At 61.5% G+C, this 56,154-nt stretch carries 51 protein-coding genes, 4 pseudogenes and 1 riboswitch (2 of these 56 only partly in view); of the genes and pseudogenes, 30 read left to right on the top strand and 25 right to left on the bottom strand.

The features are described from left to right. On the bottom strand, positions 1-197 hold the 5' portion of the coding sequence (locus tag DYZ14_RS12995; RefSeq protein ID WP_269749451.1) for an RrF2 family transcriptional regulator. It extends 268 nt beyond the left edge of the window; 197 of the gene's 465 nt are visible here — the first part of the coding sequence; the start codon lies at positions 195-197; its stop codon lies beyond the left edge, outside the window. Between the two features lie 416 nt (positions 198-613). Here DYZ14_RS12995 and DYZ14_RS24665 point away from each other — a divergent pair. Beyond that, positions 614-796, top strand: a pseudogene (locus tag DYZ14_RS24665) (carbonic anhydrase); the annotation flags it as partial. Between the two features lie 156 nt (positions 797-952). Here DYZ14_RS24665 and DYZ14_RS12985 read toward each other — a convergent pair. Beyond that, positions 953-2,899 (bottom strand): methyl-accepting chemotaxis protein, encoded by a 1,947-nt coding sequence (locus DYZ14_RS12985; RefSeq protein ID WP_154721060.1) that lies wholly within the window; start codon positions 2,897-2,899, stop codon positions 953-955. A 314-nt stretch (positions 2,900-3,213) separates the two neighbouring features. Further along, on the bottom strand, positions 3,214-4,056 hold the full coding sequence (locus DYZ14_RS12980) for a LysR family transcriptional regulator (RefSeq protein WP_154721059.1): 843 nt from the start codon (positions 4,054-4,056) through the stop codon (positions 3,214-3,216). A gap of 118 nt (positions 4,057-4,174) precedes the next feature. Between DYZ14_RS12980 and metB the strand changes: the two genes are divergently transcribed. From metB to DYZ14_RS12960, 4 genes are all read left to right on the top strand, one after another. Then, positions 4,175-5,362: a cystathionine gamma-synthase gene (metB, locus tag DYZ14_RS12975; RefSeq protein WP_154721058.1), complete on the top strand. Its 1,188-nt coding sequence runs from the start codon at positions 4,175-4,177 to the stop codon at positions 5,360-5,362. Next, positions 5,362-6,033, top strand: a complete 672-nt coding sequence (locus tag DYZ14_RS12970) for a 5-formyltetrahydrofolate cyclo-ligase (RefSeq protein WP_154721057.1) — start codon at positions 5,362-5,364, stop codon at positions 6,031-6,033. The genes metB and DYZ14_RS12970 overlap by 1 nt, the downstream gene beginning before the upstream one ends. Positions 6,034-6,266: 233 nt before the next feature. Beyond that, positions 6,267-6,557, top strand: coding sequence for a hypothetical protein (locus tag DYZ14_RS12965; protein WP_154721056.1), 291 nt, complete (start codon positions 6,267-6,269; stop codon positions 6,555-6,557). Between the two features lie 69 nt (positions 6,558-6,626). Continuing rightward, positions 6,627-7,070 (top strand): CBS domain-containing protein, encoded by a 444-nt coding sequence (locus DYZ14_RS12960; protein WP_232365534.1) that lies wholly within the window; start codon positions 6,627-6,629, stop codon positions 7,068-7,070. Positions 7,071-7,204: 134 nt separating this feature from the next. On the opposite strand, the gene DYZ14_RS12955 is transcribed toward DYZ14_RS12960, so the two are convergent. Then, the gene (locus DYZ14_RS12955) at positions 7,205-7,918 is read right to left on the bottom strand and encodes an MOSC domain-containing protein (RefSeq protein ID WP_445292446.1); all 714 of its coding nucleotides are present in this window, start codon (positions 7,916-7,918) and stop codon (positions 7,205-7,207) included. 161 nt (positions 7,919-8,079) lie between these two features. Here DYZ14_RS12955 and DYZ14_RS12950 point away from each other — a divergent pair, with 161 nt between their 5' ends. After that, on the top strand, positions 8,080-9,246 hold the full coding sequence (locus tag DYZ14_RS12950; RefSeq protein ID WP_232365533.1) for a cytochrome P450: 1,167 nt from the start codon (positions 8,080-8,082) through the stop codon (positions 9,244-9,246). A gap of 161 nt (positions 9,247-9,407) precedes the next feature. On the opposite strand, the gene cobT is transcribed toward DYZ14_RS12950, so the two are convergent. Beyond that, the gene (gene cobT, locus DYZ14_RS12945; protein WP_154721053.1) at positions 9,408-10,469 is read right to left on the bottom strand and encodes a nicotinate-nucleotide--dimethylbenzimidazole phosphoribosyltransferase; all 1,062 of its coding nucleotides are present in this window, start codon (positions 10,467-10,469) and stop codon (positions 9,408-9,410) included. An 83-nt stretch (positions 10,470-10,552) separates the two neighbouring features. Further along, positions 10,553-10,682: riboswitch (cobalamin riboswitch) on the bottom strand. A gap of 259 nt (positions 10,683-10,941) precedes the next feature. Between cobT and DYZ14_RS12940 the strand changes: the two genes are divergently transcribed. Next, positions 10,942-11,163 (top strand): hypothetical protein, encoded by a 222-nt coding sequence (locus tag DYZ14_RS12940; RefSeq protein WP_232365532.1) that lies wholly within the window; start codon positions 10,942-10,944, stop codon positions 11,161-11,163. On the opposite strand, the pseudogene DYZ14_RS12935 reads toward DYZ14_RS12940, so the two are convergent. The 6 genes and pseudogenes from DYZ14_RS12935 to DYZ14_RS12910 all read right to left on the bottom strand — a co-directional run. Continuing rightward, positions 11,077-11,400: pseudogene (locus tag DYZ14_RS12935) on the bottom strand (IS630 family transposase); the annotation flags it as partial. The gene DYZ14_RS12940 and the pseudogene DYZ14_RS12935 sit on opposite strands and share 87 nt — an antisense overlap. Before the next feature lie 132 nt (positions 11,401-11,532). Further along, positions 11,533-12,558, bottom strand: a complete 1,026-nt coding sequence (gene dmpG / locus DYZ14_RS12930) for a 4-hydroxy-2-oxovalerate aldolase (protein ID WP_154721052.1) — start codon at positions 12,556-12,558, stop codon at positions 11,533-11,535. An 11-nt stretch (positions 12,559-12,569) separates the two neighbouring features. After that, positions 12,570-13,481, bottom strand: coding sequence for an acetaldehyde dehydrogenase (acetylating) (locus DYZ14_RS12925; RefSeq protein WP_154721051.1), 912 nt, complete (start codon positions 13,479-13,481; stop codon positions 12,570-12,572). Between the two features lie 17 nt (positions 13,482-13,498). Next, positions 13,499-14,782 carry a TRAP transporter large permease gene (locus DYZ14_RS12920; RefSeq protein WP_154721050.1) on the bottom strand — a complete coding sequence of 428 codons (1,284 nt, stop codon included), beginning with the start codon at positions 14,780-14,782 and terminating at the stop codon, positions 13,499-13,501. Then, the gene (locus tag DYZ14_RS12915; RefSeq protein WP_154721049.1) at positions 14,779-15,261 is read right to left on the bottom strand and encodes a TRAP transporter small permease; all 483 of its coding nucleotides are present in this window, start codon (positions 15,259-15,261) and stop codon (positions 14,779-14,781) included. Before DYZ14_RS12915 ends, DYZ14_RS12920 begins: the two co-directional genes overlap by 4 nt. Positions 15,262-15,363: 102 nt before the next feature. Continuing rightward, on the bottom strand, positions 15,364-16,368 hold the full coding sequence (locus DYZ14_RS12910) for a TRAP transporter substrate-binding protein (protein WP_154721048.1): 1,005 nt from the start codon (positions 16,366-16,368) through the stop codon (positions 15,364-15,366). 217 nt (positions 16,369-16,585) lie between these two features. Between DYZ14_RS12910 and DYZ14_RS12905 the strand changes: the two genes are divergently transcribed. Continuing rightward, the gene (locus DYZ14_RS12905) at positions 16,586-17,983 is read left to right on the top strand and encodes an FAD-binding oxidoreductase (RefSeq protein WP_154721047.1); all 1,398 of its coding nucleotides are present in this window, start codon (positions 16,586-16,588) and stop codon (positions 17,981-17,983) included. Positions 17,984-18,026: 43 nt separating this feature from the next. Here DYZ14_RS12905 and DYZ14_RS12900 read toward each other — a convergent pair whose 3' ends face one another. From DYZ14_RS12900 to DYZ14_RS12885, 4 genes are all read right to left on the bottom strand, one after another. Next, complete coding sequence (locus tag DYZ14_RS12900; RefSeq protein ID WP_154721046.1) at positions 18,027-18,806, bottom strand: IclR family transcriptional regulator; 780 nt, start codon at positions 18,804-18,806, stop codon at positions 18,027-18,029. Positions 18,807-19,062: 256 nt separating this feature from the next. Then, positions 19,063-19,269: a hypothetical protein gene (locus DYZ14_RS12895; RefSeq protein ID WP_232365531.1), complete on the bottom strand. Its 207-nt coding sequence runs from the start codon at positions 19,267-19,269 to the stop codon at positions 19,063-19,065. A 125-nt stretch (positions 19,270-19,394) separates the two neighbouring features. Further along, a complete protein-coding gene (locus DYZ14_RS12890; protein WP_195949945.1) occupies positions 19,395-19,634 on the bottom strand; it encodes a hypothetical protein in 240 nt (79 codons plus the stop codon). A 17-nt stretch (positions 19,635-19,651) separates the two neighbouring features. Then, entirely contained in the window at positions 19,652-19,990 is a 339-nt protein-coding gene (locus DYZ14_RS12885) for a hypothetical protein (RefSeq protein WP_154721045.1), read from the bottom strand. Positions 19,991-20,316: 326 nt separating this feature from the next. Between DYZ14_RS12885 and DYZ14_RS24395 the strand changes: the two are divergent. The 11 genes and pseudogenes from DYZ14_RS24395 to DYZ14_RS12830 all read left to right on the top strand — a co-directional run. Next, positions 20,317-20,523: pseudogene (locus tag DYZ14_RS24395) on the top strand (cysteine hydrolase); the annotation flags it as partial. 173 nt (positions 20,524-20,696) lie between these two features. Further along, a complete protein-coding gene (gene tnpB / locus DYZ14_RS24660; RefSeq protein ID WP_080600525.1) occupies positions 20,697-20,990 on the top strand; it encodes an IS66 family insertion sequence element accessory protein TnpB in 294 nt (97 codons plus the stop codon). Between the two features lie 208 nt (positions 20,991-21,198). After that, complete coding sequence (gene phnC / locus DYZ14_RS12870) at positions 21,199-22,008, top strand: phosphonate ABC transporter ATP-binding protein (protein ID WP_006473175.1); 810 nt, start codon at positions 21,199-21,201, stop codon at positions 22,006-22,008. Further along, a complete protein-coding gene (gene phnD, locus DYZ14_RS12865; RefSeq protein ID WP_003501103.1) occupies positions 22,005-22,853 on the top strand; it encodes a phosphate/phosphite/phosphonate ABC transporter substrate-binding protein in 849 nt (282 codons plus the stop codon). The genes phnC and phnD overlap by 4 nt, the downstream gene beginning before the upstream one ends. 70 nt (positions 22,854-22,923) lie before the next feature. After that, on the top strand, positions 22,924-23,730 hold the full coding sequence (phnE, locus tag DYZ14_RS12860; RefSeq protein ID WP_006473411.1) for a phosphonate ABC transporter, permease protein PhnE: 807 nt from the start codon (positions 22,924-22,926) through the stop codon (positions 23,728-23,730). A 13-nt stretch (positions 23,731-23,743) separates the two neighbouring features. Further along, entirely contained in the window at positions 23,744-24,742 is a 999-nt protein-coding gene (locus DYZ14_RS12855) for a phosphonate dehydrogenase (protein WP_003501101.1), read from the top strand. Positions 24,743-24,754: 12 nt separating this feature from the next. After that, positions 24,755-25,675, top strand: a complete 921-nt coding sequence (locus DYZ14_RS12850) for a LysR family transcriptional regulator (RefSeq protein WP_154721043.1) — start codon at positions 24,755-24,757, stop codon at positions 25,673-25,675. A gap of 340 nt (positions 25,676-26,015) precedes the next feature. Further along, the gene (locus DYZ14_RS12845) at positions 26,016-26,618 is read left to right on the top strand and encodes a recombinase family protein (protein WP_003501098.1); all 603 of its coding nucleotides are present in this window, start codon (positions 26,016-26,018) and stop codon (positions 26,616-26,618) included. Next, positions 26,611-28,263, top strand: coding sequence for an IS481 family transposase (locus DYZ14_RS12840; protein WP_003501095.1), 1,653 nt, complete (start codon positions 26,611-26,613; stop codon positions 28,261-28,263). The genes DYZ14_RS12845 and DYZ14_RS12840 overlap by 8 nt, the downstream gene beginning before the upstream one ends. After that, on the top strand, positions 28,260-29,240 hold the full coding sequence (locus tag DYZ14_RS12835) for an ExeA family protein (protein ID WP_003501092.1): 981 nt from the start codon (positions 28,260-28,262) through the stop codon (positions 29,238-29,240). Before DYZ14_RS12840 ends, DYZ14_RS12835 begins: the two co-directional genes overlap by 4 nt. Positions 29,241-29,415: 175 nt before the next feature. Continuing rightward, positions 29,416-29,811 (top strand): annotated as a pseudogene (locus DYZ14_RS12830) (cysteine hydrolase family protein); the annotation flags it as partial. Positions 29,812-30,098: 287 nt separating this feature from the next. Here the strand turns inward: DYZ14_RS12830 and rhaI are convergent. Then, entirely contained in the window at positions 30,099-31,391 is a 1,293-nt protein-coding gene (rhaI, locus tag DYZ14_RS12825; protein WP_154721041.1) for an L-rhamnose catabolism isomerase, read from the bottom strand. Between the two features lie 77 nt (positions 31,392-31,468). Here rhaI and DYZ14_RS12820 point away from each other — a divergent pair, with 77 nt between their 5' ends. Further along, a complete protein-coding gene (locus DYZ14_RS12820; RefSeq protein ID WP_154721040.1) occupies positions 31,469-31,627 on the top strand; it encodes a YqaE/Pmp3 family membrane protein in 159 nt (52 codons plus the stop codon). Positions 31,628-31,674: 47 nt separating this feature from the next. On the opposite strand, the gene DYZ14_RS12815 is transcribed toward DYZ14_RS12820, so the two are convergent. Further along, positions 31,675-33,771 (bottom strand): bifunctional rhamnulose-1-phosphate aldolase/short-chain dehydrogenase, encoded by a 2,097-nt coding sequence (locus tag DYZ14_RS12815; RefSeq protein WP_154721039.1) that lies wholly within the window; start codon positions 33,769-33,771, stop codon positions 31,675-31,677. A gap of 205 nt (positions 33,772-33,976) precedes the next feature. On the opposite strand from DYZ14_RS12815, the gene DYZ14_RS12810 reads away from it, so the two are divergent. The 8 genes from DYZ14_RS12810 (at position 33,977) to DYZ14_RS24125 (ending at position 41,975) form a co-directional block, all read left to right on the top strand. Next, positions 33,977-34,789, top strand: a complete 813-nt coding sequence (locus DYZ14_RS12810) for a DeoR/GlpR family DNA-binding transcription regulator (RefSeq protein ID WP_154721038.1) — start codon at positions 33,977-33,979, stop codon at positions 34,787-34,789. Positions 34,790-34,847: 58 nt separating this feature from the next. After that, positions 34,848-35,843: a rhamnose ABC transporter substrate-binding protein gene (rhaS, locus tag DYZ14_RS12805; RefSeq protein ID WP_154721037.1), complete on the top strand. Its 996-nt coding sequence runs from the start codon at positions 34,848-34,850 to the stop codon at positions 35,841-35,843. Between the two features lie 175 nt (positions 35,844-36,018). Then, entirely contained in the window at positions 36,019-37,551 is a 1,533-nt protein-coding gene (locus DYZ14_RS12800; RefSeq protein WP_154721036.1) for a sugar ABC transporter ATP-binding protein, read from the top strand. An 11-nt stretch (positions 37,552-37,562) separates the two neighbouring features. Then, positions 37,563-38,561: an ABC transporter permease gene (locus DYZ14_RS12795; RefSeq protein WP_154721035.1), complete on the top strand. Its 999-nt coding sequence runs from the start codon at positions 37,563-37,565 to the stop codon at positions 38,559-38,561. After that, positions 38,558-39,571, top strand: coding sequence for an ABC transporter permease (locus DYZ14_RS12790; RefSeq protein WP_154721034.1), 1,014 nt, complete (start codon positions 38,558-38,560; stop codon positions 39,569-39,571). Before DYZ14_RS12795 ends, DYZ14_RS12790 begins: the two co-directional genes overlap by 4 nt. 1 nt (position 39,572) lies before the next feature. Then, entirely contained in the window at positions 39,573-39,896 is a 324-nt protein-coding gene (gene rhaM, locus DYZ14_RS12785) for an L-rhamnose mutarotase (protein ID WP_154721033.1), read from the top strand. Next, positions 39,893-41,266: an FGGY-family carbohydrate kinase gene (locus DYZ14_RS12780; RefSeq protein WP_154721032.1), complete on the top strand. Its 1,374-nt coding sequence runs from the start codon at positions 39,893-39,895 to the stop codon at positions 41,264-41,266. Before rhaM ends, DYZ14_RS12780 begins: the two co-directional genes overlap by 4 nt. A gap of 325 nt (positions 41,267-41,591) precedes the next feature. Beyond that, positions 41,592-41,975: a hypothetical protein gene (locus DYZ14_RS24125; RefSeq protein ID WP_195949943.1), complete on the top strand. Its 384-nt coding sequence runs from the start codon at positions 41,592-41,594 to the stop codon at positions 41,973-41,975. 84 nt (positions 41,976-42,059) lie between these two features. Here DYZ14_RS24125 and DYZ14_RS12770 read toward each other — a convergent pair whose 3' ends face one another. Together DYZ14_RS12770 and DYZ14_RS12765 are read right to left on the bottom strand one after the other, a co-directional pair. Further along, the gene (locus tag DYZ14_RS12770; protein ID WP_154721031.1) at positions 42,060-42,866 is read right to left on the bottom strand and encodes a PfkB family carbohydrate kinase; all 807 of its coding nucleotides are present in this window, start codon (positions 42,864-42,866) and stop codon (positions 42,060-42,062) included. Between the two features lie 67 nt (positions 42,867-42,933). Beyond that, on the bottom strand, positions 42,934-43,947 hold the full coding sequence (locus tag DYZ14_RS12765; protein ID WP_154721030.1) for an SIS domain-containing protein: 1,014 nt from the start codon (positions 43,945-43,947) through the stop codon (positions 42,934-42,936). A gap of 215 nt (positions 43,948-44,162) precedes the next feature. Between DYZ14_RS12765 and DYZ14_RS12760 the strand changes: the two genes are divergently transcribed. Then, positions 44,163-44,894, top strand: coding sequence for a GntR family transcriptional regulator (locus DYZ14_RS12760; protein ID WP_154721029.1), 732 nt, complete (start codon positions 44,163-44,165; stop codon positions 44,892-44,894). Between the two features lie 4 nt (positions 44,895-44,898). Here the strand turns inward: DYZ14_RS12760 and DYZ14_RS12755 are convergent, their stop codons facing one another. The 6 genes from DYZ14_RS12755 to DYZ14_RS12730 all read right to left on the bottom strand — a co-directional run bounded on the left by DYZ14_RS12755 (position 44,899) and on the right by DYZ14_RS12730 (position 55,631). Then, positions 44,899-45,651 carry an amino acid ABC transporter ATP-binding protein gene (locus tag DYZ14_RS12755; protein ID WP_154721028.1) on the bottom strand — a complete coding sequence of 251 codons (753 nt, stop codon included), beginning with the start codon at positions 45,649-45,651 and terminating at the stop codon, positions 44,899-44,901. Between the two features lie 16 nt (positions 45,652-45,667). Continuing rightward, positions 45,668-46,549 (bottom strand): DMT family transporter, encoded by an 882-nt coding sequence (locus DYZ14_RS12750; RefSeq protein ID WP_154721027.1) that lies wholly within the window; start codon positions 46,547-46,549, stop codon positions 45,668-45,670. Next, on the bottom strand, positions 46,539-47,510 hold the full coding sequence (locus tag DYZ14_RS12745; protein ID WP_154721026.1) for an amino acid ABC transporter permease: 972 nt from the start codon (positions 47,508-47,510) through the stop codon (positions 46,539-46,541). Before DYZ14_RS12745 ends, DYZ14_RS12750 begins: the two co-directional genes overlap by 11 nt. 14 nt (positions 47,511-47,524) lie before the next feature. Further along, positions 47,525-48,805: an NAD(P)/FAD-dependent oxidoreductase gene (locus DYZ14_RS12740; protein ID WP_154721025.1), complete on the bottom strand. Its 1,281-nt coding sequence runs from the start codon at positions 48,803-48,805 to the stop codon at positions 47,525-47,527. A 50-nt stretch (positions 48,806-48,855) separates the two neighbouring features. Beyond that, positions 48,856-49,683, bottom strand: coding sequence for a transporter substrate-binding domain-containing protein (locus DYZ14_RS12735; protein ID WP_154721024.1), 828 nt, complete (start codon positions 49,681-49,683; stop codon positions 48,856-48,858). A 407-nt stretch (positions 49,684-50,090) separates the two neighbouring features. Then, positions 50,091-55,631: a putative Ig domain-containing protein gene (locus tag DYZ14_RS12730; RefSeq protein WP_195949940.1), complete on the bottom strand. Its 5,541-nt coding sequence runs from the start codon at positions 55,629-55,631 to the stop codon at positions 50,091-50,093. 406 nt (positions 55,632-56,037) lie between these two features. Here DYZ14_RS12730 and DYZ14_RS12725 point away from each other — a divergent pair, with 406 nt between their 5' ends. Next, a protein-coding gene (locus DYZ14_RS12725) for a WGR domain-containing protein (RefSeq protein WP_232365530.1) crosses the window boundary here: on the top strand, positions 56,038-56,154 show its 5' portion. 201 nt of this gene lie beyond the right edge of the window; only the first 117 of its 318 coding nucleotides appear in the window; its start codon is at positions 56,038-56,040; the stop codon falls past the right edge of the window.

Raw genomic sequence — 56,154 nt, 5'->3', positions numbered from 1 at the left:
TTCGCCAATCGGATACCGCCCGCCCGGCCGCGGGTCGTTTCGACGAAGCCGAGGTCGCGTAAGGTCTGGGCCACCTTGAGAAGGTGATTGCGAGGCAAATGATAAGCCTCAGCGACGTCGTTGACCGTGCAAGCAGCGTCTGGCCGCGTTGCCAGGTAGATCAGCATTCGCAACGCATAGTCGGTGTGAAGCGTCATTCGCATGCGGAATCCTTGCAGATGGGACTGGCCTCTATCAAAGAGGTATTTGAAATACCACTTTGCGCCAACGATTGCAGTGCGTGAAGATGCAAAAATGTCGCAGGCCTCACCGAGGACCAAATTGCCGGGAGGAGGCGTCCGGGGAGGGCTCATTGCCGGTGCTGTGACAGACCGTTGAGTTGACTATAGCCAACTATTGATCGAGAGGCCTGCAGACCCCAGGAAGCGGAGACAGCCATGATCGAATGGCTTCACCCGGAACAAGGCCTGGTCCAACGATCGCAAGACCGAAAAAGCAGACTATTTTGAGCGCCAGGCAACCTTGCAGGGGCTGGAATATCGTTGGATAGGCTGTTCCAACAGCCGCGCGCAGTCAGTTTAACTGCCGCGAATGCTGGAGCGAACCGGAACTCGATCGTCTTTGCGAGGCTTCGGTTGCGGCCCAGGTCGAGCGCCTCGCCCGTGCTTCGACCCTGCAGGCGGCCTGGGGCTCGGGCAAGGAGGTGTCTCTTCACGGTTGGATCTACGGCCTGCAGGACGCGTTGCTATCCAATCTCAGTTGCACGGTGAGCGGTCGACGCCAGGGCGTGTCCTAACCTTATGGCTCGGCAAGTGTTGTCGCACGCAGGACAGACAGACGCCTTTTCGCACCTGTCTGCGCGAAACAGCAAAGGCAGCACGATGCGCTCCACGGGGAACCGCCCTTTTGACGTCGGCGGGAACCCGATGAGTTCCTGCCTCCCATCACAGTATCAGAACTCTTCCCAGCTCTCGTTGCTGACAGCAACTGCCGCAGAGCCCTTGCTTGAGAAAGCACTGGCGATCTTGCCGAGCATGTTGCGCGCGGGCGAAGCGACTGGAGCCGTCTCGGCACCTGCCTTCGAGATGACCCCGGCGGGGCGCCGCTGCATGGCCGGCTGATAGGCCGCCGGGCTGCCCAGCTGGAACTGGCCGATCAAGCCGCGCAGGCGGCTTGCCTCATTGGCCAGGGTGGCGCCAGCGGCACTGGCTTCTTCCACCATTGCAGCGTTCTGCTGGGTCACCTGATCCATCTGGTTGACGGCCCTATTGACTTCCGAGAGGCCGACGGACTGTTCACGAGCCGAAGTGGCAATGGCGTCCATGTGCTGGTTGATCGTAATGATGAAGGACTCGATGGTCTTCAGCGCCACGCCGGTATCGCTGACGAGTTTGACGCCGTTGCCGACTTCCACGGAGGAGTTGCGGATCAGTTCCTTGATCTCCTTGGCAGCAGTGGCGGACCGCTGCGCCAACTCGCGGACTTCCTGGGCAACGACCGCAAAGCCCTTGCCGGCGTCTCCAGCCCGTGCTGCTTCCACGCCTGCGTTGAGCGCCAGCAGATTGGTCTGGAAGGCAATGTCGTCAATAACGCCGATGATGTTTGAGATCTGGTTCGACGACTGCTCGATCTTGCCCATCGCATTGACAGCATTGGCAACGACCGCACCGGAGTGGCTGGCGCTGTCGTTCGCCTGGATGGCGACGGTTCGAGCTTCTTCGGCGCGCTTGGAAGAGTTCGCGACATTGGTGGTGATCTCGTCGAGCGCCGCGGCCGTTTCCTCCAGTGAAGCAGCCTGCTGCTCGGTGCGCTTGGATAGATCCTCGGCGCTCTGACTAATTTCGCGCGAACCCGAGTCGATGGAGCCGGTGGCTTCCGAAACGGACGCCATTGTATCCTTGAGCTGGGCCACCGCCGTGTTGAAATCGGTGCGCAGGCTCTCGAACTCGGCGGCGAACGTCTGCGTAAGCTGGACAGCGAGATTGCCGGCGGCGAGCTGCTTCAGGCCATCGGCAAGGCCACTGGTCGCCTGAGCCATGGCCTCGGCACGGATGCGCTCCTGTTCGTCCGTGCGGCGGCGTTGTTCCTCGGACTGTAGCCGGTGAGCGTTGGTTTCCTGTTCGAGGCGGCGGTTCTCGACGGCGTTCTGACGAAAAACTTCGACGGCATCGGCCATCTTGCCGATCTCGTCGGTCCGACGGGTGGCGGGGATTTCGACATCGGTATCCCCAGCGGCAAGTTTGGCCATCGCTGCTGTCATTGCGATTACAGGGTTGGCAACCGACCGTGCCAATGCCATCCCGAGCGCAATGGCAATGATGGCCGTCATCGCACCGCCTACGAGAAGCGTTGTCGTCCCGGTACTGAAAGCTGCCTCGGCAAGCGCCGCCCGTTCAGCCGCAATCTTGTTCCCATCTTCAATGAACTTGGTGAGTTCATTTCGGATCTGTGTCAATCGGGCTGCTTTTGCGACATCTGCTCTTGCAGCCTCGAGCCGAGTGGGGTCCGCGACAGCCGAGATCGTATTGGAGAGCTCTTGATTGAAGTTATCAATGGCTTTGCGCAGGGGCGGGAGGACGTTGTTGGCGACAACGGGAGGAAGAGCACTTTCGAGTTCCGCCAGCATGGGCGGAATAGCGCTCTGGTACTTTTCAATGCGCCCGACGAAGTCCTGGTCCACGCTTGCCACGTAACCCCGCATGGCGTTCTGCGTTTCCACCAGGGTCGACAGGATGGTGTTCGCGATCCCTATCGTCCTCTGGGTCTTTTCGTTTTCGGTCGTTGCTTCTCGAATATTGGTCAACGAGATAAGGACAACGGCTGAGAACAGCAGCACCACCGACGTGATGGCGGAAAACGCGATCAGAAGCTTGCGCGATATGCGCAGGTTCGCAAACATATGAAAACTCCGGGAGGGTTTACTCAAGGGAGGTCTAATTTAATGGGCAATCCTTAAAGCTACGTCACCGCTGCTGTTTGAAACGTGGGAAAATGCGCTTTTCGGTAGTCCGTTCCACGCCGTTTGCGTGACCGGACGGGGTCAGTCGCTACACTGACTCTGCCTAGCGCCCTGGGTGACCCAGTATGGTCCGTCAATACCGTAATAAGGCTTCGCGAAAGCTCCGTCGGCGGTCGCGCCTTTACCTCCGGCCAAGACAGGTTGGAAAGCGACACTCCTTTGGCCCGCGGTCCGGCCATCTCTACTGAGAACGGCTACGCTTGCGCTCCTGACGAAGCAGCGCGCAAGCCCTCACGCAGTCGCCGCAGAAGGGACGGATCTGCCTTCTCGGACGACACAAGATAGGCTGGATAGGCAAAAGCAGGACTGTTGGGCACGATCTGCAAGCGGCCATCCTCCAGGTAGGGACGTATGAATCCCTCGCGAAAATAGCCGGCGCCGCCGACTGCAAGGACGTAGTCGAGGGCGAGGGGGCCATAGCCGATCGAGACCGCCGGACTTGCGCTTTCAGGATAGGCAGTGCGTAGGCTCGCGGCGAAATCGGCGCCCCAGTCAATCCCGATGATTTCATTGGCGCCCGTTTGCCCCGGCGTTCGGGCGAGCACCAGGCGCTCTTCGAACAGAAGTTCGGCGACCAGTCCAGGCCGTCGCTGGGCGCGGTAGATGACGGCAGCATCGAGCGCGCCTTCCTGCATCAGCGCCAACAAGTGCTCGCCGGTGTCGATCGTGGTGCGCACCGCAATCTCCGGGCATTCGCGGTGCATCCACAGCAGCCACCGGGAGAGCAGCGGGCTCCACAGGCTAAGTTCTGCGCCCAGGCTCACCAACACGGATCGGCCGGGCGGAAGCGCCACGACGTTGCGAGCCGTTTCCCAGACTCGAACCAAGCTTGAGGCGAAGGGAAGGAATTTTTCGCCGGCCGGGGTTAACCTGGCACCGGCCTTGTTGCGCACGAAGACGGGACGCTCCAGTTGTTCCTCCAGGACGCGGATGCGCGCACTCACCGCCGTCTGCGAAATGTTGAGTGCCTCCGCGGCGCCGACGAAGCTGCCGGCTTTCACCACTTCCAGGAATGTTCGAGCGATCGCGTGGTCCATGCTTTTCCGTCCAGCGAAAATAACCGCAATAAAATTGCGCATAAACAGCAATAGAATTCATTTGTCACGGGTAATCAATCCGGCCATTTTTGCGACTGCAACATGAGGAGAGCCAAGAATGTCCGAGCGCACGCCGGCTGAGTTCCATCCGGAAACCGTCGCTGCGGCATATGGCGTTGCCAGCGATACCGCCTTTGGCGCGGTCGCGCCGCCCCTCTACCTTTCCAGCACCTACGAGTTTGCCGGTTTCGATGCGCCCCGCGCTTACGATTATGGCCGGGTCGGCAATCCCACCCGGGATCTCACGGCCGAGGCGATCGCCAGACTGGAAGGTGGCGCGGGTGCAGTGATGACACCGAGCGGCATGGCCGCGCTCGATCTACTGATCGGACGCCTCCCGGTCGGCAGCCTGGTCCTCGCGCCGCACGATTGCTATGGCGGTACGATGCGGCTCCTCAAGGCTCGGGCCGAGCTAGATCAGATCGGGCTCGCGCTGGTCAACCAGTCTGACATGGCGAGCTTTGAGATGCAGCTCCGGGACCACCCGGCACTGGTGCTGATCGAGACACCCAGCAACCCTCTTTTGCGGGTGGTTGATATCGCAGCGCTTTCAGCGCTCGCGAGAAATGCAGGCGCCCGGGTGGCTGTCGACAACACCTTCCTGTCTCCCGCCTTGCAGCAAGCCTTGTCACTCGGCGCCGATTACGTGCTGCATTCGACGACGAAATTCCTCAACGGCCATTCCGACGTGATCGCTGGTGCCGTCATCGCCGCCGACCCGGAGGAGGCGAGGAAGCTCAAGCATTGGGCCAATGTCACTGGTGCGATCGCATCACCGTTTGATTCCTGGTTGACGCTGAGGGGCCTTCGAACCCTCTTTGCGCGAATGGCGGGTCAGGAACGCAACGCCATCGCGGTCGCAGAACGGCTGCGAGGCAATCGCGCGGTTGCCCGAGTGCACTATCCGGGTCTTGCCGATCACCCGGATCATGCGCTCGCCAGCCGTCAGCAGACGGGTTTCGGCGCGATGATGAGCTTCGAGCTTGTCGGCGGGATCCCCGCTGTGCAGCGCTTCGTAGGCGCGGTGCGCGGTTTTACGCTGGCCGAATCCTTGGGCGGCGTCGAGAGCTTGGTCGCCCATCCGGCGACCATGACCCATGCCGACATGGGGCCGGAGGCGCGGGCAAACGCCGGCATCAGCGACGGGCTCCTGCGGCTCTCGGTCGGCCTGGAACACATCGATGACCTTCTGGCGGGCCTCGAGGCTGGCCTGCAGGCGGCTGAGAGCCTGTCGGAGGCCGCATAATGATCGACGACGACGAACCACGCTCCTTCGCCTCACCGGCCTGCTTTCTGCACGAGATCGACCCCGTTTACGCAGGCTTGGCCGATCCACCGGACATGGCGGCCTGGGCGGATATCAAGCGCTGGCGCACGAGCGAGCGTCAGCGCTTGATTGCGGGGCGTCTTGCAATTCCCGTCGAGGTTCGCACTGCGGCCGGAGAAGCGATCGCCGCCCGTGTCCTCGCCGAGATCGGAGATGTCGAGGGTCGTGTCGTCAGCGCCTATTGGCCCTTTCGAGGAGAGCCGGACCTTCGTCCGCTGATGGAGGAGATAGTTCGGTTGGGCGGCCGTACCGCTTTACCCGTCGTGCTGGACAAGGGACTGCCTCTGGAGTTCCACTCGTGGCAGGCCGGGCAGCCACTGACGCGAGGGGTCTGGGGGATACCCGTTCCGGCTGAAAAGCGATCCTGCATTCCGGATGTGGTGATCGCGCCGGTCGTTGGCTTCGATCATGGATGTTACAGGCTTGGCTATGGCGGCGGCTTCTTCGACAGGACGCTTGCTGCCATGCAGGCCAGGCCCAAGGTCATCGGCGTCAGCTATGGTGCGGCGAAGCTTTCGACAATTCACCCGCAAAAGCATGACATCCCGATGGATCTGGTCGTGACAGAGGCCGGAACTGCGCGCCGCTAACGGTCGTTACTGATCGGGCCATGCCAGCCGGGCGCGTGACAGGAAAGACGCCTGATGGGGCGGATCGCCGGTCCGGTCGATGGTCATCAAGTCGCCCGGGCCAGACAACAACATCCGAACCATTGGTTCGGCGAGATAAGTTTTGAGCAAGAGAGATGCCGAGATTGTGGCCCGCCAGCGAACTCTTCATTGAACGCCATCTCGTTCCCGAGCTTAGAGCCTGGCGGGGAGAGATGTCCCTGGCTGCCGTCTTCTGGATCTATGGTGTTTTCGTCAGCGCCGAACTCGCGATGCTGCATGTGATTGCCCTGTACCTGGACCAAATCTGGGTTCAGCAAGCCGTTATCCTTGCCTTTGCGCTCTATACGCCGGGGATTCTCGTCGCCATCTGGCGCTGCGCGGACAACGCGTCTCCCTTCTGGGCCACCATGGTCAGGTGGCTCACCGTGGCCTGGAGCCTGAACACCGCATTCATCCTTCTTTTCCTCCAGGTCGATCTGCTGATGCGCTTCGCCCGGGGATAGGGAAGGATAAACCGGCCATATCGTGAGCTTCCTGAGGGAGGAGCGGAAGCTATCGGAAAGGAGAGTGTCTTGAGAGTAGAGGACATACTTGGAGTGGCGCGGGAACGGCTCGCCACCGTGGCCGAAGACGCATTGCTGATCGACGCGGCAAAATTGCTGAGCAATCCTGGCTGCAATCTGGTTGTCGTCTGCGATGACGGCGGAAAGGCGATCGGCGTCATTACAAAGACAGACATTGTCAACCGCATCAGCCAATGCACGGGATGCAGTTGCTCGATGCCGGCCTCAAGGGTGATGTCGACGGAGATCGTGTCTTGCCGATCGAACGACGTTCTGAGTGATGTATGGTTTGCGATCAGGAAGCGTGGTCTGAAGAACGTCCCGATCGTGGATGACCGCTTGGCGCCGATAGGCGTGGCCAATGCGCGAGACGTGCTTCAGTCTCTCCTTGATGACGTTGAACATGAGGAGAAATTGCTTCAGGACTACGTAATGGGTGTTGGTTACCAATAGGGCCAGTTCCGCGGAAACGGTGGTCCCGCACGTCACCCGCTTCATCGACGGTACTCGCGCCACCTGCGCTGTAAGCTTCCTTCGCCCGTGACCGCTAGACCGATGCGCCTCTCGGCGGAACATGTCTCTCGAGTTCAGGAGATCGCTTCCTTCGGCCCATTCAGGCGGGAACCCCAGTCTTCCACCTCACCGTTTTGCAGACGGCGCTCTGCCAGATTGCGCCAGCCATCCGGGAGGCCGGACAGGGCCGCGAAAGCGGCCAGGGCCGGGCGATTGAGCTTGTCCTTGTAGAATAAATCGTTGACCCGCGTCAGGGGCCAGTCCGGCGCGGGACGTTCCTCAAGTGAAGCATGGTCGTGCGCTTTGATCTGGCCCGGTTCTATCACGCGGAAATACCAACCGGAGCGGCCGGTTGCCTGCACCCGACGCGCCATGTCGGGCACCGCAAAGCGGATATTCAGCTTCCAGCAGGGCTGCCTGCCTTGGGAGACTTCCAGCAGTGCTTGTCCAACTCGCCACCGATCTCCCAGACATAGGTCGGCCTCGGTCGCGCCGTCGACCACCAGGTTTTCTCCGAAGCCGCCGGTTCGGAATTGATCCGCGGCATCCGGAAGGTCCCGCACCCATTGGGGATAGTGCGCCGCGCTATAGGCATGGATTGCCTTGTCGGCGCCGCCGTGGTGGCGAAGATCCGCCTGTTCGTCACCCACCAGACCCAGTGCGGTTGCCAGAAGCGGAACCGTGACCGGGTGTTTGTCAATCGCCGACCGTGCTGTTCCCGGTCCAAAGGGCTTCGCTCGACCTATTCTGACTTCAGCGATCGCAAACTGTCTTATCTGACTGGGCAATTCCGTCTCTCCGGTCAATCTGACAGTCGGTTTTGCAGAAACGGGGATTTGAGTTCTTTGCGTGGAGACAAAGACCCCGCTCTCAACTGCCGCATTGTAGCTGCTGATCCGTGGAAGGGAAACCAAAGCATATGATATCGGCAAATGGAAAGAAATCGGTCGTGGACGCATCTTCGGGCGAGCGCTGCCCTGACTGGGATCCCCGCAGCGCTGAGGTCCAGATCGACCAGATCCGTGCGTATGATCACATGCGCGAAACCTGTCCGGTCGCCTACAGCGACTATCTTGGTTGGTCCCTTTTCCGCCATGCCGATATTCTGCAGGTGCTCACCGATCACGAAACGTTCAGCAATGTCGTTTCACGGCACCCATCGGTGCCCAACGGCATGGATCCTCCGCAACATACATTCTACCGACGGATGATCGATCCCTATTTCACCCGGGAACGGGTCGAAACCTTCGAGCCCGAATGTCGACGGGTCGCCGGCGATCTTCTCGAGGCGCTCGGGACTGCCCCCTCCTTCGAAGCGATGACCTGTCTCGCCGAGCCGTATGCCGTCGGAATCCAGTGCGGTTTTCTCGGCTGGCCCGCGTCGCTGCATGAGCCATTGCTTCAATGGGTGCGCCAGAATCGCCAAGCCACGCTTGCGCGCGATACCGATGCCATGGCAGCCATCGCCCTCGAATTCGACGGGCATATCCGCTCCCAGCTCAAATGGCGAGAAGAGGCCGGCGACGCCGCGCCGGACGACATCACCACCAGCCTCGTCCGCCAGACGGTAGACGGCAAGCGGCTCGATCACGGCGAAATCGTCAGCATCCTGCGCAACTGGACGGTGGGGGAACTGGGTACGATTGCGGCCTGCGTCGGCATCATCGTGCATTTTCTTGCCGAAAACCCCGAGATCCAGACCGGGCTGCGCCTCGACCGATCGGGCCTTTCACCGGCAATCGAGGAAATCCTGCGCCTGCACGGGCCGTTGGTTTCGAATCGGCGAACGGCACTGCGGCCCGTGATGATCGGTGGGCGTCGGATCGAAGCCGGGGAACGGATAACGGTGATCTGGACTTCGGCCAATCGCGACGCCCGGGCCTTCGAGGCTGCTGACCGGTATTGCCCCATGCGCGACCAGGGGCCAAACCTGCTTTACGGCGCGGGCATCCACATTTGTCCGGGTGCTGCCCTGGCGAGAATGCAGTTGAGAGTGATGATCGATGAACTGCTGAGCGCGATTAGGCCGTTTTCGCTCCTGACGGGCACGGAGCCATTGCGTGCGGTCTATCCCGCAAGCGGCTTCGCCTCGGTCTCCCTGCAGATCGACCGATAAGGGTATGTGGGGAAGGGCAGATTGGAATCGTCGGAGGGGGAGCCATGACGCCGAGCGCACGTCGGGTTCTCGGAAGTGCTGGCCCCGAACCTCGGCACCGCTGATCCGAAACGGGGACGCGAGACGGCAACCCGATTGCTCTCGCGTCCCGCAGGGTTCTGTTACCGCTCGATGCCGTTATGCACGCCGGCTTCGGTGAATGTTGCCATGCCGAGGTGGCATCTCAGCGCCGCTCTTGCCAAGAGAGTGGCCAAGACTGCCCCGGTTCCTTCGCCCAATCGCAAATCAAGATCGAGAAGCGGCCGAAATCCGAGATGGGCGAGAAGCCGCCGATGCCCGGGCTCCATCGAACTGTGACCGACCATGCAGTGCGCCAGGCTTCCTGGTCCGCTGCAGTGAAGCGCGAGGGCGGCTGCCGAGCAGATGAAACCATCGAGCATGACGGGTATGGCAAGCAGGCGCGCCGCGACAATCGATCCGGCCATCGCGGCGATTTCGCGTCCGCCCAGGATGCGCAAGGCGTCCAGCCCGTCGCTTATGGCGTTTCCATGCAGTCTAACGGCCTTAGAGACGACTTCGACCTTGCGCTCTACAGTTCCGATCGAGATCCCGGATCCTCGTCCGCACCAGTTCGCCGGGTCGCCGCCCAGAAGGGCGAAGCATATGGCCGAGGCAGCAGTCGTGTTGCCGATGCCCATCTCGCCGGGGCAAAGCACGCTGGCGCCCGGTCGAACCGCATGCATCCCGGACTGGAATGCATCGAGGAACTCGCCCTCGGTCATGGCAGGGGCATTTAGGAAGTTGTTGACGGGGCGAGCCAGATCGAGCGGCACGACGGTCACCTTGGCGCCCAGCTCGGAACTCAACTGGTTGATAGCCGCTCCGCCGCGCTCGAAGTTCTGGACCATCTGCTCGGTGACTATCGCAGGATAGGCCGACACACCGGTTTCTGCCACGCCGTGATTGCCCGCGAAAACACACACTTGCGGATCATCCATGACAGGGGGGTAGCGACCCTGCCAGCAGGCCAGCCACGCGACGACCTCTTCGAGCCTGCCGAGACTTCCCGGCGGCTTGGTCAATATCTCCTCTCGCGCCGCGGCCGCGCCAGCTGCGTGTTCGTTTCCGGGCGGCAGGTCCTGCAGTATTCGGCGCAGGGCTGAGAGGTCTTTTATGGGTGCAAGAATTTGTTGCCTTGTCGAAAGGCTGCTTAGGTCAGACATACGGGTCCTCCACGTGACACCGAAGCTCGCATGAGCAATCGCCCCGCCCTTTGCCATCGGGCGGTTTCAGGATGTGGCAACGCGTCTTCTGACTTCCAGCTTGACCGGGTGCAGGCACCTTCCCATCCGGCAAGCGGACAGTGGCGGCCAATGCCTCCTGACACACGTATCTGGTTACAGCGGCGGGACCGTCCCGGAATTTCACCGGGTTCCGTTTGTTGCCTCGTGACGCTAACGGCGAGCCCGGCGTCGAGCAATGGTCCACTCGGTCTCCGCAGGCGCTCAAAGATGTCGTCAACAATTAGATTTCCATCTGCTTGCGTTTGCGCAAACAGCAAGGAGCGCCGAACAGGCGCGCAGTCGATTCAGCTCGACGGGGGGTAGCCAGAGGTAACGCAGGCGCCAGGCGTGTCTCGCTCAGCGCCAATCACGACAGGCAGCCGCCGATGTCTATGGCATCGATCCGATTCACTTGGCCGTAGTCCTGTGCCTTAACCTGACGCTCGGACTGGTAACCACGCCGGTCGGCACCGGATTGTTCACCGCCTCGCTGCTGACGGGGTTTCGTGCCGAATGCATCGCCTTCATTCTGATGCCGTTCCGGGCCAAGCTGGCCGTCAAACCAGTTCTGGCGACGCTTCAGGAGGTCGGTACGCTCCTGCTCCAGTGCATGTGCGGCTGTTTTGGATGTTGAACCGCGCTTTCGAAGCCAGACGTCGAGTGCGCTATGGCCAACGGATACCGCTCCCTTCTCGCGCAATCGCAGGATCATCTCGTTCAGCGTGATGTCCTTTGCCTCTTCATTCATGTCGATCATGAAGCTCGCATGGGCATCGAGGCGCGAGCCTCCGCGTCGCCCCTGTTTTGCGGCCGTTAGCCAACCAGCCCGTGTACTGGCAATTCAGGCGATGGCCGTTGAAATATCAAACCCAAATCAACAGTCGTCAGCAGAACGTGTCGCCAACAGCCCTCGTCAACGACTTCAATATGGAAAACCGGGCTCCGTGCCAGGTTCTCCGCATCTGATTGGACATCAGGGTGCCGTGTCGACCACGGCGACCTGTCAGGCGTTTTTCTGCCGCGACATCGTCAGTGCCAGGTCCTCGATCATGTCTTCCTGGCCACCGACCATGCCGCGACGTCCGAGTTCAAGGAGCAGATCACGGGCCGGCACGCCGTAGCGTTTCTCGGCGCGTTCGGCAAACAGCAGGAACGAGGAATAGACGCCGGCATAGCCGAGCACCAGCGATCCGCGATCGACGCGGATCGGCCGGTCCATCATCGGAACGACAAGATCCTCCGCGACGTCCATGATCTTGAACAGATCGACGCCCGTCTGAGCCCCCATGCGCTCGAACACGGCGACCAGCAGTTCGGTCGCGGCATTGCCGGCACCGGCGCCGAGTCCGGCGATCGCCCCGTCGATACGGTTTGCACCGGCGGCAACCGCGGCGACCGAATTGGCGATGCCCATGCCGAGATTGTGGTGACCGTGGAAGCCGAGCTCGGTCTCAGGCTTAAGCGCGGCGCGGATCGCGGAGATGCGGGCCGTCACGTCGTCCGGCAGCATATGCCCGGCGGAATCGGTGCAATAGACGCAGTTGGCGCCGTAGCTTTCCATCAGCAGGGCCTGCTCGACGAGTTTATCCGGGCTGGCGCGGTGCGACATCATTAGGAAGCCGACGGTGTCGAGACCGGTCTTGGCGGCATAGGTGATGTGCTGTTCGGCGCAATCGGCCTCGGTGCAGTGGGTCGCGACGCGCACGCCGGAAATGCCGCAGTCGATGGCTTCCTTCAGCATGTCCACGGTGCCGATGCCCGGCAGGAGGAGGGCGGAGACCTTCGCCTGCTTCAGGTTCGGCACGACGGCGCGCAGATAGTCTGCGTCCGTGTGAGCGGCGAAGCCATAGTTGACCGAGGCGCCGCCGAGGCCGTCGCCATGGGTGACCTCGATCCACGGCATGCCCGCCTCGTCGGCGGCAGAGGCGATCGCCACCATCTGGTCGGTCGAGATCTTGTGGCGCTTGGCGTGCATCCCGTCGCGCAGGCTCATTTCGTGAAGGGTGATCTTGCGACCTTCAATAGTCATGATTTTTCTCCTCAGCCGCGCGCCGGCAGGGTGACGACGCCATTGGCCGCCTCCTGCGCGAATAGTTCGGCGGTACGCAGCGCGGCCGCCGTCATGATGTCGAGATTGCCGGCATATTTCGGCAGGAAGTCGCCGAGGCCCTCGACCTCCAGGTAGATCGAAACGCGCTTGCCGTCGAAGACCGGGCCGTTCACCAGCTTGTAGCCGGGCACGTATTTCTGCACCTCGGCCACCATGGCCTTGACGCTTTCGGTGATCGCCGCCTGGTCCGGTTCGCCTTCGGTCAGCACATGCACCGTGTCGCGCATCAGAAGCGGAGGTTCGGCGGGATTGACGATGATGATCGCCTTGCCGCGCTTGGCACCGCCCACCTTCTCGATGGCCGAGGCGGTCGTGCGGGTGAATTCGTCGATGTTCTTGCGCGTACCTGGGCCGACCGAACGCGACGATACCGCCGCGACGATCTCGCCATATTCGACCGGTTGCACGCGCGACACTGCCGCCACCATCGGAATGGTGGCCTGGCCGCCGCAGGTGACCATGTTCACGTTCATCTCGAGTTTCTTGGCGTGATCCGCGAGATTGACCGGCGGAATGCAGAACGGACCGATGGCGGCCGGGGTGAGATCGACCATGATGACGCCGAGTTCGTTGAGCTTGCGGGAGTTTTCCGCATGCGCATAGGCCGAGGTGGCGTCGAAGGCGACGCGGATGTCATCGGCGATGATCTGATCGAGCACCCCGTCAACGCCGGTCGCACAGGTCTTGACGCCCATGTCGGCGGCGCGCTTCAGGCCCTCCGAGGTCGGATCGATGCCCACCATCCAGACCGGTTCCACCCATTCGGAACGCTTCATTTTCATCAGGAGATCGGTGCCGATATTGCCGGGCCCGATTATGACCGCCCTGAGTTTCCTGCTCATTTTGGGTATCCTTTACATTACATGCCGAAGAAGGCGGGCAGCGCCAGAGAAACCGCTGGCACATAGGTTATGACCATCAGCACGGCGATCATGACGAGCATGGGCGTGATCGCACCCTTGACGACCGTCTCCAGTGACAGGCCCGAGACGCGCGAGGCGACGAATAGGTTGACGCCGACCGGCGGGGTGATCATGCCGATGGCCAGGTTGACGATCATCACGATACCGAAGTGCTCGGCGCTGACGCCAAGCGCAGTCACCAGGGGCAGAAGGATCGGCGTCAGGATGATGATCGCCGCGATCGTTTCCATGAAGGTGCCGACGATCAAAAGGATCAGATTGATGGCGAGAAGCAGCAACCATGCCTGGTCGACGGCCGAGGTGATGAAATCGGCGAGCATGACCGGCACACCCTCGATCGCCAGCGCCCGACCGAAGATGGTCGCGGTGCCGACGATCAGCATGATGGTCGCCGAGGTGAGGGCCGAGCCGGCGAAGATCTTGCAGAGATCCTTGAGCTTCAGTTCGCGATAGACGAATGTGCCGACCAGCAGGCCGTAGATCACGCCCACGGCGGCCGCCTCGGTCGGGGTGAAGACCCCGCCATAAATGCCGCCGAGAATGATGACGGGAACCATTAGCGCCCATTTGGCCTCGTTGAGAACCGCCAGCATCTCGCGGCCCGTCGGGCGATAGTCGCCCGGCTTCTGGCCGTCCTTCCTGGACTGTAGCCAGGCATAGGCGATCAGCGCGAAACCGATCAGCAGGCCCGGTAGAACGCCGCCCATGAACATCTTTGAAACCGAGACATTCGCGGAGGTGGCATAGATGACCATCGGGATCGACGGCGGGATGATGACGCCGAGCGACCCGGAGCAAGCGACCAGGCCGGACGAGAAGCTCGGCCTGTAGCCGTCTCTGGCCATGGCCGGCAGCAGAATGGCGCCGACGGCGGCCACGGTCGCCGGTCCAGAGCCGGAGATGGCGGCGAAGAAGATGCAGGTGACGACGGCGATGATCGCCATGCCGCCGGTATAGCGACCGAAGAACATGCGGCCGACATTGATCAGGCGCTGCGACAGGCCGCCCTGGCCCATCAGGTCGCCGGCGAGAATGAAGAAGGGAACCGCCATCAGCGGGAAGCTGTCGATCGAGGTCACCAGGCCCTGCGGCACATAGGAGCCGGACACCTTGCCGGAGACGATCAGCGCAACGGTCGAGGCGATGCCGAGCGAAATCGCGATCGGGACGGAGAGCAGTAGCAGGAGGGCGAGAAGTCCGAAGAGGATCAGCGAAATCATCGGGCGGCTCCTTGCCTGCCGGCGCGCAGGTCAAGCACAACGGCCTGGATGAGACGCAGCACCACCAGCAGGAAGCCGGTGAACGGGGCGAGATAGATGATGCCCATCGGCACGCCGAGCGAGGCGGATTTCTGCCCGAAGCGGAAGGTCTTCTCGACCATGAACCAGCCCTGGTACATGACGAAGACCGCAAAGGCGCCGAAGATGACATGGGTCAGGATGCGGATATAGGTCTGGCCCCTTGCCGACAGGAGGTCCGTGCCCATGGTCACGCGGATATGCGCGTCCTTGCGCACCGCATAGGCGATGCCGACATAGGTTGCCCAGATGAAGAAATAGCGCGCCAGTTCCTCCGACCAGGACAGCGATGCCCCCATCACGTAGCGCATGAAGATCTGCACGCCGATCAGGACCGTCATCATGGCCATCAGGGCCACGACGATTGTCTCCTCGAAATGCTCATCGATAAGCTTGAGCATGAACTCCTCCCGCGCAAATCCGAGTGCACCCGCTCGCGCCAGTTCAGTGAAAGACGGCAAAAGGCCCGGCGGCGGTTGCGCCGGGCCTTAAGGACGTGATGCTTACTTGGCGGCTGCCAGCAGGCGGTCGACGAGATCGGTGCCGGCCTTCTGCTTGACCAGATCGACAATCGGAACGACCTTGTCGGAGAAGGCCTTGAGCTCTTCCGGGGTGAGCGTGGTGAAGGTCACGTCGGTCATGGCCGCTTCGGCCTTGTCGTCGGCCTCCTTGGCCAGACCGCGCTGATAGTCGGTGGCCGCCTTGACGGCTTCGTCGAAGACCGCACGGTCTTCGGCGCTCAGGCTCGCCAATTTGTCCGGATTGGCCAGCAGCGGCCAAGGCGAATAGATGTGGTTGGTCTTCGAGATGAACTTCTGCACCTCGTTGAACTTCATGTCATAGAACAGGTTGATCGGGCCTTCCTGCGCATCGAAGGTGCCTTGCTGCAGCGCGGTGAACAGCTCGTTGAAGGCGAGCGGCGCCGGGTTGGCGCCTTCGGCGCGCCAGGCCGCGATGTGCACCTCATTTTCCATGGTGCGCATCTTCAGGCCGGCGAGATCGTCCGGCGAACGGATTTCCTTCTTGTTGTTGGTCAGCTGACGGAAACCGTTTTCCCAGTAAGCCAGACCGACCATGCCCTTGTCGTTCAGCGAGGCGAGAATCTCCTTGCCGACGTCACCGTCAAGCACGGCATAGGCCTGCGGACGATCCTTGAACAGGAACGGGACGTCGAAGGCGAAGAATTGCGGCGCGAAGGATGCGACCGGGGCCGACGATACGAAGGTCAGATCGACATTGCCGAACTGGATGTTCTCGACCAGTTCGCGCTCGCCGCCAAGCTGCGAGTTCGGGAAGATCTCGAGGCCGATGCGGCCGCCGGACTTCTCGCGCAGTTCCTTGTCGAGGAATTCGAAGGCCTTGTGGCCGGTCGACGACGGCGTCGAGGAATGGGCGGCGCGGAAGGTGATTTCCGGCTCGGCCGACACCGTCGTGCTGAAGAGTGCGGCCGATGCGAATGCGGCAACGAAACCTGCGCGCAGCGTGTGCGCGGCTTTTGTAAGCGACATGTCTGTCCTCCCTGTGATGCGGAAACCGCTCCCGGTTTTCCGCTCTGGCTCTGGCCGGGCTTTGTGATGGACCCGAGCGCAAGGCGGGTGCCTCCGCTCCTCCCCCAGCGGGGCTGAAATAACCAGAGGAGCAATTCTTTGTCAAATAGTAAAATCAGTTTGCAATATGTGCAAGTTTTAGCCAGAAGCGGGACATTGGTTAGGCTGGGAGGAACCCATGACACTGGAACAATCGACGGCAGGCCTCGTCACGGCGCTGGGCCGTGCGGTGGGCGCGAACAACCTGAAGCTTGGCAAGGACATCCCGGATACGGCCCTTCGCGACTGGAGCGACGAGCGCGGCGGAACGCCGCTCGCCCTGGTGATGCCGCGTGATACCGATGCCGTGGCTGCGGTCATGCGGCTCTGCCACGACTATGACACCCCCGTCGTCCCGCAGGGCGGGCGCTCCGGCCTGGCCGGTGGCGCGGTGCCTTCGGAAGGGTCTGTGCTCTTGTCGCTTGCCGGTCTGGATCGCATAGAGGAAATCGACGCCGCATCCGGCCTGATGGTCGTCGGTGCCGGCTGCATCCTGCAGCGCATCCAGGAGGGGGCCCTAGACGCCGGTTTGTCCTTTCCGCTCGATCTCGGGGCACGCGGATCCTGCCAGATCGGCGGCAACATCGCCACCAATGCCGGGGGCAACCGGGTCATTCGCTATGGCATGACGCGCGATCTGGTGCTGGGGCTGGAGGTCGTGCTTGCCGACGGCACCATCCTGCCGATGATGAACCGCATGCCCAAGAACAATGCGGCACTCGATCTGAAGCATCTCTTCATCGGCTCGGAAGGCACGCTCGGCGTGATCACGCGCGCGGTCCTCAAGCTGCATCCGGGCGTCGGCGGCGCCAATGCCGCGCTGGTCGCGGTCTCCGGTTTCGACGCGGCGGCGGGACTGCTGCGCCACGCACAGCGCGCGCTGTCCGGCCGGGTGACCGCCTTCGAGCTGATGTGGAACGACTATTATCGCGCCGTGCTCGAAGAAACGGGACAGCGGGCGCCGGTCGCACCCGATCATCCCCTCTATGCGCTGATCGAGATGCAAGGCGCCGATGCCGATGCCGAACGACCGGGTTTCGAGGCGATGTTGGAAACGGCCTTCGAGGAGGGCCTGGTGGTCGATGCGGCGGTCGCGCAGTCGCAGCGGGAGGTCGAGGCATTCTGGTCGTTGCGCGACGGGGTGGCCGAGATCCTTTCAAGGCGGGCGCCGACGATCAATTTCGACGTCTCCGTTCCGCTCGCCCGCATCGGCGCCTGCGTCGACGAAATCCGCGCCGCCCTGGAAGCGGCCTTTCCGGCGCTGCAAGTGATCTTCTTCGGCCATGCCGGCGACAGCAATATCCATCTTGTCGCCGGGCCGATCACCGATATCGATCCGACCGGCCATGGCATCGAGAAGACGGTCTACGAGATCATCCGGGCCTATGGTGGGTCCGTCTCGGCCGAGCATGGCATCGGATTGCACAAGAAACCCTGGCTCGCCTACAGCCGCTCGGAAAGCGAATTGGCCATGCTGCGCCATTTGAAGAAGAGCCTCGACCCGAAAGGCATCCTCAACCCGGGCAAGGTTCTGTGAACTGCACCCCGGCAATCGAGAACCGGAGAAAAGGAAGCGCGGCTCAGCGCGGCCGCGCGCCGAGATCCGTGGAGATCGCCTGTGCCACGCGCTGCACTTCCGGCACCAGATCGCGCATTCTGTCCGGCGACATGTATTCGAGTGTCGAGGAGACCGAGATCGCGGCGATGATCCGCCCCGTGGCGTCACGGATCGGGGCTGCGACGCAGCGAATCGACGGCTCGTCTTCGCCCAGGTCGTAGGAATAGCCGCCGGTGCGGTATGCCTCCATCAGCTTCAGCCAGTCCGCTTCGGTCGTGCCGCCGGGCAGCAGGTGGTGGTCTCGCTGATAGAGTCGCGACAACGTCGCCTCTGTTTCGTCGAGCATCAGCGCCTTGCCCACGCCGGTGGAGACGACCGGCTTGCGTCCGCCGATCCGCGAACTGATCTCGACCGGGCGGGCGCCGCGCAACTTGTCGAGATAGGCGACCTCCCAGCCGTCGAGTTGCGCCAGATGCACCGTGTCGCGCGTCTCGCGTGACAGGTTTTCGAGCCAGGGACGTGCGACGCGCACCAGATCGGTCTGGGAATAGGCGGCAAAGCCGAGCTCGATCAGACGCGGTCCTAAGCAAAACTCGCGCGGGTTCTCGGCCTTGAGATAGCGTCGCTCCAGCAGTACCGACACGATCCGATGCACCGTGCTGTAGGTAAGCCCGGTCATGGCCGCGATCTCGGCGATGGAGCGCGCGCGATCGGCCACGGCGTCGATGATCTCGAGCCCTCGCACCAATGTCTGGCTGCGCGGTGCACGCTCTTTTTCGTCCTCGCCCGCCTCGGCAGCCATGATGACCCTCTCTGAAAATTGCGCCCCTTTCTAACCGCCTCTTGGCAGACATGAAAGAGCCGTCCATCAGGGACTTGGATGCCAGTATAGGGATGTTCCACTCCACCGCCGTGTCGGGCAACAATCTGGTGAAATCCAGTTATGCAGCTGACAGGTGCTGCTTTCGCTGTTCCTACTTCAAGGGACGTCTGGATCAAGCACTCAGCCTAGCCATTCGTTTGGGGCATATTGGGTTTGTTGCATGGCCCGTGCAGCACTAGTCCTGCCTGGAAATGAACTTGTTGAAACGGCAAGTCTTTCCGCGGATGTTTCGTCTTGTTAGAGAAAGGAGAGCTTCGATTTTTCGAAGATCGCGAAGGATTCGTCCCACCCAATCTCGCTCAAGCCTTCTTCCGGCTCGCCCGAAGTCGACGCGGAGAATCCCGTTGCCACCGCCGGCAACATCAACCTTGGCATCGCTCATTCGAATACCTCCTTGGTGATATCGTCTGTGGCTTGCCGACGGCTCAGGGGCGGACATTCGGGCTTGAGCCGGATCCGCCCCGGTGACGAAAGCGCTGCGGGAAGTCACCGCTTGCAGGCGAAGCTTTACTCCGGCGTCTTGACCGGCCGGCTTTGGCTCGTGACTGGCCGACCCCCGGTCTTGATTGCGTCTGTCAGGGTCTTTTTGCGGGGGTCCTGCAGATTCTCGCCGACTGCATCGCGGTCGATATCGGGATCATCCTTTGCCGGAAGATAACCTCGCGGCCTATTCTCCTTGGGACCTTCCCAACGCGGGGACTGGCTGGTCGTGCCAGGGATGCCGTCACGCGGTTCGTTGATGGCCATTTCACTTCTCCTTGATGTTAACGCTTCTCTTTCGCCCTGCGGGCTTCGGCCAGGGTATTGACCCTTCCGTCGATCACCCCCCGATCACAGGCCCCCGTTTGATCCGCGTCTCCTTCGAGAATGACGGTGTAGAGCTTTTCATTCAGGAAGGCGGAGCTTCGAGTGGTGGAAATCCCCTCGGCTGGCTTCGCCGCAAGATCCGGGAAATCCCCTTCCGCCTCGGCTGCCACAAGTCGGGCATCGCCGGGGGAAACGGCCCTCACGACAACCTCGCCCTGCATCAGACTGTTCTGCCAGTTCGGATCATCCCGAGGAGCACTGGGTACCAAGCGATAGATATGGAGTGCTTCTCTCATCACGTTAGCTCCTCGGTCTGTCTGATAGTTAAACCGAATGGCCAACAGCTTGTTCCGTGCCGGTGGCCAATTGCGAGGAATTGCTGACGACGTTGGATCGGGGACGATACTCAAGCTGCCTCTGCGAGAAAGGACGGATGATGTCCTCAGTCGCCGCGCGGTCCGATCGCGCAAATGCCAGGCTGGGACTCCTCGCGCATCGCGGAACAATCGGGGCTGCCGCCGGTTTTTCGGCAAGCCTTTTGAAAGCCGCTCGGCTCGGAGTTTCTCAAGCGAGGAAATGGGCCACAGGCCCACACGTCTGACGCAAAGGAGTTGGGCAGATGATGAACGGCGATACGGGAAAATGGCGGCATCTGTGCATCGACATGCAGCGCATGTTTGCCGAAGATACCCCCTGGCACGTTCCCTGGCTCGAGCCTGTATCGGCGAACATATTCGCGGCGGCCGAGCGTCTCGCCGATCACACAATATTCACGCGGTTCTTGCCACCGCGAAAGGCTGGCGACATGCCCGGTCGATGGCGAGACTACTTGTAGCGGCTTGCCAACATAAGCGCCTCTGCTCGCAAACATCGGCATTTTCTGCTCGAATTATCTGACAATGGAGCGGGCGTCGTGCTCACGCTCTTTGCCAATGTGCTCGCAAACATCCGGGTCTGCTTGCAAACATCCGCCACGTGCTCAGATTAATTGCCAGCGACGGCATGGTCAAACCGGGACGCCTGCCTGTCGTAGTTGCTCGGTCAGCTGACGGGAATATTCGGGATCAAGGGTGCCCGCCAGGAAGGCGCGGATATACGGACATGCGCTGTGGCTTTCCCTCCTTGGCGCTTCGGGTGCAGGAGGTTCTGCAGCATGATCCGTTGTCAGGGCATCTCTTCGTCTTCAGGGGCCGCAGATCGGATATTTTGAAGATCATCTGGCATGATGGTCTGGGCGCCTGCCTTTTTACCCGGCGGCTGGAGAAGGGCCGGTTTATCTGGCCGAATATGGGATAGCATCCGTCAAGGTGGTGTAGAATTGGGACCGGGCCGTCATGATCAGGCGGCTCTGGGTGAAATTTCTCCATCGCAGCTACGCGAGGAGGTAGAGCTGAGTTTAAGTGCTGTCATTGAAGTTTCACGAGCCTGATAAACGGACGTCATATGTCGCCCATAGTGATGCAAATATTCAATCGATGCACCACTAACGATCAGGATTATTGTGATGCTGGCTCTGAACGGAGTTGCCGTGACCTATGCCAACGGCACCCAAGCTTTGAAGACAACGACATTGACGTTCAACCAGGGTCAGTTCGTCGTGCTCCTCGGTAGATCCGGCGCAGGCAAATCTACCCTCATCCGGACACTCAACGGCTTGGTTGCGCCGACGTCTGGTTCGATCACTTCTAACGATATTGGTGCTCTGGATGCGGAAACTAAGCTTCGCATTCACCGAAGGCGAACTGGGATGATATTCCAGCAGCACCAACTCATAGGGCGCTTGAGCGCGCTCGACAACGTCATGACGGGCCGCCTGGGCTACCACTCTGGCTGGCGTACGTTGTTCCCTATGCCGCGTTCGGATCGAAGGCTGGGGTTGGAATGCCTTGAACGCGTAGGCCTTCTTGATAAGGCTCTCGTCAGGGCGGATCAACTATCCGGCGGTCAGCAGCAACGGGTGGGCATTGCGCGCGCGCTGGTCCAGAAGCCCCAACTGGTCCTTGCAGATGAGCCCGTTGCAAGTCTGGACCCTGAAACGGCTGTCGAGGTCCTGTCGCAGCTTCGCGAAATATGCACAGCCGACGGCATCACTGCTGTGATCAGCCTTCATCAGATCGATCTAGCTCGCCGGTTCGGCGACCGGGTCATTGCTATGCGCGACGGGGAAGTGGTTGCGGACGCCGCTGTCGACGAACTGACCGATCAAATGTGTGCGTCGATCTACCGCAGCGCCCCAAGAAATCCGACCACAACACAAGATTTGTCCAACTACGAGTATGATCAACCTTTAGCTGCCATGGAGGCCGCATTATGAAGAAGCTTCTGTCCCTCGCATTCCTCGCCGTTCTTGGCTGGAGTTCGTTGGCGCATGCTGGCTCAAATCCAGAGACATTGCGCGTCGCGTTGCTACCGGACGAGAACGCCGCCACTGTCATCAAAAACAATCGTCCTCTCGAGGAGTATCTTGAGAAGACACTCGGTCGGGAGATTGAACTGATCGTAACGACCGACTACTCGTCAATGATCGAAGCGATGCGTTTCGGCCGGCTTGAGTTGGCTTATTTCGGGCCGCTCTCTTACACGCTCGCGAAAACCAAGGCTGATATCGAGCCTTTCGCAGCACTTATGAAGGATGGCGAAACTACCTATCGCGCTGTAGTTGTCGCCAATGCAGAGGCTGGCATCGAAAGCCTTGAAGATGCAAAAGGGAAAAAGGTCGCGTTTGGGGACGTGGCTTCCACCTCAAGCCACCTTATCCCGAAATCTATGCTGCTTAAGGCCGGAGTTGAGGCTGGAAAAGACTATAGCGAGAACTTCGTAGGGTCGCATGATGCCGTGGCTATTGCAGTGCAGAATGGCAATGCTCAGATTGGCGGACTTTCGTTGCCCATCTACAATTCAATGGTCGCTCGTGGCACCATTGATCCTAAGAAAGTTATCGCCCTCGCCGAGTCCGATCCGTTCCCGCAGTACCCCTGGACCATGCGGTCGGATCTTGACACTTCGTTGAAAGAGGCGATCACCAAAGCCTTCATCGACCTTAAAGACGAAAAGGTATTGGCATCCTTCAAAGCCGATGGGTTCGCTCCGATCGATGACAAAGCCTACGACGTCGTCCGTGAGCTCGGTAAAGTGCTGAACTTGGACCTGAGTCAGTAAGGCGCGTTCGAGACAGTTTCTCACCTTTCGACGCAGGCGCTGGCCTGCGTCCTTTCTTCCAGGATATGTGATGACACAGCCGTCGGCCGACTACGACTCTATCCTTCAACATCAAAACAAAGCTTGGACCAGAGCTGGCGTGATCGCGTTGGCAATTGCGTGTGTGATCATTGTTAGCAGTTATCACTCCGGTCTTCTTGATCTGGAGCGTCTGGGATCTGGGTTTCCTGCGCTCTGGCAGCTCGGTACGGAAATGTTTCCCCCGGATTTCAACCGAGGCTTGGAGTGGATCAGCCCTCTCATCGACACTCTGGCGATGAGTATAGCTGGGACTGCGATCGCGGTACTGATATCACTTCCAGTTGGCTTTTTCGCCTCAGGGAAAACAGCACCCAACGCTGTCATCTATATGATCTCGCGTGGATTGTTGAATGGTCTACGGTCGATCCCGGAGCTGATTATGGGCATCGTCTTCGTGGCGGCAGTGGGATTTGGAGCGCTCCCAGGCGTGCTGGCTCTTGGTCTTCACTCGGTTGGCATGGTGGGCAAGTTCTTTGCGGAGGCGATCGAGCATTGCGATAATGCGCCTATAGAAGCCGCACGCGCAGCTGGTGCGTCGCCGTTCCAGATCGTGACGCGGGCGATCTTGCCACAAGTTCTACCGCAATTGGCCGATGTGACCATCTATCGGTGGGAGTACAACTTCCGCGCCTCGACAATCCTGGGCACTGTGGGAGCTGGTGGTATCGGTTTCGAGTTGATGACATCCCTCCGGATCATGAATTATCAGGAGGTTCTTGCGATCATGCTCGTTGTCCTTCTGATGGTCACCATCGTTGACCAGGTCGGCGCTCTCCTCCGCCGCCAGCTGCAATAGAAGGATAAATTAAATGCTCCCAAAGGTAGTAATCACCCATCGCGTCCACGAGGAGATTATCTCAAAGCTATCTCCCCACGCTCGTTTAGTTTGCAACGATACTGATGATACATGGCCCCGCGAGAAACTGCTCGCAGAATTGAGCGACGCCAAGGCGATGATGGCGTTCATGCCGGACATGATCGACGCGTCTGTACTCGCGCACGCTCCCGATCTTCAACTTGTGGCATGTGCGCTGAAAGGCTTCGATAACTTCGACATCGAAGCCTGCACGCAGCGTGGAGTCCACGTCACGATAGTGTCCGATCTTCTCACTGACCCGACAGCCGAACTTACAATCGGTCTGATGATTGCTCTTGGGCGGCACATTCTGCCAGGCGACAAGAGCGTCAGGAGGGATTACAAAGGTTGGCGCCCTCGGTTTTACGGCCTTGGGCTGCAGGGCACAGCAATCGGCATTTTAGGGATGGGAGCGATCGGAAAAGCTATAGCACAGCGCCTAAGTACCTTCGGCGCCATTGTGTCGTACTGGGATCGTCAATCCCTGGACAAAGCCGATGAGATCAGACTGAACGTAAAGCCTCTTGAATTTGACCAGTTGATCTCGTCGTCTACCTTTCTTGTGTGTGCACTCCCGCTTTCGGCCGAAACGAAGCATCTCCTCGGCGCTGAACAACTCGCCAAAATGCCCAAAGGAGCACTTCTTATTAATCCTGCACGCGGAAGCGTGGTTGATGAAGAGGCTGTTGTCGCTGCATTGCAGGCGGGGCGCTTGGGAGGCTACGCCGCTGATGTTTATGAGATGGAGGACTGGGCCAGACCCGACCGGCCTGACAAGGTCCACGGGGGTCTCCTCAATCGCGAACATGATTCGATCTTGACACCCCACATAGGCTCAGCAGTGGCGAAGTCGCGTTTGGCTATCGAGCACGAGGCTGCTGACAACATTATAGATTTTGTCCAAGGCCGAAGACCTCGTGCGGCAATTAACGAGGTTCAACTAATTCCTTGATTAGAGAAAGTAATGTTTAGCCTTTCGCATGTCGCAGCATTCATAGAGGTAATCGAAACTGGCAGCTTTCACGAGGCGTCGCGACGGCTTCAGATATCCCAACCGACTGTCTCACATAATGTGAAACGATTGGAGGATATACTAGGGGTGCGGCTGGTCGAGAGGAGGAAGGACAAGTGTGTGCCGACTCGGCAAGGGCTCGTATTCTTGCCATTCGCACGCAGCCTTTTGACCGTCACGAAGAGATCTCTGGACCGCCTGCACAGCGGCCGGATTACGTTGGGTGCCAGTACTAACATCGGTACCTATATTTTGCCAGTCCACTTGAAGCGTTTACAGGATGCTCAAGGCCGGCCACCTGAGGTGGCCGTTGCCTCAAATCCTGAAATCATCGAAAAGCTCTTGAGGAAGGAGATTGATCTAGCCTTTACCGAATGGTGGGACGATCGAAAAGGATATCAAGCCCGCCTTTGGCGGAAGGAAAAGCTGGTAATAATCGTATCCCCACAGCATAATTGGAGGACGCGAAAAACAATTGAAGCGGCAGAGTTATTTCAAGAGTCCCTCATTGGCGGAGAACGTGGAACCGGTACCGGATCCGTGCTCCGCGAGGCCTTCGGCCAAGCGGCAGAGCAATTCCCAATCTCATTCAATGTCGGGAGCACTGAGGCTGTGAAGCATGCAGTTCGAGCTGGTCTCGGCATTTCGATCGTGATGAGGGGCACTGTCCTCGATGAGCTCGCGTCGGGTAGGCTTTATGAGGTTTCTGTTGAGAATGTGGTTCTCGAAAAGTCTGTGTGGGCTGTACATCCCGTACATATGGAGGATGGTTCACCGGAAGCAATCGCGCTTAAGGTTATACTCGATGCGAGCGCCCCTCTGGGTGACCTAGAGCACGTCCACATTACTCGGGGTCATATCCGCAAGATTTGAAGTAGTTGGCGCATTCCTGCGGCTCGAACATGGTAACGGCCTGGCCGACCGCATCCTTTGGTATCGCCGCCTCAATTCCCGGAGTATCCCATACAAGGGGGACAAGATCGGGGACCGCCCGATTTTCGATGCGTAAGGTTCCCTGCTCCATGTCGCGAATATTCGGCCGTCAGACACATAGTTGGTTTCCATGGATCGTTTGTCATAAACGAGGGTTTTTGAGCATGCCATAGCGCATGCCGTCACGCCCCTTGAATGGCGCGATGGAATCTTCTCAAAACTGTTATAGAAACGGTTGTCGCAAAATGCTATGTGTCCAACGACTTTCAAGAACATTTGGATGGCTATGCGGGTCGGGTACGCCAGGGTCAGCACGATCGATCAAAATCCGGAGCTTCAGCTTGAGGCGCTGAGACGCGCCGGTTGCGAGAAGGTGTTTACCGAGCGCGGGTCAGGCGCTCGCGATGACCGCCCGGAATTGGGCCGAATTCTCTCCGACGTGCTTCGCACTGGTGACACGCTCGTTGTCTGGAAACTCGATCGGTTGGCGCGATCGCTAAAGAAGCTCATCGCGACGGCGGAAGAGTTGGAGCGCGCGAAGATCGGGCTCGTGTCCTTGACCGAGAGCATTGATACGACGACGCCGGGCGGCATGCTGACCTTCCATGTCTTCGGTGCGATCGCCCAGTTCGAACGTGCTCTGATCCGCGAACGCACGACGGCTGGACTGGTCGAGGCGCGGCAACGTGGCCGCAAGGGTGGCCGCCCGCCCGCGATGCGCCCGGGCGATATTGCCGCGGCGCGCGCCCTGATGAAGGAAGGCAGCATACCGGTACGCAATATTGCGCAGCGCATGGGGGTTTCTGTTGCAACCCTCTATCGTCATATCGGCAAGAAGGGTGGCTCTCCCAAAACAGTGGAATCCGAGGACGTCCATGGCTGAGCGGAGAAAGCGGCCGCCCGGAGAGGCTCTTGTCGATCTTCGACGCCGATTGTCGCTGCTTTCTCCCCGTGATCCAGGCCGTACCGAGATTGTTGCTCGTGCCGCCGATGCCTACGGCATCTCGATCTGGACCCTGTATCGGGCGCTGCGGGAGTTGAACCGCCCGAAATCCGTACGGCGCGCCGATCACGGAACCTCCCGGATCGCCCCGCAGCCGGAGATGGAAACCTATGCCGAAATCATCGCGGCCCTGAAGATCAGAACGGCGAACCGGAAGGGGCGGCATATCTCCACGGCGCGCGCCATCAAGCTGCTTGAGGAAGACGGCGTGGTGACGCCCGATGGCCTGGTCCGTGCACCGCCCGGCATCTTGAAACGCGCAACGGTCGATCGGCTGCTGCGTGTTTCCGGCCTGGATTATGCGCGCGTCACCCGCCCGGTGGCTGCCGTCCGATTCCAGGCGCGGCGTTCCAACGAACTCTGGCACTTCGACATGAGCCCGTCCGACCTGAAGCAGGTGGAAGCGCCGCTTTGGGTCGAGGAAGGGCGCGGCCGGCCGACGCTGATGCTGTTCTCCGTGGTCGATGATCGCTCCGGCGCGAGCTATCAGGAATACCGCTCCGTCTACGGCGAGGACGCGGAGTCCGCCTTGCGCTTTCTCTACAATGCCTTCGCCGCCAAGCCTGAACCGGAACTGCCGCTTCAGGGGATTCCAACGACCATCCATATGGATAACGGGCCGGTGAGCCGCTCGCGCGTTTTCCAGTCCGTCATGGGTAGCCTTGGTGTCCGGGTTCTCACGCATATGCCCCCGTCGGACAGCGAGCGGCGCACGCCGGCGCGAGCGAAAGGCAAGGTCGAGCGGCCGTTTCGCACGATCAAGGAAGTGCACGAGACCCTCTATCATTTCCACAAGCCGAAGGACGAAGAGGAAGCCAACCTTTGGCTCAGGCGCGCCTTGGTCACCTACAATAACGGCGACCATCGCACAGAGTCTCATGCACGCATCGAGGATTGGCTGCGGCATCTTCCTCCTGACGGGGTGCGGGCGATGTGCTCCTGGGAGCGGTTCTGCGCCTTTGCGCGCGAACCGGAACGACGGACGGTTGCTGGAGACGCGACCGTATCGGTCGAAGGCGCATCCTATGAGGTCGAGCCCGAACTTGCCGGCGAAACGGTGACCTTGCTCTGGGGCCTGTTCGATCAGGAACTGTTCGTCGAGCATGAGGGCAAGCGCTTCGGTCCATTCCAACCTTCGCGCGGGGCGGTTCCCCTCTTTCGCTATCGCAAATACCAGAAGAGCAAGCTCGAAGAGCGGCTCGACAAGGTGGTGCGCCTGGCAGACCAACTTGGGCTCCCCCGCGCCGCGGTCACCGGCGGGGATCGTCCATTGCCTTCGCTGCCCCCGACCACGGCTGGGCTGAGTGTACGGCGGACACCGTTTCCGGAACCCGCAATAGAGACCGCTTATCCAAATGGCCTCGCAGCCCGTGGGGCCATCGCCGACCAGCTCGGCCGGCCGATCGGCGCGATGAATGCCGGTGACCGCGCCTTCATCAATGAACTGCTTGGAGAAACACTCGACAAAAAGATGATCGCGGCCCGTATCCGCGAACGCTTCCAGGCGCGAAGAAAGGAAGAATGATGCTCGCTGACGTTCAATCCAGTTACGGCCTCGACCGGCCTTTCCAAGGGGCCGGCAACTTTGAGACCGAGCATCAGCGCACGATCATCCGCGAGGTGTGTGCGGCCGTCCAGACCGGTCGGCTTGTCGTGGTCTCCGGCCTGGTCGGTTCGGGGAAAACCCACCTTTTGCGCCGCATCGAGGCCGAACTCACCAAAGCCGGCAAGGTCGCACTCGCCAAATCGCTGGCGGTCGACAAGCGGCGCACTTCGCTGCCATCGCTCATTGAAGCCCTGTTCTACGACTTGTCTCCCGGCGATCGTGCGCAGGTCAAGATCCCCAAGCAGGCCGAGCGCCGGGAGCGCGACCTGCGCGACATCATGAAAAAAGGCAAACGGCCGATCGTCCTCGTGGTCGACGAGGCCCATGACCTGCACCACAAGACCTTAACCGGCCTGAAGCGACTGATGGAGGTGGTCGCCGACGCCGGCGTGCTCCTTTCCGTACTTCTTGTCGGGCATCCCCGGTTGCGCAATGATCTGCGCCGGCCGCAAATGGAGGAGATTGGCTACCGCACGACCATTTTTGACTACGAGGGGATCGGCTCCGCGCGCCGCGACTATGTTGCCTGGCTGCTTGGCGCCTGTGCGGCCGAAGGCGTAAAGGTTGGCGAACTCCTCGAGGAAGAAGCCATCGACCTCATCGCCGAACGTTTGCGCACGCCGCTTCAGATCGAGATGCATCTCACCCTCGCATTCGAGCAGGGCTTTCGCCTCGGCGCCAAGCCGGTTACCGCCGAAATCGTCGAGCAGGTCCTGTCCCGCGCCATCGACGATCTCGAACCGACGTTGACCCGAAATGGTTACGATGCGACGGCTCTGGTCACGCACCTCAATGCTCGGCCGTCGGATATCCGCGCCTTCCTGGCGGGCACCCTTGATCCCGAATATTCCCGTCAGCTGACCGAGCAACTACGACAGGCAGGCGTCCCGGTTTGACCATGCCGTCGCTGGCAATTAATCTGAGCACGTGGCGGATGTTTGCAAGCAGACCCGGATGTTTGCGAGCACATTGGCAAAGAGCGTGAGCACGACGCCCGCTCCATTGTCAGATAATTCGAGCAGAAAATGCCGATGTTTGCGAGCAGAGGCGCTTATGTTGGCAAGCCGCTACAACTACTACGAGAAGTGGTGGATGATGACGGGCGAGCACCTCCCCGCTGACATGACCGATCTCGTGCGTCACCTGCGCGATTTCGTTCCGCCGGCCACCGTTTTCGACAAGCGCACCTATTCCCCCTGGATCGACGGGCGCCTCCATGCCCGGCTTCGCCGGGATGGGGTCAACAGCCTTGTGATCAGTGGTGGTGAAAGCGACGTCTGCGTGCTTGCCACTGTCCTTGGAGGGATCGACCTCGGCTACCGGGTCGTTGTTCTCAAGGATGCGGTCTTTAGCGGGCTGGATGAAACCTACGACGCCTCACTGAAATTATTGGGTGGCCGCTTCTCGACGCACGTGGAGCTCTGCGAGACACGCGAGTTTCTCTCATCGGATCGGGCCTCCTACTGACAGGACAGACGGGGTGCGTGAATGTAGGTGCACGTTCGTGTGGTCGCCCGGACTGACGATATCAAAGCTCACCCACAGTGATCTTCCGAGGGTCCAGAACAGGCCGACCCTTCGGGAAGACACTGGTGACCACCGCCACCCTGCGACACGATCGCGATTTCCAGACTGATTGCGGCGGCTACTCAAGGGTCCAGCAGCAGATTGGCTACTTGAGCTTCAATGAGCCGCCATATCTCGGCGTGCGGGCCAAGACACGGCGAGAGTCAGCCGTTTGGCATAGGCGGAAGTCAGACGATTCCGCCGGAGCCGCCCTTGACTGCCGGGCGCTCGGAGGCGACCCGGGCGCGGTAGCCGCTGGCGCGATAGGTGGCGACCGGATCGATCGCCCCGCCGGCGCGACGGCGGGCTTCCGCCAAGATCGGCTCGACATCGGTGCGGTAGGCGCGTTTGAGCGTTTCCGTCGCCATCAGAGCGTCATTGCTGTCCTGGAAACCTTCAAGGGCTGCACGGTCGACCAGCAGGGCCTGGGCATAGGCGCGGCGGATCTCGTTGGCGCTGGAGATCAGGCTTTCGATCGGGTCGGTGACGTTGTGGCTCTGGTCGATCATATGGGCCGGGTGGAAACCCTTGACGCCGCGATGTTCGGCATCGACCAGTTCGTTGAACACCAGGAACAGGCGATAGGGCTCGATCGACCCGGCGTCGAGGTCGTCGTCGCCATATTTCGAATCGTTGAAATGGAAGCCGCCGAGCTTGCCGAACTGGATCAGGCGGGCGACGATCATCTCGATATTGGTGTTGGGCGCATGGTGGCCGAGGTCGACCAGGCAGAAGGCCTTGTCACCGAGCGTCTGGGCGATCAGCAGGTTGGAGCCCCAGTCCTGGACGACGGTCGAATAGAAGGCCGGCTCGTACATCTTGTGTTCGGAGAAGATCCGCCAGTCGTCGGGCAGCGCCTTGTAGATGTCGGCCATGGCGGCGAGATAGCGCTCGAACTGCCGGGTGAAGTTTGATTGGCCGGGAAAGTTGGAGCCGTCTCCGACCCATACGGTCAGCGCCTTCGAGCCGATCGCATTGCCAAGCTCGATGCATTCGATGTTGTGTTCGACGGCCTGGGCGCGGGTCGCCGCGTCTACGTGGCTGAGCGACCCAAACTTGTAGGAATGGGCCTGGTCGGGTCCATCCGAAAACGTGTTGGAGTTCATGGCGTCGAAGCCCAAGCCCAGCGCCTCGCCCTTCGCCTTCAGCTCCTTCGGATCGGCCTTGTCCCATGGGATATGCAGTGACACCGTCGGCGTGGCGCGCGTCAGTTCGTTGATGACCGAGCAGTCTTCCAGCTTGTCGAAGATATGGCGCGGCTCGCCGAGGCCGGGAAAGCGGGCAAAGCGAGTGCCGCCGGTGCCGACACCCCAGGAGGGAACGGCGACCAAGAATTCGGCGACCTTGATGGTGACCGTCTCGATGTCGACGTTGCCGCGAGCGAGCTTTTCGCCGAGCGCCGCATAGTCGGATTTAAGCGCGGTGGCGCGCTTGTCGTTCTCGGCGCCAATCAGGTCCGACGAAATCTGGCTATCCGTCATGTTATCTCTCCTCCCCGCGAACGATTGTCGTCCGTCCGCGTTCTACGTCAATTCGATCATTGCAAAATGGGACATTCATGGACGTCGTACGCATACTGCTCGCCATCCTCCTGCCGCCGGTCGGTGTCTTCCTACAGGTCGGCATCGGCCTGCATTTCTGGCTCAACATACTGCTGACCCTGTGTGGCTATGTTCCGGGGATCATTCACGCCATATGGGTGATCCTGCGGAGATAGCGGCCACCGCCACGGCATTGGCGCCGTGGCGGGCTTGGGAGGCTTGATCAGCGCGTGAAGCTCTGGGCGTTGCCGGCATCGACATTGATGATGTTGCCGGTCGACTTGGCGGAGAGGTCGGAGGCGAGGAAGTAGATCGCTTCGGCAATATCCTCGGGGAAGACGTTGAGCTTCAGCATCGAGCGCTTGCGGTAATGCTCCTCCAGATCGGTGACCTCGATCTTGGAGGACGCCGCACGCTGTTCGCGCCATTCGCCGTTCCAGATCTTCGAACCGCGCAGCACTGCATCCGGATTGACCGTGTTAACGCGGATGCCGGCGTCCGCGCCTTCCAGCGCCAGGCAGCGGGCGAGGTGAATTTCGGCGGCCTTGGCGGTGCAGTAGGCCGACGCGTTGGGCGAGGAGGCAAGGCCATTCTTTGAGGCGACGAAGACGATATTGCCGCCGATCGCCTGGCGGCGGAACAGGCGGAAGGCCTCCCGCGAGACGAGGAAGTAGCCGGTCGCCAGGATGTCGATATTCTTGTTCCACATTTGAAGCGTCGTGTCCTCGACCGGGGCCGATGAGGCGATGCCGGCATTGGAGACGAGAATGTCGACGCCGCCGAATTCGATGCAGGCCTCGGCGAAGGTGGAGGCGACGGCTTCTTCCTTGGTCACGTCGAGCGTGACGGACCGGACGTTGTCGCCGCCGTAACGCCTGGAGAAGTCGGCCATGGTGTCCGCGAGCGCATTGGCGTCGATGTCGGCCAGTACTACACAGGCGCCTTCCGCCATCAGGCGCTCGGCCGTGGCGCGGCCGATGCCGCCGGCGCCGCCTGTGACGAAAGCGACGCGGCCGGCCAGCGACTTCGGCTTGGGCATGCGCTGGAGTTTCGCTTCCTCAAGCAGCCAGTATTCGATGTCGAAGGCCTCCTGTTCGGGCAGGCCCTGATATTCGGATACCGTCGAGGCGCCCCTCATCACGTTGATGGCGTTGACGTAGAACTCGCCGGCAATGCGGGCGGTCGCCTTGTCCTTGGCAAAGGACAGCATGCCGACGCCCGGGACCAGAAAGATGACCGGATTGGGGTCGCGCATCTTCGGCGAATTGTCGTGCTTGCAGCTCTCGTAATAGCGCGTGTAGTCGGCGCGGTAGTCTTCCAGTGCCTTGTCCAGGCCGGCGATCACCGCATCGGCGTCGGGCTTGGCCGGGTCGAAATCGACGATCAGTGGGCGGATCTTGGTGCGCAGGAAGTGGTCGGGGCAGGAGGTGCCGAGGCTTCCCAACGCCTGAAGATCCCTGGAATTGACGAATTCGAGCACGGCGGCCTGGTCGTCGAAATGACCGAGCTTGCGCTCCGCCTTGCCGATGCAGCCACGGATTTCCGGCATCAACTTCGCGGCGATCGCGCGGCGTTCGGCTTCCGGCAGGCTCATGGCGACGGCGCCGCCGAAGATGGTCTTGCCTTCGGTTTCCTTGGCGAACCACTCGATCGCCTTGTTGATGATCTCGAGCGTCAGCAGGTAGCAGTCCTTGGCGTCGTTCGCCCAGGTGAACAGGCCGTGGCTTTCGAGAACGACGCCCTGGGCAGTCGGGTTGGCCTTGACGAAGGCTTCGAGGTCGAGGCCGAGCTGGAAGCCCGGACGGCGCCAGGGAAGCCAGCCGATGTCGGCGCCGAAGATCTTCTGCGTCAGTTCCTTCGAGTTCTTCGAAGCGGCGATCGCGATGATCGCGTCGGGATGCATGTGGTCGACATGGGTGAAGGGCACGAAACCGTGCAGGGGGGTGTCGATGGAGGCGGCACGCGGGTTCAGGTTGAATGTGCAGTGCGGCAGGAAGCTGACCATGCGGTCCTCGTCCTCGACGCCCTTGTAGAGCGTCTTCAGCGCTTCGAGCTTGTCCATATAGAGGGTGGAGAAACCGTCGAGCTTGATCGTGCCGATGTCGCCGCCGGAACCCTTGACCCACATGACGCGAACCTTCTCGCCGGTCAGCGGATCGGTTTCCATGACCTTTGCCGATGTGTTGCCGCCGCCGTAATTGGTGATGCGCTTGTCGGCGCCCAACAGATTGGACCGGTAGAGCAGCTTGCCGGGCTCGTCGAGCTTTGCAGCGTAAGCGTCGTCCCAACGGTTTTCGAGAAGGCGGGTTTGGCCCGTCATTGCTTCCTCCCTGTGCATGTCGATTCATGGGCAGCGCGCAAAGACGGCCCATCTCCTTCTGGTCGACGGTATCGCGCATCCTTGCGACGATTGTCAATCAATTTCGATCAGAAACATTCATGATGCGACGCAACATTATCTTTTTTGATCGTTTGTGATTGACAGCATAAAAGCAATTCGGATAAATCACGCTCAGGAGGAGCCCATGCACGAACGCGAACGTCATCGCATCATATTAAGCGCGATCCAGGAAAAGCCGGTCATCACCGTGCAGGATATCGCCGAGTTGACCGAGGCTTCAGAGGCTACGATCCGCCGGGATATCGCGTCGCTTCACGTGCAGGGCAAACTCCGTCGGGTTCGTGGCGGGGCCGAGGCGGTCCATCCGCCGCAGCTCGGAAACCTCGCGGCGCGACCGTTTCGCGTTTCGGAATCGGTCAATATCGACAAGAAGCGCGCAATTTCGCGCGCAGCCGTGGATCTCTGCGAGGAAGGCGATTCGATCATCATCAATGGGGGCACGACGACCTTCCAGATGGTGCATTTCATGTCCGCGCGCCGCCTGCAGGTCATGACCAATTCCTTCGCCATCGCCGAGCACCTGGTGAAGCATTCCAAGTGCACCGTTTCGGTGCCGGGCGGGGCGATTTATCGCGACCAGAGCCTGATCCTCTCGCCCTTCGACAATGACGCGATCCGCAATTTCTATGCGCGGCGCATCTTCATCGGGGCGCAGGGCATCAACGCGCATGGCGTGATGGAGTCGGACGCGCTGGTTATCCAGAGCGAGCAAAAGCTGGTGCGCCAGGCGGACGAGCTGATCGTCATGGTCGATTCCAGCAAGTTCGCCAAGCGCTCCAGCCTGATCCTGTGTTCGCTCGACAACGTCTCGACGATCATCACCGACGACAAAATTCCCGACGAGGCGGCCGCTATGGTCACCGACGCCGGCATCAAGCTCATTACGGTCAAGCCGATGGCTTCGGCCGAGAAGGAGGATACCACGTCGGTCGCATGATGTGATCCGGCCGCGTGGGGGAGTTCAAAGCAGTCTATCAACCTGGGAGGAAGACCAAATGAAACTGTCCAAGACACTGCTCGCCGGTGTTGCCCTTGCCGCCATGGCAATGGCATCCGGTGCCAACGCGGCCGACATGAAGATCGCACTCGTGGTCAAGTCGCTCGGCAACGGCTTCTTCGAGGCCGCCAACAAGGGTGCCGAGGAAGCCGCCAAGGAACTGGGCGGCGTCGAGATCATCTATACGGGCCCGACGACGACCACGGCCGAAGGCCAGATCGAAGTCATCAATTCCCTGATCGCGCAGGGCGTCGATGCCATCGCGATCTCGGCCAACGATCCGGACGCCGTCGTGCCGGCGCTCAAGAAAGCCGCCCAGCGCGGCATCAAGGTCATTTCGTGGGATTCGGGCGTAGCCGCCGAAGGCCGCATCATGCACCTCAACCCGTCGTCCAACGAACTGATCGGCAAGATGTGCCTGCAACTCGCCGCCAACCATCTCGAAGGCGGCAAGGGCGACTTCGCCATTCTCTCGGCCACCACGACCTCGACCAACCAGAACATCTGGATCGAGGAAATGAAGAAGCAGCTCAAGGACTTCCCGGGCCTCAACCTGACCACGACCGTCTACGGCGACGACCTGGCCGACAAGAGCTATCGCGAAGCCAACGGCCTTCTGTCATCCTCGCCGAACGTCAAGGTCATCGTTGCTCCGACCACGGTCGGTGTGCTGGCCGCCTCGCAGGCCGTCAAGGATGCCGGCAAGATCGGCGAAGTCTTCGTGACCGGCCTTGGCCTCCCGTCCGAAATGGCCGGCGCCATCAAGTCGGGTGCGACCAAGGAATTCGCCATCTGGAACCCGATCGACCTCGGCTATTCGGCCACCCAGATCGCCTATCGCCTGGTCAAGGGCGACACCGACGGCGCGCCGGGCTCGGAAATCGAAGCCGGCCGCATGGGCAAGATCAAGGTCGGCGATAACGGCGAAGCGGCCATGGCCGACCCCTTCGTCTACAATTCGTCGAACATCGACGAGTTCTCGAAGATCTTCTGATCTCGCATCCGAGCTTGGGGACCTGGTGCCCCTCACCCTAGCCCTCTCCCCCGCATGCGGGGAGAGGGGACGTGCCCCAATGATAGGATGACGCCGCCTGGTTTCTTCCTTCTCCCCGCCTGCGGGGAGAAGGTGCAGGCAGGCGGATGAGGGGCTCATAGGAACCGAAAAGACAATGACCGTTCAAGCCAGACCTCTCGATACCGCGCCGCTCGCCGCCGACACGCCGATCCTCGAAATGCGCGGCATTTCCCAGATCTTTCCGGGGGTGAAGGCGCTCGATGGCGTGAACATCGCGCTCTATCCGGGCAAGGTGACGGCGCTGATCGGCGAGAACGGTGCCGGCAAGTCGACGCTCGTCAAGATCCTGACCGGCATCTACCGTCCGAACGAGGGCGAGATCCTGATCGACGGCCAGCCGATCGCCTTTGCCAATGCGCAAGGCGCGATCGACGCGGGCGTCACCGCGATCCACCAGGAGACCGTACTGTTCGACGAGCTGACGGTCGGCGAGAACATCTTTCTCGGCCATGCGCCGCGCACGCGGTTCGGCCTGATCGACTGGAAAACCATCAACCAGCGTGCGCGCCAGCTGCTAGCCGAACTGGAAAGCAGCATCGACCCGACCATCCGGCTAAAAGACCTGTCGATCGCCCAGCGCCATCTGGTCGCCATCGCCCGGGCGCTGTCGGTCGAGGCCCGGATCGTCATCATGGACGAGCCGACCGCCGCGCTGTCCCGCAAGGAAATCGATGACCTGTTCCGCATTGTCGAAGGACTGAAAAAGCAGGGCAAGGCGATCCTGTTCATCAGCCACAAGTTCGACGAGGTCTATGAAATCGCCGAAAACTACGCCGTGTTCCGCGACGGCAAGATGGTCGGCTCTGGCGTCCTGAAAACCACCCCACAGGACGAGATCGTCCGGCTGATGGTCGGCCGCGACGTGCATGACGTCTTCCCCAAGGTGCCGGCCCGGATCGGCGGCACGGTGCTTTCGGTCGAGAGCTATTGCCACGACACCGAATTCCGCGACATTTCCTTCGATCTCAAAAAGGGCGAGATCCTCGGCGTCTACGGCCTGATCGGTGCCGGGCGCTCCGAACTCTGCCAGTCGCTGTTCGGCATCACCGCGCCGGCATCCGGCCGGCTGTCGCTAGACGGCCGCGAGATATCGATCCGCACGCCCGCCAACGCCATCGCTGCGGGCATCGTCTACGTGCCGGAAGAGCGCGGGCGTCATGGCCTGGCGCTCGAAATGCCAATCTACCAGAACATGTCGCTGCCATCGCTGGCGCGCATGTCCGTGCGCGGGTTCCTCAAGGCCGTGAACGAATTCGCGCTTGCCCGCAAATATGCCGAGCGGCTCGACCTGCGCGCGGCCGCACTCTCGGTGCCCGTCGGCACGCTGTCGGGCGGCAACCAGCAGAAGGTCGTCATCGGCAAGTGGCTCGCCACCCAGCCTAAGGTCATCATTCTCGACGAGCCGACCAAGGGCATCGACATTGGCTCCAAGGCGGCCGTGCACGGCTTCATCTCCGAACTTGCGGGCGAGGGGCTGTCGATCATCATGATCTCGTCGGAACTGCCGGAAATCCTTGGTATGTCCGACCGCGTGCTGGTGATGCACGAGGGGTTGATGGCCGGGCTCTATGACCGCGACGGACTGACCGCCGAGACGCTGGTGCGCGCCGCCACCGGCAACCGCTAAGGACATTCGACATGCAACGGCTTCTCAAGAACCGCGAAATCCTGCTGGGGCTGATCATTGTCGTGATGATCGCCGGCTTCTCGACGCGGGCGTCGAATTTCGCGACGCCCGGCAATCTGGCGACGATCTTCAACGACACCTCGATCCTGATCATCCTGGCGCTCGGCCAGATGACCGTCATCCTGACCAAGTCGATCGATCTTTCGGTCGCCGCCAACCTTGCCTTTACCGGCATGGCGGTTGCCATGCTGGATGCCGCCTATCCCGGCCTGCCGCTGGCGCTGCTGATCGTGATTGCGATCGGCATCGGCGCGGTACTCGGCGCGATCAATGGCTTTCTCGTCTGGCTCTTGCAGATCCCGCCGATCGTAGTCACGCTCGGCACGCTCACCATCTATCGCGGCATGGCCTTCGTGCTCTCGGGCGGCAGCTGGGTCAATGCGCACCAGATGACGCCGGACTTCCTCGGCCTGCCGCGCATCAGCGTCATGGGCTTGCCGGTCCTGTCCTGGGCGGCGATCGCCATCGTCTTCCTCATCTGGTTCGTGCTCACCCGCACGCCGTTCGGCCGCTCGACCTATGCGGCGGGCGGCAATCCGACGGCAGCGGTCTATGCCGGCATCGATGTCGGCCGCGCCCGTTTCCTCGCCTTCGTGCTGTCGGGCGCGCTCGCCGGTCTGTCGGGCTATCTCTGGGTGTCGCGCTATGCGGTTGCCTATGTCGATATCGCCGCCGGCTTCGAACTCGACAGCGTGGCTGCCAATGTCATCGGTGGCGTATCGATCGCCGGCGGCATCGGCTCGGTGACCGGCACCGTGCTCGGCGCGCTGTTCCTTGGCGTGATCAAGAACGCCTTGCCGGTCATCGGCATCTCGCCCTTTGCCCAGATGGCGATCTCCGGCGTCGTCATCGTGCTCGCCGTCGTCTTCAACGCCCGGGCCGAAGCCAAGAAGGGCCGCATTATTCTGCGCGACCGTGCGGCCAAGGAAAGCCAGGAGGTGACCGCATGAGCGCCGCGACTTCGCAAACCACGACCACCCGGCGGCAGATCCCGGATCGGCTCGGCACGCCGTTCAAGCGGCTGCTGGCCAGCTGGGAAGTGCTTCTGTTCGGCGTGGCGGTGGTGATCTTCATCGCCAATTCGCTGGCCTCGCCCTATTTCCTCGACGCGTGGAACCTGTCGGACGCCACCTTCAACTTCACCGAAAAGGCGATGATCGCCTTTGCCATGGCGCTCCTGATCATTGCCGGCGAGATCGATCTCTCGGTCGCCGCGATCATCGCGCTCGCCTCCACCGCCATGGGCTATGCCGCGCAAATGGGCATCGGCGCGCCGGGGCTGGTGGCGATCGGCATCGGCACCGGTCTCGCCTGCGGCGCCTTCAACGGCATCCTGGTGGCTGGGCTGAAGCTTCCGTCGATCGTCGTGACCATCGGCACGATGAGCCTGTTCCGTGGCATTTCCTATATCGTGCTCGGCGATCAGGCCTATGGCAAATACCCGGCCGATTTCGCCTTCTTCGGCCAGGGCTATGTCTTCTGGGTGTTCTCCTTAGAGTTCGTGTTGTTCCTATTCATGGCCGGGCTGTTCGCCGTGCTGCTGCATGCGACGAATTTCGGCCGGCAGGTCTATGTGATCGGCAACAATCCGCTGGCCGCGCGCTTTTCCGGCATTCCGGTCGAGCGGGTGAAGTTCATCCTCTTCCTGCTCACCGGCCTGATGAGCGGCATTGCCGCCGTCTGCCTCACTTCGCGCCTCGGCTCGACCCGGCCGTCGATCGCGCAAGGGTGGGAGCTGGAAGTCGTGACCATGGTGGTCCTCGGTGGCGTATCGATCCTCGGCGGCGCCGGCACGATCGCCGGCGTGGTGATCGCTGCCTTCGTCATGGGCCTCGTGACCTTCGGCCTTGGCCTCCTCAATGTACCCGGTATCGTCATGTCGATCTTCATCGGCCTCCTTCTGATCGTCACCATCGCTTTGCCGATCCTCGGCCGGCGTATCAGAAATGCAAGGAAGTGAGATGAGCGCGCAGGAGAAATATGCCTTCAAGATGAAGCTCTATCCCGGCATGGAAGCGGAATACAAAAAGCGTCATGAGGAGATCTGGCCAGAGTTGGTCGACCTGCTGCACCGGGCGGGCGTCAGCGACTATACGATTCATCTCGACCGCGAGACCAACGTCTTGTTCGGCGTTCTCACGCGCCCGAAGGACCACACAATGGCAAGCCTGCCGGAACACCCGGTGATGAAGCGCTGGTGGGCGCACATGGCCGACATCATGGAAAGCAATCCGGATAATTCCCCGGTCGCCAAGGATCTCGTTACGGTGTTCCACCTGCCATGAGCGCGTCCAACTATGCCCGCGTGGCCGTGATCGACATCGGCAAGACCAATGCGAAGGTCGTCATTGTCGATGCGCGATCCGGTGCCGAGATCGGGCTCACCAAGATATCCAATAAGGTCCTCACGCAGGCACCCTATCCGCATTTTGACACGGATCTTCTCTGGTCTTTCATTCTGGAAGCCTTGAAGGATTTTGCCAAAGAGCCCGGTTTCGACGCGCTGTCCATCACCACGCATGGTGCAAGTGCGGCTTTGCTCGATGCCGACGGCGCCCTGGCTTTGCCGGTGCTCGACTACGAGTACCTTTATCCAGATGAGGTGAACCGCGCCTATGACGCGATCCGGCCCGATTTCACCGAGACGTTTTCGCCCCGCCTGACGGGTGGCCTCAACCTCGGGGCGCAACTGCATTACCAGAGCGCGTGCTTCCCGCGGCAATTCGCGCGTGTGGCAACAATCATCACCTACCCTCAGTATTGGGCCTATCGGTTGACGGGAATAGCCGCGAACGAGCGTACCTCGCTCGGATGTCACACCGATCTCTGGCTGCCATTCCAAGGGCAATATTCTCCGCTGGTCGATGCCCTGGGGGTTCGACACAGGCTGGCACCGCTACGGTCTGCCTTCGATATATTGGGTCACATTCAGCCTGCCATTGCCGAGCAAATCGGTTTGCAGGGGCCGATCCCGGTCTATTGCGGCATTCATGATTCCAATGCGTCGCTGCTGCCGCACCTGCTTGGTTTCGGCGCGCCCTGTACTGTCGTTTCGACCGGCACATGGGTCGTCTGTTTCGCGGTGGGTGGTACGACCACCAAGCTCGACAAAGGGCGCGACACACTCGTCAACGTCGATGCTTACGGAAAGGCGGTCCCATCGGCTCGCTACATGGGCGGCCGGGAATGGGAAATCATCACCCAGGACACGCCAAGTGTCGGCCGTGACGCGGAGATGGCTGCGGTCAACCATGTCATCGAACGGCAAGAAATGCTCCTGCCGAGCTTCGTATCCGGCACCGGCCCTTATCCCAGCGCGGAAGGCCGCTGGCATTCAGAGCCCTTGGCGGCTGAAGAGCGTCGGGCTGCGGCAGGTCTATACCAGGCCCTGATGACGGCGACTTGTCTTGAAATGATTGGTTCGCGAGGTCCGATTGTCGTCGAGGGGCCTTTTGCGATCAACGAAGTATTCCTGACGGCATTGCACACACTGGCGAAAAGGCCGATCCATGCCTCGCTGGCCGATACGGGAACGGCGTTGGGGGCGAGCCTCCTGGCCGGGACCCGGCCGGCGGTACATCTGCGTCGTGTTTCGGATAAGATTGCGGGTCTGAAGGATTATGCCGAAACGTGGCGTGATGCTGCCAGGTCTTGACGGGAAGCCGGATTGACCATGCGATGTCGATTTGCTCCCCCCGGCTCCCAGCCGGCAGACAGGCTGTTGTCCTTCGGGCTGACGCTGCAGGGCGGCGGTGAGTGAAAGGCTGTGCCGCAGGGCCGTGCGCTTCGGCGGCCATTGGCGGTGAGCGCCCAGATACCGGGTCTCGCTGTCGGCGCCGGATAGCCCCCGTCGATCACTCCACCTGGAGCGGCCACCCAGCATCCTGCATCAGGTGATCCCCATGGGAGACGCTTGAGTATATGCTCCGCCTGACTGTCAACCGAAGCGAGTCGAGCCGTCGCCAGATAGACGAGGTGCCATGCTGAATGATCGCATACGCGAACTCCTGATCGATCAGGCCAGGACGGGGAGACCGATAACCTATAAGGAACTTGCAAGTCGTCTCGGTCTGGTTCCGCCACAGACGATCCATCGAGTGACGCAGGCGCTTGAAACCCTCATGGCGAAGGATGTTGCGGCCGCCCGACCCTTGCTGGCCACACTGTGCGTAAGCAGGTTGAACACGAATATGCCCGCGAGGGGTTTTTTCGAATTGGCCGAGACGCTGGGCGTCTTTTCGGGTGATCCTGAAGGTCCGCAGGCTCGGGCCTTTTATGATCAGGAACTGCAACGGGTATTCACCTTTTACGGCCGATCAGGCGCCAGCGCGGGTGGTGGCACCTTCGCCGTTGATGATGGTTGAATTGGCCGCACATCCGGGTCGGAACATGTACTTAGCCAAACGCACCAAGCTGTTCAGAAAAACGGTCACATCCTCTCCTGGAGATCAGGCCTGGAGACCTTGCGGAAATCCGCCCAAGTGGCCGCAGGTCCGGGCGGCGATCTTGCGTCCCTCTTCCAGGCAAGTGCTCAAATCCAGGCCGGTGAGATAAGCGGAGAGAAAGCCGGCGATGAAACTGTCGCCGGCACCGGTTGTGTCCACGATCTCGATGGGCTCGATCCCTACAGTCACTCGGGAGTTGCCGTTCATGGCCGAGGCGCCCTTTGCGCCGCGGGTGACGACGCCGAGCCGCGCGCCCTCGGCGATCAGGCGGGCCAACATGGTCTCGGCTCTCGCATCATCCTCGCCCGCCGAGCCGAAGGCGACGGCAAGCCCCGCGACACCGAGATTGGCCGGATCGGTATTGACCGTGACGTCCTGGGAGACGCTCACCCCAGCGGCCGCCAGTTCTTTCCGCAATGCCCCGCCGTCGTCAATCCAGCCGAGATGGACATGATCCATGCCCTTCAAGACGGCCAGCTCCTCGGGAGTGGGCCAGTAGCCGGCGCAGACGCCGAAATCCTCGAACGCAAAGACGCGTTCGCCAGAGGGCAGAATGTCGATGTCGGTGAAGGCTGTATGTCCGGGTTTCTGCTGGACGTTTTCAATGCGTACACCGTTTGCAGCCAGTCCATCGATCGTTCGTTGGCCGTTGGCATCTTTTCCGACGGCGCCGAAATAGTGGGATTCGTGGCCCAGAAGCGCGAGCTGGACGGCGACGTTGACCGCATTGCCGCCGACCAGCGACATGCCGGAAGGGCGGAAGCGATCGATGCAGTTGTCGCCGACCGCGGCAAATCTGAGCATGGCCATTCCCCTTCATGCAGCGCGCGGCGGGGTCGCGCAAGAGATGATGTGCGACCCCGCGTCTTCACAGGTCTCAGTAGGCGACGCGCTTGTAATAGCGGCGCGTTGTGAGAGGATGATTGCGCATTACCTCGAGATGGGCGCTGATGCGCTCAAGCACGGTTGCCAGCAGAACAGGGGAAATGAGCGCCCGGACTTCGGCCGAAATGCCCGGGAGATCGAACTCGGCCGTGTCCAGCACCGTCATCTTGTCGGTGTAGCCTGGTGCGAAATTCTCCACCCGTTCGGCGAGCGGGCGCAGCGCGTCCTCGCCCTTGAACAGGATGAGGCTGACATTCTTCTCGATCAGTTCCAACGTCCCATGGAAGAAGTCGGAGGCATGAACGGGGCGGGTGCGAATCCACTGCATCTCCTCCAGGATGCACATTCCGTAATAGAAGGCTTCCGGCCAGACGTTCCCCGCGCCGGTGATGATGTGATAGTCGGCAGCGGCGAGGCGCTTGGCAAAGTCTTCTGCCTTCGGTTCGAAGGCCCGCTTGACCTCGAGCAGCAGTGCGGGAAGACGCTCCAGCTCGGCGGCGATCTCCGCATAGTTGGCGATCTCGCCATGGTGGCGCAGAATGGCAAGCGCGATGAACAGGGACTGCAGATAGAAGGATTCGCAGGAGGTATCGTCTTCGGCAAAGTTGACGAAGGTATGGTCTCCACCCTGGCCGAGCGGCGTCTCGGCATGGCCGACCAGCGTGATCACGCTCGCGCCGATCTCTTTCATCCGTGCGAGCAGTGCCACGCTTTCCTTCGTCGTGCCCGAAAGGGAGGGCATGACCACGATCGACCTCTTCGTCAGGTTGGCCGAGCCGGTGAGGATGAGTTCCGCCGGCATGTCGATGAAGGTGGGGAAGCGTGACCGGCGCTGCAGAAGCTGCGCCGCTGGCTGCATCAGGATCGCCGCGCCGCCCGTTCCGAGGAAGAAGATGTTTTCGGCTCCGGCCGAAAGGCAGTCGCAAATCACGCGGTCGAGACGTTCGCGCAGTGCCACTGCGCCGCCCTGGATCCTCAGGAAACGTTGCTCGTCAAAATTCAGCATGGTCGGTTCTCCAATCCGTGAAGGCAAAAGCTGTCCGGTGCTAGCCAGCAATGTTGTAAGACAACTGACATCTTTGCGAAGTTGCGTCAAGTGAGGTTTCGCGGACTTTGTAAGCGATCCGTGCGGTGTGGTCGCCTATGTAACGCCCTTAGCAGTCGCTTGACCTCCCGTCCTTTGTCAGACAAGAACGGGGCGAGACAGATTGCGAGGCTACCTTGGACGAACCGATCCGTGATTCCCGAACCCTGGTGATCCAGTTGCGCGACCGGATCGCCGAACTCATCCGCCAGGACGGTCTTCGGCCCGGCGACAAGCTGCCGACGGAAGCCCAACTGACCCAGAGGTTCCACATTTCGCGCCCGGCTCTCAGGGAAGCGCTGAAGCTGCTCGAGCAGGACGACATCATCTATGTGGAGCACGGCCGTGGCCGCTTCGTTTCGGCCATGTCGGCAGTCCAGGTGGATCGTCCGATCACCGTCTTCGAAAGCGTCACCGACATGGCCAGGCACTATGGCTACAAGCCGGTGAACAAGGTTCTGTCGATCTGCGAGGAGAACCCGCCCGCGCTGGTGGCGGAAAAGCTCCGGCTGGAGGCCGATGCGCGGGTGATCCGTATCGAGCGGCTGCGGCTGCACGAGGACGAGCCGATCCTCTATTGCATCGACTATGTGCCGCGCGCCATCATCCCGACCAAGCTTTACGACATCGACTGGAGCGGTTCGCTCCTGAACCTTCTCGAGCAATACCGCAATCGCCCGCGCATGTCGGCCGCGACCGTATCCTCCGTCATGCTGCCGGACGAGGCGGTTCACCGGCACGATCTTCGCGATTTCGGGCCGGCCCTGCTGATTGCCGAGACCTGCTTCAACGCGGCCGGCGAGCCGGTGAACTACGCGCTCGACTATCACCGCGGCAGCCATTTCACCTTCAGCCTCGTGCGCAAGTAGCGGTTCAGTGCAGCAGCTGGCTGAGAAAGAGGCTGGCGCGCTCGGTTCGCGGCCGCGCGAAGAACTCGGCGGGCGGTGCCTCCTCGATAATGCTCCCACGATCCATGAAGATCACCCGGTTCGCCACCTCGCGGGCAAAACCCATCTCGTGCGTGACGCAGACCATGGTCATGCCCTCGGTCGCCAGTGACACCATGGTGTCGAGCACTTCCTTGACCATTTCCGGGTCGAGCGCGGATGTCGGCTCATCGAACAGCATGACCTTGGGGTTCATGCACAGGGCCCGCGCGATCGCAACGCGTTGCTGTTGACCGCCCGACAACTGACCCGGATACTTGTCCGCCTGTTCGGGAATCCGCACGCGTTCGAGAAAATGCATGGCGATCCGGCGGGCCTCGGCTTTCGGCATCTTCTTCACCCACATCGGCGCCAGAATGCAGTTCTCGAGGATCGTCAGGTGCGGAAAGAGATTGAACTGCTGGAAAACCATGCCGACGTCGCGGCGGACGAGGTCGGCCTTCTTCTCGTCGCCGTCGAGCTCGACCCCGCCGACGGTGATCCGTCCCTCCTGGTGGGCCTCAAGCCGATTGACGCAGCGGATCAAGGTCGATTTGCCCGAACCGGATGGGCCGCAGATTACCACACGCTCGCCGCGGTCGATGGCCAGATTGATGTCGTTCAAGGCATGAAAGGTGCCGTACCACTTGTGTACGGCTTCAAGCATGATCTCTAGGGGCATTTCCGCCGGTTTGGTCATGGATATCTCCTCAAGCTCATTTGAGAACCAGCCAGCCGGAGACGATGATGACAGCGGCTCCGGCCAGGGTGTGGATTTCGATCGGGGCGGCAAAGAGAAGGGCGCCGTAGAGGCATCCCCAGATGATCTGGCTGTACTGGAAAGGGGCAACCAGCGAGGCTTGCGCGATCCGGAAGGCGCGGATCAACAGAGCGTGGCCGCCGAGAAGCAGCATGCCGCCCGCCGCCATCAGGGCGGCATCTGGCGGTCGCACCGGTGACAGGCCCTGATGGATTAATGTGGCTGTCAGCGCGAGCGGTATCAGGACAACGAACAGCGACGCCATGAGCGCCTCATCGCTCTCCTCGACCCTCGTCTTTCGCAGCAGGATGAGCGACAACGCAAACAGAACAGCCGAACCGAGGGCAGCCGCATGGCCGAGGTTCAGCGGGGCAACTCCCGGCCGAAGGGCGATCGCCACGCCGGCAAACCCGAGGATGACGCCCGCCCACCCAGCCAGCGACAGCCGTTCGCCAAGCAGGAACAGTGACATTACGGCCACCAGGATCGGTGTCAGGAAGGCGAGAAGATAGGCTTCCGACAGCGGCAGGAGCGCGAAGGCGTAGTGAATCAGCAGCGTGTCGCCGGCAAGCAGCAGCGCACGCAGGAAGGCAAGACCCGGCTGGCGGGGGAAAAGCCGACGAATGCCGCCTGTGACAAGGGCGTAGCCGCATAGCAGGACAAAGGCGGCGATGGTCACGAAAAGGGTGACCTGCGGCGCGGGCATGCGTTCGGCGCTCAGCTTGACGAGGGCATCCGTGCCCGAGAACACCGCGAAGGCCGCCAGGATGAGCAGGACGCCGCGCCGGTTGCTCAAGGGAGTGACCGCGTCCCTGCCCGAAGAGGTCTCAGCGGACATTGAAACGTCCGAAGCGTTCCTCGATCCGCGCCTGAAGGAATTCGAGACCGATCGACAGGATCCAGTAGATCATCGAGGCGGTGATCAGCATCTCGATATGGCGAAACTCCGTCTGCCCCTGGGTGCGGGCGAGATACATGATCTCCCAGACGCCGACCACCGAGACGAGCGAGGAATCCTTCAGCATGGCGATGAACTGGTTGCCCGTTGGCGGGATGATGACGCGCATGGCCTGCGGCAGGATCACGAGCCCCATGGTCTGGCTCGGGGTGAGGCCGAGGGCCGTTGCGCCCTCTGTCTGGCCGCGATGGATGCTCTGGATCCCGGCGCGGAAAATCTCCGTCATGTAGGCGCCGTAGCACAAGGACAGGGCAAGGATGCCGGCGGGGATAGCGCTGATCACATAGCCGACCTGGGGCAGACCGAGATAGATGATGTATATCTGCATGAGCAGCGGAAGACCACGGAAGAGCGAGGTATAGAAGGTCGCAAGGCCATAGATCACGCCGTTCCTGGATAGTTTGGCGATGGCGCCGGCGAGCGCGATGGCTGTTGCGATGACGATCGCGATTGCCGAGATGAAGAGCGTCGTCGTCACGCCCTGGCTGATCAGGAAGCCGATCTTCTTGGCGATGAAGGCAAAAGACAGATCGAACGAGTAGAAGAACGCCATCAGCAGCGCGAAGAGCTCCAGCCAGACGGCGATGATCTGGTAGGTTTTCTTCAGAAGGTGCAGGAGCTTCCAATTGATTGCGATGACGATGGCGATCAGCACGGCGGACAGCGCCCGGCCGGCGGCCGGATTTTCGGCGAGAAAATCGGCCATGCCGGGGACGAGCCTGGCCATCCAGGCTGAACTGACCCCCAGGCTGTAGAGCGCGAGCGCCACCAGGGCCAGGATCAGGATGCCGCCGATCCGGCGGGACGCTTCGGGATAGGTGAGTATCAGACGACCGATCATTCTGGCATGTCCTTTCAGGCCGCTCGTTCGCGCCACCAGTCCTGCGCCTGGAGCTTCCAATAGGTGAGTTGTGCGACGGCGAGTCCTGCTGCTCCGCCGGCCCAGGCCAGGCCGAAGGGTGCAAACAGCCGGTAGCGGTCGCTTTCCCCCAGAATCGCCTCGGCAACGATCTTGCCGCCGATGGCCGTGGTGTTGAGGCCGTGGCCGCCAAAGGCCGTGCAGTGCCAGACGCCGGGCTGCATCTCGCCGATCTGGGGCATCAGATGGCGGGCATAGGCCATCAGGCCGGACCAGGCGAGTTCGGTCTTCAACTCCCGCAGTTGCGGATAGGTATTGGTCATTTCCCGGCGCAGTTCTTCCACCATGCCGGCAGTCGAGGCGGCGCGGGTGGTGATACGACCGCCCCAGAGCAGGCGCTTGCCCCCCTCGACGAGGCGGTAATAATCGCCGGCGCGGCGATTGTCGCCGATGCCGTCGCGGGTGTTGATCGCCGAGGCAAGCAGATCCGGAGCCACTTCGCTTACCATCACATAGGTGGCGATCGGGAGGAATGCGCGCTTCAGCCTCGCGTTGAGGACGTCGGTATATCCGCCGGTGGAGAGGACCACTGTTCGCGCTGTCACCGTCCCCGCGCTGGTGCACACCTGCTTGTTGCCGGAGGAAAGATCGGTGGATAGGGCAGGTGAGTTCTCGTAGATCGCTCCGCCCAGCCTTTCGATCTCGGCGGCGATGCCGCGCAGGTAGTTGAGCGGATGGATGTGAAACGCCTTCCGGTCTCGAAGGCCGTGGAAATAGCGCTTTGACTTCAGGTTCTGCCGGACCTTCGCCGTATCGAGATAATCGAGTTCCTGACCGTATTTGCTGCGGGATACTTCGGCATAGGCACGCATGCCGTCTCCATCGTCATAGCGCATGACGCTGGTGATACCGTCCACCGGATCGACGCCCGCAATGCCGAGGCGGGCGATGGTGTCGCGCACGAAATCGACACCTTCGATCGACATCAGGTGAAGTTGGTGCGCTTTAGTCGCCCCGCTGATGCGCGCGATCTGGTCCTCGCCGGTGGAATAGCCGGCGCTGACGAAGCCGCCATTGCGGCCGGACGCACCGAAGCCGACGGACTTTGCCTCAAGCACCACGACCTTCTGCCCGCCGCGGGCGAGCTGGAGTGCCGTGGTCAGGCCCGCGAGACCGCCGCCGATAACGACAGTGTCGCAATCGATCTGGCCCGAAAGCGCGGGACGCTCGAGCCTATCGGCGAGCGTGCGGGAATAGTAGGTATCTGGATAATTCATTGGGGCACCGGGGAGGTTGGGACGCGGGGTTTTTCCCCGCGTCCGTGGGATCAGTTGGCACTGTAGTCCTTGCCGTACCACTTGGTGGTGAGGGTGGCCAAAGTGCCGTCCTTCTTCATATCCTCGATCACGCCGCCGACCTTGGCGGTCCATTCCGGATCGACCTTCTCGGCGATCACGACGAGCGGTTCGCGGAATGCATATTCACTTTCGAGGATGCGCAGCGGATAGCCGTTCTTGATGGCGTTGAGCCCCGTCTGCTCGGGCGCGATCACCGCATCAAGACGAACGCCGTCGCCAAGACGCAGGTCGTCGAAGGGCAGCATGGAATCGGCAAACGTGCGCACCTCACCCTGCTCCAGCTTGTATTCGACCGGCGGCAGGCCCGGCGCGTCAATCTCGAGCTTGCGATTGATGAAGTCCTCGGACGTGGTGGCGGTCTCAACGCCGATGACCTTGCCCTTAAGGTCCTCAACTGACTTGGCGGTGCTGTCCTTGTGCAGGACGTAGACATAAGGGCTGAAGTAATAGATGCCGACGAAGTCGATCACCTGTGCGCGCGCCTTGGTCGGGGTCACCGAACCAACGCCGAGGTCGTAGCGCCCCTGCCAGCGGCCGCCGGTCAGCGTCGCCCAGTCCGGCGTTTCGAAGCTGACCTCGACGCCGAGGCGCCTGGCAATCTCCTTCGACACGTCGATGTCGAAGCCGACCATCTCGTTATTGTCATCGAGATAGCTCTGCGGCGGCCAGCCGCTATTGGTGGCCACGACCATCGCCTTCTTTTCCATGACGCGATCGAGAGTTGCGCCCGCATGCGCGACGGTCGTCATGGCGAGGGCGGCAGCGCCCAGGGCCAGACTGGTGATGAACTTTTTCATGACATTCCTCCTGTGAAGCGGACAGACAGTGATCCCCATATATGTAAGATGTCTGACAACACCAATTGACGACAACAACGGCGCGCTGTCAATCAATCTCGATGCATTGGTCATATGATAATTGGTCATGCACCCATTTTCTTCCGTGATGGATGCGGCTGCCCGCGGGGGCGGGCGTGTCGCCATACGCACGATGTCGAGCATTGCGGGCGCACGTATCGTTCATGGCCAGAGGACTGCATGTCCCCTCCGCCTCGCGGTGAAGGAATGCCGCCAGTCAACCTTGCGCGCGTGTGCCCGGGCTCAACGAAGACCATAAGAGGGCGCGCCGACCCATACCCCGGCGGCTGGCGACAAATCGCCGGGAGGAACCATATTGAGCTGAGCGGATCTGACGTCCCCTCACGCTAGAAGCGTACCCGCACGGCCGCCTTGGCGCCGCCGGATTGGTCGCCGTTACCTTCCATGCCATAGAGCAGGGTCAGGTCGAGATCCCAGTTGAACTCTGTGCCAATTTCGATTCCGGCGGTCACGTTGCCAAACAGACCCTCGCCGTCCACGCCAGCGAAGCCGGTATTGATGCCCAGTTTCGGCGTTATGGTGGTCCCGCCATCGAGCGTGTAGCGTCTCGAAAGGACGGCGCCCGTGCTCACGCGTATCTGCTCTTCGGTGAAACCATCCATGTCGACGGTGGAGCCGGTGCCATTGGCCACGCGGTAATCTTCGACCGTTTCGGACAGGTAGACGGCCCTCAGGCTAGGGACCAGGAGTGTATCGTCATCGAGCTGCCACTGTCCCTTCAATTCCACATCCCCCAGGAGCCGCCGGGTGTCGAAGCTGCCGTCGAAGAAGGTCGTGTCGATATCGTTCCACGAACCGCCGTAGAGCAGGCTCGTGTCGAGGAACAGGTTGTCACCGAGCGCGATCGAAGCATAGGGGCCAGCCAGCCAGCCGTTGCCGACAAGCTTCGCGTCGCCGTCCGTCGGGTCGGTCATGCGATCGAAGTGCATGGAGAAGCCGATCAGCGCCCGCTCGCCGATCATGTAGTCGGCGCCTGCCGAGAGCATTGCGAAGGTGCCCCACTGATCGCCATCCTCCTCGCTTCGGTGCATCATCAGCGAACCGTCGATCCAGAAGTTGAAGGACAGCGGAACGACTGCCCCGCGGTGACCCTCTGCCGCCTGCCTCGCCGCGTCGATCTGGGCAAGGCTGGTCGAAAAGCCATAGGTCATGGCTTCGTTTGAAGGAGAGATCCGGGTCGTGATCGGTTCCTGGGCCGTCGACATTGCGCGGCGCTCCGACAAGCCCGGTATCTTGATGGAGGAGGAGAGCAAGCTCTGGCGCGTGCCGACGAAATCGCGGACCAGCCCGTCTATCTCGCTTCGCACGGCCTCTTCGTCATGGCTGAGACTGAACGTCACCGTGGCGACGTTGGACGTTCCGAGGCCGCTTTTGAGCACATAACCAATGGCAACCGAACCGGAGAAGCCGGTGGTCGGTGTGAACTTGAGATAGTAGCCAATGGGTGTCACGCTGCCAAGCGCTGCGACCTCGCCCTGGATGATCTCGGCCTTGCCGGCATTTTGTGGCGAAACGCTGAGGACCGAGGCGCCGGTGAAGGGGCCGCCGGTCGCGCCGCGATTGAGGTAGACGAGCGGCGGCGCGCTTCCCGGCGGAACGATGACGGTCTGGTCGCCAGCCGTCACGTCACGTGCCGTGACGTTCAAATCATAGTTCGCCTCTCCGGTCTGCCCGACGCTGTCTCGCGCGGCGATCGTGAAACTGTAGCGCTTGGCTTCTGCACTGGCCGCAAGCGGTCCACTGAGAGCGCCGGTGGAGACGTTGAGGATCATCCCGTCCGGAAGTGTGCCGCTCTTGAGGCTGTAGACAATCCCGCCAGTGCCGCCGGTGGCCAGAACCGCTGCGCTGTAGGCTTCACCGGCCATTGCTTCCGGCAATGAAGACCCGGAGGGCGGGGTGAATGCAAGTACGGCCGGGGCCGGTGCGATCGTCAGGGCATAGCTTGCCGATCCGGTGGCGCCATAAATGTCCGTGGCTGCAATGGTGAAGTTGAAGCTGCCGCTTGAACTTGGGGTTCCCGAGAGGACACCGGTCGAGCTGTCAAGGCCAAGGCCGGCCGGCAGCGTGCCGCTTGTCACAGCATAGGAATATGGGCCGGTGCCGGAGGTCGCCCCAATGGTCAGATTGTAGGCATCGCCAACCCTCCCCGCTGCAAGCGGGCCGGAGCCGGGCGTCAGGTCGAGCACGGGGGCGGTGACGGTCACGCTGACAGCCGCTGCTGCGGAGGTGCCGGTGACATTGGTCGCGGTGTAGGTGAAGCTGTCGGAGCCTGAGTAACCCGAAGCCGGCGTGTAGGTGATCGATGTGCCGGAGGCCACCGCTGTGCCATGCGTGGGGGCAGAGGCGATCGCAACGCTCGTCGCCGCACCACCGGAGAGCATGAGAGCGATAGGGTTGCCCGAGGAATTGTAGGGAACCGAGGCCGTCACCGGATTTGCGATCGGTGCAGCCGGATTGACGGTGATGCTGATCGTGGCGGGTGCGGATGTCCCGGTAATGTTGGTAGCCGTATAGGTGAAACTGTCAGGGCCTGAATAGCCTGCCGCAGGCGTGTAGGTGATCGAGTTCCCCGAAGCGGCTGCCGACCCATGTGACGGAGCCGATACGACGGCAACGGTGTCCGGTGCGCCTCCGGTGACGTTCAGTGGGATCGGATTGTCGGAAGATCCTGTGGCGACCGTCGAGGAGACCGGATTTGCGACCGGCGCTTCGGGATTGACGGCGAAGGTGTGTGACACCTGGGTGGCGGGCAGATAGCCGGCATTGCCGGCCTGGTCGGCATTGATGGTGCAGGAGCCGGTCGACACGAAAGCCAGGACGCCGCCGCTGGAGATGGTGCAGACAGCTGGCGTGCTGGACGTGAAGATCGGTGTCAGGCCGGAACTGGCGGTCGCCGTCAGGGTCGGTGTCGTGCCGAAGAGCTGGCTTCCCGGGTTGGCGAAGGTGATGGTCTGGCTCGCAGCCGGGGTCACGCTGTTGGACGCTGCAGACGAGGCACTGGTGCCCGCGACATTATCTGCCGTCACCGTGAAGGTATAGGCGACGCCATTGGTCAGGCCGGTGACGATGATGGGAGACGCGGCACCGATCGCGGTGATGCCGCCCGGGTTCGAGGTGACTGTATAGGCGGTGATCGCGTTGCCGCCATTGCTTGGCGGCGCGGTGAAGGCGACACTTGCCTGCGCGTTTCCGGCCGTGGCTGTGCCGATCACCGGCGCACCTGGAACGATCGGATTGACGGTGAATGTGCGTGATACCTGGGTGGCGGGCAGATAGCTGGCATTGCCGGCCTGGTCGGCATTGATGGTGCAGGAACCGGTCGACACGAAGCTCAGGGCGCCGCCGCTGGAGATGGTGCAGACGGCTGGCGTGCTGGACGTGAAGGTCGGCGTCAGGCCGGAGCTGGAAGTCGCCGTCAGGGTCGGTGTCGTGCCGAAGTTCTGGCTGCCCGGATTGCTGAAGGTGATGGTCTGGCTGGAAGCCGGGGTCACGCTGTTGGAGGCCGCAGACGACGAGCCGGTACCGGCGATGTTTGTGGCCGTGACCGTGAACGTATAGGCCGTGCCGTTGGTCAGGCCGGTAAGGGTGACGGGACTTGCCGCGCCGGTTGCGGTGATACCGCCCGGGTTGGACGTCACCGTGTAGCCGGTGATGGCGCTGCCGCCGGTGCTTGTCGGCGCGGTGAAGGCGACGCTTGCCTGCGTGTCTCCGGCCGTGGCCGTGCCGATCACCGGCGCACCTGGAACGATCGGATTGACGGTGAAGGTCCGTGATATCTGGGTGGCGGGCAGATAGCTGGCATTGCCGGCCTGGTCGGCATTGATGGTGCACGAACCCGTGGACACGAAGCTCAGGAGGCCGCCGGGAGTGATGGTGCAGACGGCTGGTGTGCTCGAGGTGAAGGTCGGCGTCAGGCCGGAACTGGCGGTCGCCGCCAGGGTCGGGGTCGTGCCGTAGTTCTGGCTACCCGGGTTGGCGAAGGTGATGGTCTGGCCCGCAGCCGGCGTCACGCTGTTGGAGGCCGCGGACGACGAGCCGGTGCCGGCAATGTTTGTGGCCGTGACCGTGAACGTGTAGGCCGTGCCGTTGGTCAGGCCGGTGACCACGATGGGACTTGCTACATCGGTTGCGGTGATACCGCCCGGGTTGGACGTCACCGTATAGCTGGTGATCGCGTTGCCGCCATCGCTTGGCGGTGCGGTGAAGGCGACACTTGCCTGTGTCTCTCCGGCCGTGGCCGTGCCGATCACCGGCGCACCCGGAACGGTCGGACTGACTGTCATTGCATAGGCGCGGCTGCCGGTATGGCCATTGGCATCGGTTGCGATCGCGACGAAATTGAATGTACCGGCCGCCGTCGGTGTCCCGGAAAGAACCCCTGCGGAGCTCAAGGTCAGACCGCCTGGCAGTGAACCCGCCGTGACCGCAAAGGTGGACGGCGAAGCTCCGCCCGTTGCCGTCAGCGTCTGGCTATAGGCCGCGCCAAAGGTTGCATTGGGAAGGGAACTCGGCCCGACGACAATCGTCGGTGCCGCAATGGTGAGCGAATAGGATCGAGACGCCGTCGCAGAACCCGCATCCGTGACCGACACCGTGAAATTGAAGGTGCCGGACGTCGTGGGAGTGCCGGAAAGGACGCCCGCACTGGAGAGTGTGATGCCCGCAGGAAGCGCGCCGGCCGACACTGAGAACGTGTACGGCGCGGTCCCGCCGCTTGCGGCCAGGTTCACAGGGCCGTAAGCGACCTGGTAGACGGGATTCGAAAGGGTTGACGGCGTGATCTCGATCGGGACGAAGGCGACCGTGTTGTCCGAACTGGTCGACGCTTCGTTCTGGAAGCCGGCAGAGCTGGTGGCGCTCCCGGCGGGAATCGACGCAATGACCGATCCGGCCTGGGTCATGCCGCTGACGGCGACCGTATAGGAACTGCCGGAGCCGCTGACCGATGCGCTGGTGGCGCCCGCCGTGCCCGAAAGCTGGACATCGCTTGCGCCAAAGCCCGTCACGCTCTTGTCAAAGAGCACGTCGAACAGGACCGGAGACCCTGCAGTCGGGTCCGCCTGGGCGGCGGCCTGATTGATGGTGACGGTCGGCTTGGTGTCGACGGGATGATCCGCGCCGGTCGTGGATCCCGCGCTGCAGCCGCTGCCGCCGGCATAGGTGGCACTAACCGCATGGGTTCCGATCGGCAGGGTCGATGTCTGGAACGTGGCGAAGGAGGCCGAGCTGACTGGGGCCGTGGGCGCAAGCGCAAGCGTGGCCGACTGTGAACCGATCGAGATCGTGACATTTCCCGGAGGCGACTGGCCCGCGTTGCAGCCCATCGACGAAACCGTAGCCGTGACGGCGACTGTCTCGCCCGGCAGGGAGGGGCGCGGTGTCGATGAGAGCGAAATGATCACTGGTCCGCCCGTCGCGGCCTTCACGACAATCGTGTTGCTGGTGGTCGAAAAGGTGCCCGCTCCGCCGATCCGGGTGCCCGAGATCTGGACGAAGTCGGAAAACTGCCCGGACATCGCGTCCAGGGCGTCAACCTGATAGGAGCCCGTGCAGGTCAGCGTGTTGGGCGACTGGAGACCGGCGCCCACGCTGGGACAGGAGACGCTCACGCCCTTGATGGCTGTGGTGGCGGCATTGATACCGGTGACGGTGTAGGATCCGGGGTCAAGCACATAGCTGAAATTGATGGTATCGCCAGCCGCGTTGAAGGTTGTCGGATTGGCCGAAATCGTGACGGATTGCGCCATCACGCTGGTCACTGGAACCGCAAGGATGCCGGCAGTGACGACGAGGAACCTGGCCAGCCGGCGGAAGGACCGAAATGCGATATTTGCAGATCCGGTCCTTTCGATCGCGTTACCGGCCATGTTCGCTCTCCCCAAATGCATGAATCCAAACGGATTTCGTCAGGGGCAGCTACGGCCGCGAGGGTTGGCAGGTCAACCGATGGGAGGGACCTTTCTTGGGTATAATTGTTATTGCCGATGCAGGTGTCGCAATATTCACACGGGTGGCCAGGTGAGCACAAAAGCGACGCCACCCGCTGGGATATGATGAGCGGGCACACAATTCCTTGCATCGTTTTGCTAAGCGGTGGCCCGGAAGCAGCGCCACGGGGAGACTTCGGCCTGCTGCCTTCCCATCCGCCTTCTATCGGCTGGGCCATACGGCGATACGAGCCACAACTCGTCACCACCCTGAATCGGTCAGGCCTCACCGATTCGGATTGGTCATCGGGGCCCCGTCTCACGCACGGGCAGTTCTCGCTCCAGGATGTCGAGACAAGAGCCCCTTCTTCTCACCCGCACGGATCGCGCCCGCAACCTGGCGCGCCTCTATGTGCTGTCGGTCGAACTGGCGCTCTTGGCCGGCGCCGCACTGCTTCGCCCG

It is taken from the genome of Ciceribacter sp. T2.26MG-112.2, from assembly GCF_900492205.1.
GTDB lineage: Bacteria > Pseudomonadota > Alphaproteobacteria > Rhizobiales > Rhizobiaceae > Allorhizobium > Allorhizobium naphthalenivorans_A.
The sequence above is the reverse complement of the archived record's forward strand: the minus strand, read 5'-3'. Positions and strand labels throughout refer to the sequence as shown.

Excerpts from the sequence above, each read along its gene's own strand:
- DYZ14_RS12985 (WP_154721060.1), bottom strand. The coding sequence starts at position 2,899 with ATGTTTGCGAACCTGCGCATATCGCGCAAGCTTCTGATCGCGTTTTCC.
- DYZ14_RS12980 (WP_154721059.1), bottom strand. The coding sequence starts at position 4,056 with ATGGACCACGCGATCGCTCGAACATTCCTGGAAGTGGTGAAAGCCGGC.
- metB (WP_154721058.1), top strand. The coding sequence starts at position 4,175 with ATGTCCGAGCGCACGCCGGCTGAGTTCCATCCGGAAACCGTCGCTGCG.
- DYZ14_RS12970 (WP_154721057.1), top strand. The coding sequence starts at position 5,362 with ATGATCGACGACGACGAACCACGCTCCTTCGCCTCACCGGCCTGCTTT.
- DYZ14_RS12965 (WP_154721056.1), top strand. The coding sequence starts at position 6,267 with ATGTCCCTGGCTGCCGTCTTCTGGATCTATGGTGTTTTCGTCAGCGCC.
- cobT (WP_154721053.1), bottom strand. The coding sequence starts at position 10,469 with ATGTCTGACCTAAGCAGCCTTTCGACAAGGCAACAAATTCTTGCACCC.
- dmpG (WP_154721052.1), bottom strand. The coding sequence starts at position 12,558 with ATGACTATTGAAGGTCGCAAGATCACCCTTCACGAAATGAGCCTGCGC.
- DYZ14_RS12925 (WP_154721051.1), bottom strand. The coding sequence starts at position 13,481 with ATGAGCAGGAAACTCAGGGCGGTCATAATCGGGCCCGGCAATATCGGC.
- DYZ14_RS12920 (WP_154721050.1), bottom strand. The coding sequence starts at position 14,782 with ATGATTTCGCTGATCCTCTTCGGACTTCTCGCCCTCCTGCTACTGCTC.
- DYZ14_RS12915 (WP_154721049.1), bottom strand. The coding sequence starts at position 15,261 with ATGCTCAAGCTTATCGATGAGCATTTCGAGGAGACAATCGTCGTGGCC.
- DYZ14_RS12910 (WP_154721048.1), bottom strand. The coding sequence starts at position 16,368 with ATGTCGCTTACAAAAGCCGCGCACACGCTGCGCGCAGGTTTCGTTGCC.
- DYZ14_RS12905 (WP_154721047.1), top strand. The coding sequence starts at position 16,586 with ATGACACTGGAACAATCGACGGCAGGCCTCGTCACGGCGCTGGGCCGT.
- DYZ14_RS12900 (WP_154721046.1), bottom strand. The coding sequence starts at position 18,806 with ATGGCTGCCGAGGCGGGCGAGGACGAAAAAGAGCGTGCACCGCGCAGC.
- DYZ14_RS12895 (WP_232365531.1), bottom strand. The coding sequence starts at position 19,269 with ATGAGCGATGCCAAGGTTGATGTTGCCGGCGGTGGCAACGGGATTCTC.
- DYZ14_RS12890 (WP_195949945.1), bottom strand. The coding sequence starts at position 19,634 with ATGGCCATCAACGAACCGCGTGACGGCATCCCTGGCACGACCAGCCAG.
- DYZ14_RS12885 (WP_154721045.1), bottom strand. The coding sequence starts at position 19,990 with ATGAGAGAAGCACTCCATATCTATCGCTTGGTACCCAGTGCTCCTCGG.
- tnpB (WP_080600525.1), top strand. The coding sequence starts at position 20,697 with ATGGTCAAACCGGGACGCCTGCCTGTCGTAGTTGCTCGGTCAGCTGAC.
- phnC (WP_006473175.1), top strand. The coding sequence starts at position 21,199 with ATGCTGGCTCTGAACGGAGTTGCCGTGACCTATGCCAACGGCACCCAA.
- phnD (WP_003501103.1), top strand. The coding sequence starts at position 22,005 with ATGAAGAAGCTTCTGTCCCTCGCATTCCTCGCCGTTCTTGGCTGGAGT.
- phnE (WP_006473411.1), top strand. The coding sequence starts at position 22,924 with ATGACACAGCCGTCGGCCGACTACGACTCTATCCTTCAACATCAAAAC.
- DYZ14_RS12855 (WP_003501101.1), top strand. The coding sequence starts at position 23,744 with ATGCTCCCAAAGGTAGTAATCACCCATCGCGTCCACGAGGAGATTATC.
- DYZ14_RS12850 (WP_154721043.1), top strand. The coding sequence starts at position 24,755 with ATGTTTAGCCTTTCGCATGTCGCAGCATTCATAGAGGTAATCGAAACT.
- DYZ14_RS12845 (WP_003501098.1), top strand. The coding sequence starts at position 26,016 with ATGGCTATGCGGGTCGGGTACGCCAGGGTCAGCACGATCGATCAAAAT.
- DYZ14_RS12840 (WP_003501095.1), top strand. The coding sequence starts at position 26,611 with ATGGCTGAGCGGAGAAAGCGGCCGCCCGGAGAGGCTCTTGTCGATCTT.
- DYZ14_RS12835 (WP_003501092.1), top strand. The coding sequence starts at position 28,260 with ATGATGCTCGCTGACGTTCAATCCAGTTACGGCCTCGACCGGCCTTTC.
- rhaI (WP_154721041.1), bottom strand. The coding sequence starts at position 31,391 with ATGACGGATAGCCAGATTTCGTCGGACCTGATTGGCGCCGAGAACGAC.
- DYZ14_RS12820 (WP_154721040.1), top strand. The coding sequence starts at position 31,469 with ATGGACGTCGTACGCATACTGCTCGCCATCCTCCTGCCGCCGGTCGGT.
- DYZ14_RS12815 (WP_154721039.1), bottom strand. The coding sequence starts at position 33,771 with ATGACGGGCCAAACCCGCCTTCTCGAAAACCGTTGGGACGACGCTTAC.
- DYZ14_RS12810 (WP_154721038.1), top strand. The coding sequence starts at position 33,977 with ATGCACGAACGCGAACGTCATCGCATCATATTAAGCGCGATCCAGGAA.
- rhaS (WP_154721037.1), top strand. The coding sequence starts at position 34,848 with ATGAAACTGTCCAAGACACTGCTCGCCGGTGTTGCCCTTGCCGCCATG.
- DYZ14_RS12800 (WP_154721036.1), top strand. The coding sequence starts at position 36,019 with ATGACCGTTCAAGCCAGACCTCTCGATACCGCGCCGCTCGCCGCCGAC.
- DYZ14_RS12795 (WP_154721035.1), top strand. The coding sequence starts at position 37,563 with ATGCAACGGCTTCTCAAGAACCGCGAAATCCTGCTGGGGCTGATCATT.
- DYZ14_RS12790 (WP_154721034.1), top strand. The coding sequence starts at position 38,558 with ATGAGCGCCGCGACTTCGCAAACCACGACCACCCGGCGGCAGATCCCG.
- rhaM (WP_154721033.1), top strand. The coding sequence starts at position 39,573 with ATGAGCGCGCAGGAGAAATATGCCTTCAAGATGAAGCTCTATCCCGGC.
- DYZ14_RS12780 (WP_154721032.1), top strand. The coding sequence starts at position 39,893 with ATGAGCGCGTCCAACTATGCCCGCGTGGCCGTGATCGACATCGGCAAG.
- DYZ14_RS24125 (WP_195949943.1), top strand. The coding sequence starts at position 41,592 with ATGCTGAATGATCGCATACGCGAACTCCTGATCGATCAGGCCAGGACG.
- DYZ14_RS12770 (WP_154721031.1), bottom strand. The coding sequence starts at position 42,866 with ATGGCCATGCTCAGATTTGCCGCGGTCGGCGACAACTGCATCGATCGC.
- DYZ14_RS12765 (WP_154721030.1), bottom strand. The coding sequence starts at position 43,947 with ATGCTGAATTTTGACGAGCAACGTTTCCTGAGGATCCAGGGCGGCGCA.
- DYZ14_RS12755 (WP_154721028.1), bottom strand. The coding sequence starts at position 45,651 with ATGACCAAACCGGCGGAAATGCCCCTAGAGATCATGCTTGAAGCCGTA.
- DYZ14_RS12750 (WP_154721027.1), bottom strand. The coding sequence starts at position 46,549 with ATGTCCGCTGAGACCTCTTCGGGCAGGGACGCGGTCACTCCCTTGAGC.
- DYZ14_RS12745 (WP_154721026.1), bottom strand. The coding sequence starts at position 47,510 with ATGATCGGTCGTCTGATACTCACCTATCCCGAAGCGTCCCGCCGGATC.
- DYZ14_RS12740 (WP_154721025.1), bottom strand. The coding sequence starts at position 48,805 with ATGAATTATCCAGATACCTACTATTCCCGCACGCTCGCCGATAGGCTC.
- DYZ14_RS12735 (WP_154721024.1), bottom strand. The coding sequence starts at position 49,683 with ATGAAAAAGTTCATCACCAGTCTGGCCCTGGGCGCTGCCGCCCTCGCC.
- DYZ14_RS12730 (WP_195949940.1), bottom strand. The coding sequence starts at position 55,631 with ATGGCCGGTAACGCGATCGAAAGGACCGGATCTGCAAATATCGCATTT.